Below are 57,415 nucleotides of genomic sequence, written 5' to 3'. Positions count from 1 at the left end.
GGCATAAAAGCCGTCGGCCGCACCGGAGCTGCCACCGCCGCCGCCGATCGACTGGATCTTGATGGCGGCCGCGTTGATGCCCTCGGTCGAGAAGCTGCTGCCGGCAAGGCTCACGTTCACGGTTCCGCCGACACCACCGGCACCGGCCTCGGCCGCAAGCGCCGACAGGCCGGACGTCTTGCCCGCCTTGCCGCCGCCGCCGCCAATCGACTGGGCATGCAACGCGCTCGCATGGTCGCCCGTCGTGGAGACCGTCGACGTCGAGATGTTGGCGGAGACCTTTCCGCCGGCGCCACCGCTGCCACCCTTGCTGCCGTAGGAAAAGACGCCCGATACATCGCCGCCGTCGCCGCCCATGCCGCCGATGCTCTGGAGCAGGATACCGTCCGCGCCCTCATTGTCGGTCTTCACCGTCGATCCGGTGAGCGTCAGCGAGACAGTCCCGGCCTCCCCCGGCTCGCCCGGATTGCCGGAATGGTTCTTGATGCCGCCGTGATCGCCGCCGCTGTCGCCGGCCTGACCGCCGGCGCTCTTGAGATAGATTCCCGGCCCCGACGACCCTCCGGTTGTCGTCACATCGACCTTCAGGTCGGCGGTGACATCGCCGCCGTTGCCGGCATCGCCACCGTCACCGGCGTAGTCGTGGCCGCCCTTGCCGTCGCCGCCATCGCCGCCGCCGCCGCCGATGCTGGTGAGATATATTCCGACGGGACCGGACGTGATGATGGTGCTCAAAGCCGAGGCCGCTGAGACGTTCACCGTGCCGCCGTTGCCGCCCGTGCCGCCGTTGCCGCCATAGGCATCGTCGGCGTCCCAGCCATCGACCTCGCCGTAGCCGGCGCCGCCGCCATCGCCGCCCTGCGACGACACATGGATGCCGATCCCGCCGAGCGCCGTGCCGTCGGCATTGTAGTTCAGGTAGTGACCGTCCTTGAGGCTGAGCGTCGCGGAGCCGCCGTTGCCGCCCGTGCCGCCGATGCCGCCGTCCGCATCCTTCAGCCCGCCCTTGGATTCCGCCCAACCGCCATTGCCGCCGGCCCCGCCGGTGGTCAGGAGTTGAATGCCGCGCACCGCATCCTGAACCGACGCGGAGGTGTTCTGCGTTCCAACGGCCTCGATCGCGCCCGGCGCCTTGCCGCCGGACGCCTTCTGCGCGATGAAGGAGACCGTGCCTCCCGCGCCGCCGTCGCCGCCGCGCCCGCCGGTCGCGTGCTTGTCGGTGTGCTTGGCCTCGTGGCCGTAGCTGCCCTTCCAGCCCGTCGTCTCGATGACGACACCGCTCGTACCGGTGATTTTGAAGCCGTCGTCCAGACTGACAGTCGCACTGATGCCGGCACCGCTTGCGCCGTCGACACCCGACTGGCCGTTCCGGTTCGATCCGGACCAGTCACCGGGGGCGGGCGTCTCCCCGCCAGGATCGCGCAGATAAATCGCCGGACCGTCCTGCTTGGACGCGTCGGAGCTGTCGAAGGCATCGAGATCGTTGTCCATGCCCTTGAGCGACAAAGTGTGAACCGTATTCTCGGTATGAACGATGGCGCCGTACATCTGGCCGCTGCAGGTCTCCGTCGTTCCGCTGAAGGTACAAGCGGCCTGCGCCGGCGTCAGCGCCGTCGCCGAAAGCAGCGCCACCGCGAGCGGCAACGCCAGGGGGCGGAACGACAGGCGATCGCGGGGAAGGCAAACCGACGCAACAGAGGCAAAGCGGGTCATCAATGCAAAACCTGTATTGGCTTACGGACCGAAACGGCCCGCAGAGGCTGGAAAACCCGTCGAGACAAGACGCTCCACGGCCGGCCCCCGTCGCTCGCGAGAACGATGACGACCGGAAAACCCGGGAACGCAGGGAAGGATCAAGTCATGGAACCGTGTGAAGTGCCCGATGCCCCGACGGCCTCGCCCGGTTGCGAGACGATTCGTATGATTTGCCACAAATCTTAAACAACGACTAAATTTCGATTATTTTCAGATACTTATGCACTCACAGAAGCTGACTCTAAGGAAGCCTCCGCAACATCCGCAAGTCGAAATATGTCGAAACTCCGGAACCGGCGGCCGCGCGATCAGCAAAGGCGGTTTCCCGCAAGACCTCCGGAGCCGAACGCCAGCGCTCCTCCTCAAGGTTCAAAGACGACAGGAGACCGCGACTGTCCGTATTCACGAACTGACGCGGTGCGCGGCACCCTGAACGGAAGAAGAATCTTGCCGCAAGCCGAAAAATGCATGAAACACAGGAAAGGTCTGCGCCGGACCGCAGCGCTCGGATCACTCTCCGGGACAAAGCCGGAAAATGGTGGGCGGTGAGAGACTCGAACTCCCGACATCCTCGGTGTAAACGAGGCGCTCTACCAACTGAGCTAACCGCCCGCAGCGGGTGGAGGCAAAGCCCGCCCCGCGCGTATGCCTTTGCACAAGCCCTCCGGGAGGTGCTTGCGACGAGGCTGAGGTTCTCTTAAGCCGGCGCGGCGGCGATTTCAACACGCTCTTGCAGCTTGTCCCGTGCCATCGGGCAAAGAGACCCCGGCAGGTGCCCCCTCAAGCGCCCACAGCGCCTTCCTGCCCTTTGACGGGCCACGATGATACCCGCAAGGCAAACACCGCCCCTGCGCCTCTCAGGGCCGCGCTGACGCGCGTTTGCCGCAAGGACTGCGCCTCCACAGTCTGAAAACGCCAAATGGCCGTGGGACCCGCTTTCGACGGCGGAGAGGTCGGCAGGTTTGAAACCGCGGACGCCAAACGCGAAGCGGCCCCGCGTGCTTTCGCTCGCAGGGCCGTCACGCAAGTTTCGCGTCGCCGCGTCCTCAGACGTTGACGGCGTCCTTGAGGCCCTTGCCGGCCTTGAACTTCGGCGTCTTGGACGCCGGAATCTGGATCGTCTCGCCCGTGCGCGGGTTGCGGCCTTCGGAGGCTGCGCGCTCGGAAACCGAGAAGTTGCCGAAACCGATGATGCGGACTTCGCCGCCGCTCTTCAGCGTGGTGGTGACGGCGTCGAGCGCGGCGTCAACCGCTTCGCCAGCCTGCGCCTTGGTGAGACCGGTCTTTTCGGCAACAGCGGCGATCAGATCGTTTTTGTTCATGGCAGTCCCTTTCCTGGAAACAGCAGCCCGTCGATTCGTCACAGGCTTCGGCAGGGACACTCATGCGATTTCGGGCGCAAGGCAAGCCGAAAAGGGCAGAAATCCGCGATTTTGTCGCCTTTTTATATGACAAAGGGGCCCCGGCGCGAGCCGGGACCCCTTTTTTGTGCATAACCGGTGGAGTTAATGGGCGACCGGTTTGGCCGCTTCCGCCTGCGCGCGCACCGCTTCGCGGGCCGCATCGGCCGCCGCCTCGTCCCATTCGATGGGCTCCGGCGTGCGCTCCAGCGCCGTCTTGAGCACATCCTCCATACGGGACACGGGGATGATCTCCAGGCCGTTCTTGACGTTGTCAGGGATCTCCGCGAGGTCCTTGGCATTGTCTTCCGGGATCAGCACGGTGGTGATCCCGCCGCGCAGCGCCGCAAGCAGCTTTTCCTTCAGTCCGCCGATCGGCAGGATCCGCCCGCGCAGGGTGATCTCGCCGGTCATCGCCACATGGCGGCGCACGGGAATGCCCGTCACCACGGAAATCACCGCGGTGGCCATGGCAATACCCGCCGAGGGACCGTCCTTCGGGGTCGCACCCTCCGGCACGTGGACGTGGATGTCGCGCTTGTCGAACAACGGCGGCTCGATGCCGAAATCGACAGCCCGGGACCGCACATAGGAGGCGGCCGCGGAAATCGATTCCTTCATCACGTCGCGCAGGTTGCCGGTCACGGTCATCTTGCCCTTGCCCGGCATCATGGCGCCCTCGATGGTCAGCAGCTCGCCGCCCACCTCGGTCCACGCCAGCCCGGTGACGACACCGACCTGATCCTCAAGCTCGGCCTCGCCGTAGCGGTAGCGCGGGACGCCCAGGAACTCCTCGACGCACGCCTCGTCGACCGCGATGGTCGACTTCTCGCTCATCAGGATCTCCTTGACCGCCTTGCGCGCCAGGGTCGCCAGCTCCCGCTCGAGATTGCGCACGCCCGCCTCGCGGGTGTAGCGCCGGATCACCAGCCGCAGCGCCGCATCCTCGACCTCGAACTCGCCCTCGCGCAGACCGTGGTCCTTGACCGCCTTCGGCAGCAGGTGACGGCGCGCGATCTCGACCTTCTCATCCTCGGTGTAGCCGGCGATGCGGATGATCTCCATCCGGTCCATCAGCGGCGCGGGGATGTTCAGCGTGTTGGCCGTGGTCACGAACATAACGTCCGAGAGATCGTATTCGACCTCGAGGTAGTGATCCATGAAGGACGCGTTCTGCTCGGGATCCAGCACCTCCAGCAGGGCCGAGGACGGATCGCCGCGGAAATCCATGCCCATCTTGTCGATCTCGTCGAGCAGGAAGAGCGGATTGGATTTCTTCGCCTTCTTCATCGACTGGATGACCTTGCCGGGCATCGAACCGATGTAGGTCCGCCGGTGGCCGCGGATCTCGGCCTCGTCACGCACGCCGCCCAGCGACATGCGCACGAACTCGCGCCCCGTCGACTTGGCGATGGACTTGCCGAGCGAAGTCTTGCCCACGCCGGGAGGACCGACGAGGCACAGGATCGGCCCCTTGAGCTTGTTGGCGCGCTTCTGCACGGCCAGATACTCGACGATCCGCTCCTTGACCTTCTCCAGGCCATAGTGATCGGAATCGAGCACCGACTGGGCGTGCTTCAGGTCATGCTTGACCTTGCCCTTCTTGCCCCAGGGAATGCCCAGCAGCCAGTCGAGATAGTTGCGCACCACCGTCGCCTCGGCGGACATCGGGCTCATCTGCTTGAGCTTGCGCATCTCGGCGGTGGCCTTTTCCCGGGCCTCCTTGGACAGCTTGGTCTTGGCGATGCGCTCTTCCAGCTCGGCCACCTCGTCGCGGCCTTCCTCGCCGTCGCCGAGCTCCTTCTGGATCGCCTTCATCTGCTCGTTCAGATAGTACTCGCGCTGGGTCTTCTCCATCTGGCGCTTGACGCGCGAGCGGATGCGCTTTTCCACCTGAAGAACGGAAATCTCGCTCTCCATCAGGCCGAGCACGCGCTCAAGCCGTTCCGACACCGAGGTGATGCCGAGAATGTCCTGCTTCTCCGGGATCTTCACCGCAAGATGCGAGGCGATGGTGTCGGCAAGCTTGGAGTATTCCTCGATCTGGCCGACGGCGCCAAGCACCTCCGGCGAGACCTTCTTGTTCAGCTTGACGTAATTCTCGAACTCCGAGATCACCGACCGCGACAGGGCCTCGACCTCGACCGTGTCGCCCTCTTCCTCCTCCAGCGCAACCGCATGGGCCTCGAAGAGATCGCTGCGGTCGGTGTAGTCGGAAATACGCGCACGCGTGCCGCCCTCGACAAGCACCTTCACGGTGTTGTCGGGCAACTTGAGGAGCTGGAGCACCGTCGCCAGCGTACCGATCTCGTAGATGTCGGAGGGGGACGGGTCATCGTCGGAGGCATTCACCTGAGTGGCAAGCAGGATCTGCTTGTCGGCGGCCATCACCTCTTCCAGCGCACGGATGGATTTCTCGCGGCCGACGAACAGCGGCACGATCATGTGCGGGAAGACCACGATGTCGCGAAGGGGAAGCACCGGATACAACGTTCCCTCGCCCTCGGGCCGCGCATCGAACTCAGTCATTGGTTTTCCTTTCCTTGCGAACCCGCCGCCCCCAGAAGAGTAGCGGACACGGACGGGCGCATTGCCGGCTGCGTTGTCGTTCCGCCAGGCACAGCCTGTCGGTCCGATCCGGCCATCGACCGCCGCCCCGTCATGGGCACGCCGGGCGATGCCACGCCACCTGTTGTTTCCTTAGGTGGAGTCCTCCTCGCGCAGTGTCAAGGCGCGCAGGCATATGGTCACCGTGTGTCACGGCCGAGTCTAAGCCCAAAGCCGGCTGATTCGCCGAAAAACCGCGCCGAAACCGCAATCCTTCGGTGGAAATCGTCATTCTTGGTAAGTGTGGCGGGATCGAAGCCGGCAAACCGCCTGACGCTGCGTCTTCAAAGGCCGGCCGCATGCCTCCCGAAGGGGCGCCCCCCAAACCAAAAAGCCCCGGCAACGCGCCGGGGCTCCTTGAGACATGCCGGAGCGAACCCCGACCCGTCCAACGCTCAGGCGCTGGAAACGGATTCTTCCTGCCGGTCTTCGTAGATATAGAGCGGCCGCGCCTCGCCGGTGACGACCTCGGCGGAGATGACGACTTCCTTGACGCCCTTCAGGCCCGGAAGCTCGTACATCGTGTCGAGCAGGATCGTTTCGATGATGGACCGCAGGCCCCGCGCGCCGGTCTTGCGCTCGATAGCCTTGCGGGCGATCGCCTTCAGCGCCTCCTCGTGGAAGGTCAGCTCGACGTTTTCCATGTCGAACAGGCGCTGATACTGCTTCACCAGGGCGTTCTTCGGCTCGGTCAGGATCTTGACGAGGGCTTCCTCGTCGAGATCGCCAAGCGTTGCGATCACCGGGAGACGGCCGACGAACTCGGGGATGAGGCCGAACTTCAGCAGATCCTCGGGCTCGAGTTCGCCGAAGAGCTCGCCGGTCTTGCGATCCTCCGGCGCCTCGACATTGGCCTTGAAGCCGATCGAGGTCTTGCGACCGCGTTCCGAGATGATCTTGTCCAGGCCGGCAAAGGCGCCGCCGCAGATGAACAGGATGTTGGTCGTGTCGACCTGCAGGAACTCCTGCTGCGGATGCTTGCGACCGCCCTGCGGCGGAACCGAGGCAACCGTGCCTTCCATGATCTTCAGCAGGGCCTGCTGCACGCCCTCGCCCGACACGTCGCGGGTGATCGAGGGGTTGTCGGCCTTGCGGCTGATCTTGTCGACCTCGTCGATGTATACGATGCCGCGCTGCGCGCGCTCGACATTGTAGTCGGCCGACTGGAGCAGCTTCAGGATGATGTTTTCCACGTCCTCGCCGACATAGCCGGCTTCGGTCAGCGTGGTCGCATCGGCCATCGTGAAGGGCACGTCGAGAATGCGCGCCAGCGTCTGGGCCAGCAGCGTCTTGCCGCAACCGGTCGGGCCGGCGAGCAGGATGTTCGACTTCGCGAGTTCGACATCGTTGCTCTTGGACGCGTGGTTGAGGCGCTTGTAGTGATTGTGCACCGCGACCGACAGGACCTTCTTGGCAGGTCCCTGACCGATCACGTAGTCGTCGAGGACAGACCGGATTTCCTGCGGCGTCGGAATGCCGTCGCGCGACTTCACCAGCGAGGACTTGTTCTCCTCGCGAATGATGTCCATGCACAACTCGACGCATTCGTCGCAGATAAATACGGTCGGGCCGGCGATCAACTTGCGCACTTCGTGCTGGCTCTTGCCGCAGAAGGAGCAGTAAAGCGTGTTCTTCGAATCGCCGCCGCTGGCCTTGGTCATCAGGTAAACCCCGCGTGGTTCGGAAAATCCGGTGATCTTCCGGTCTGTCTTATAAAGGAAAACGCGCCCGCGCGCCTTCCTGTCCGGGCTTCGGGCCGTCGGCGAACCCGAAAACCTTCCCGAATGTCACCATGCTTCCACCTTAAAAATCAACATTCGTTTAAGGCAAACGCACGACCCCGGTTTTGCCCGGCATCCGGGCATCTTGCCCGGATGGTTGCTTTCCAACGCTTACTTGGACGCCTCGCCGCCCGCGCCAAGGCTGGCCCGGTCGGTGATCACCTCATCGACGATGCCGAACGACTTCGCCGTATCGGCCGTCATGAAGTTGTCGCGCTCAAGCGCGGCCTCGACCGCATCGAGCGACTGGCCAGTGTGCGTCACGTAGATTTCGTTCAGCCGCTGCTTCAGCTTCAGGATTTCCTGGGCATGCAGCATGATGTCGGCCGCCTGGCCACGGAAACCGCCGGAGGGCTGATGCACCATCACCCGGGCGTTGGGCAGCGAGAACCGCATCCCCTTGGCGCCGGCCGCAAGCAGCAGCGACCCCATGGAGGCCGCCTGGCCGATGCACAGCGTCGACACATCGGGGCGGATAAACTGCATCGTGTCGTAAATCGCCAGGCCCGATGTCACGAGCCCGCCGGGCGAATTGATGTAAAGCGAAATCTCCTTGGACGGGTTTTCCGCCTCCAGGTAGAGGAGCTGGGCGCAAATCAGCGTTGCCAGATGATCCTCGACCGGACCGGTCAGGAAAATGATCCGCTCCTTCAATAGCCGCGAGTAGATATCGAACGCGCGCTCGCCCCGGTTCGTCTGCTCGACGACCATCGGGACAAGAGAGTTCACGGCGAAATCGATAGGATCCTTCATGCCTCGTCCATGCTTTGGCGGAGCGCCCCTGCCCGTCGGTGCCGGCACATCGTGCCTTTCGCGATCGGACCCCGCGGCCGGTGTGCGACGGGTGGTGCGCTCTCGGTCTCGGTCTGAGTCGAAAAAAGCGACACCCATTCATAGGGGATGTCGCCTCGATCCGAAAGATAGGTGCTGATGAGACACCGACAAGGGTTAAGAACGCCTCTGCCCCTGCGCGACCGGTCCGCCCCGCTCCGCCCGAGCGGGCGAAGCGGAGCGACCGTGTCCTGACGTCCGCGAAACTTATGCCGCGGTGTCGTCCTCGTCCTCGGCCATCAGCTCTTCCTTGGTCACCGTCTTGTCGGTGACGTTGGCGAGCTCGAGGATATAGTCGACGACCTTCTCTTCGTAGATCGGCGCCTGGATGCTGGCGAGGGCCTGCGGGTTGCTCCGGTAATATTCGAAGACTTCCTTTTCCTGCCCCGGGAACTGGCGAACGCGCTCGTAGAGGGCCTTCTGGACCTCCTCGTCGCTCACCTTCACCTCGTTGCGGTCGCCAACCTCGGACAGCACCAGACCGAGACGCACGCGGCGCTCCGCGATCTTGCGGTATTCGGCGCGGCTCTCTTCTTCGGAAGCGCCCTCGTCCTCGAAGGTCTTGCCTTCGCGCTGCATGTCCGCCTCGACCTGGCGCCACACGCCGTCGAACTCGGACAGCACCAGCCGCTCGGGCAGGTCGAAGGTGTAGATCTCGTCGAGCTTGTCGAGAAGCTGACGCTTGACCTTTTGACGGGTCATCGCGCCGTACTGGCTCTCGATCTGGCCGCGGATGATCTCCTTGAGCTTGTCCAGCCCCTCAAGACCCAGACCCTTGGCGAACTCGTCGTCGATCTTCATCTCGCCCGGAGCCTGGACTTCCTTGACGACGATGTCGAAGGTCACCGGCTTGCCAGCGAGATGCTTGGCCGGATAGTCCTCCGGGAAGCTGACCTCGATGGTCTTCTCGTCGCCTGCCTTCAGGCCGACGAGCTGCTCCTCGAAGCCCGGAATGAACTGCTTGGAGCCGATCACCAGCTGGCCGTTCTCGTCGGCGCCGCCCTCGAAGGGCTCGCCGTCGAGCTTGCCGACATAGCTCATCTGCACGCGGTCGCCGTCAGCCGCCGCACCGTCCTTGGTCTCGAACGGCTTGTTGTTCTCGGCGATCTGCTTGATCTGCTCGTCGACTTCCGACTCGTCGATCTCGACGACCGGGCGCTCGATCTCGAGCGTCTTGAAGTCGATGATCTCGAATTCCGGCAGGATGTCGTAGCTCATCGTGTAGGCGATGTCCGACGATCCCGAGAGGATCGCTTCCGCGTCCTCTTCCGGCAAATCGATTTCGGGCTGCAGAGCCGGCTTCTCATTGCGTTCCTCGACCGCCTTGCGGGTGGTCTCGGTGATCATTTCATTGATGATCTCGGCGGTGGCCTGACGGCCGTACATCCGCTTCATGTGGCCCATCGGCACCTTGCCCGGCCGGAAGCCGTTGATGCGGACCTTGCCCTTGAGATCTTCGAGATATGTATCGAGGCGGCTTGCAAGCTCAGACGCCGGAATGACGACTTTCAGTTCGCGTTTCAGCCCCTCGGCCAGCGTTTCGGTTACCTGCATGGTCGTGTGCTTCGTCCTTGCTCGAGAACGTCTTTCCGACAGCTCGTTTGAAAATGGCGCCCAGTTATCGGGCTTGCTTCGGGTTCAGGCTCGACGTGGTGCGGGCGGAGGGACTTGAACCCCCACGGCTTGCGCCACCAGAACCTAAATCTGGCGTGTCTACCAGTTCCACCACGCCCGCGACGTGCAAAAGGCGCCCAAAACCGAGGCGCGGCCTCTATAGCACCCCGTTTGAGCGGGTCAAAGGAAAATCCGGGAGACAACGGCGCCATGTCGCCGGAGCAGTTCACATCGGCTGCGGCACCGGAAAACCGCCCTCATCGCGCGGCAAATCGGCGATCACCCCGCGAAGCGCCGGCTCAAGATCTTCCGCCGTCATGGCCACGCCGCAGGCCGTCCCCGCGGCCCCGTGCAGCCACACCGCCATCGCCGCCGCCTCGAAGGCCGGCATGCCCTGCGCCAGCAATCCCGTCACGATGCCGGCCAGAACATCGCCGGATCCCGCCGTCGCAAGCCAGGGCGGGGCATTGTCGTTGATCGCGGCCCGCCCGTCCGGCGCGGCAATCACCGTGTCGGCGCCCTTCAGGATGACCACGGCCCCGCTGCGCTGCGCGGCCCTGCGCGCCCGCTCCAGCTTTGACGGAACCTGTGCCGCAACGAGGTCGGGGAAAAGCCGGGCGAATTCGCCGTCATGCGGCGTCAGCACAACGCCGCTCGAACCGTCCCCGCCATCAGTCGCTCCCGCATGTGCGGCCAAAACGGCAAACAGCGCCGCCGGATCGTCGGCAAACACCGTCAGCGCATCGGCATCGAGCACCACGGACCGCTGCGCGGCGCCGGGGGTCGACAGGCAGGCCTCCACCAGCGCGCGGGTCTTCTCCCCCACCCCGGCGCCCGGCCCGATGGCCACCGCATTGAGCCGCGGATCGCGGAGAAGCTCGACGAGCCCCTCCGCCCCCTTGAAGGACCGGATCATCACGGCCGTCAGATGCATGGCATTGACCAGCGCCGCAGACGGCGGTGTCGCTACCGTCACCAGCCCCGCGCCCGCACGTAAGGCGGCACCGGCGGCAAGCCGCGCCGCGCCTGTGGACAACGCCGGCCCGGACACGACCACCGCATGGCCGCGGCCGTATTTGTGGCCCTCCGGCTGCGGCGGACGATGGGCCTGCGCCCAAAGCCCCGGACCATTGCGAAAGGTCTGTGCGCTGATCGTGGCCAGCACGTCCTCCGGGATGCCGATGTCGACGCATTCGACCGGCCCGCACAACAGCCGCCCCGGCAACAGCAGATGACCCGGCTTCAGCCGGAAGAAGGTGATGGTGCGCGTCGCCTTCAGCGCGCATCCCATGACCTGGCCGCTCGCTCCGTTGACCCCCGACGGCAGGTCGACCGCCAGCACCGGCACGCCGCTGTCGCCGAGCCGCCGAACCACGGTTTCGGCGAGGCCTGAAAGCGGACGGTCGAGCCCGGCCCCGAACAGCGCGTCGACCACCAGGCCCGCGCCGGAAAGTGCCGCCGCCAGCGCCTGTTCGTCGAGCGATTCGGCGCGCACGCCACCGGCCTCCATGCGCTCCAGCGCAAAGGCCGCGTCACCGGACACCCGCTCCCGCTCGCCGAGGAGCAAAACCGCGACCCGATAGCCGCGCTGGCGCAGGAAGCGCGCCGCGACAAAGCCGTCGCCGCCATTGTTGCCCGGCCCGGCGAGCACCAGAACGGTCGCCTCGTGGCGTACCATCCGGCAGGCGGTGTCGGCCACCGCCCGTCCGGCGCTGGTCATGAGGTCGATCCCGGCGATCCCGCCGTCGATCGTCAGCCGGTCGGCCTGGCCCATCTCGGCCGGGGTGAGAAGAACGCTCACGCAGCCTCCCCCGATCCGCCGGCCAGAACCACTTCCTGCGGCTCAGACAGTTCGATCAGGTTGCCGTCGGGATCGCGGATATAGACGGAGCGAAGCGGCGACCACGCCCCGGTGCGCGACACCGGCCCCTCCTCGATCGCCACCCCGGCCATTTCGAGCCGGGCAATCACCGCATCGAGCGCCTCCACGAGAAAACACAGGTCGCCCGAGCCGGGCGTCGGGCGGTGGGCGGCGGGCGAAAATTCCGCCCCCGCAACATGCAGGTTGATCTTCTGGGCACCGAAGCGCAGCGCCCGGCGTCCGCCGCCGAAGATCACCTCTTCCATGCCGAGCACGCCGCAATAAAAAGCGACCGTCGCGTCGAGATCCGACACGGTCAAAACGATATGGTCGAGGGACGAAATGCGCATGTCTTCCTCCTGCCGTCCTGCCCCCGCACGCCCGCCGCCCCGGGCGGAATGGCGGCCGCACGGCGAACCGCGGGCGCAAGCTTTCGGGTCTTGGCCGAAGTGTCGCCCCAAGCACCGGCTGAACGCAATACGCGGCCAGGAGATGCAACCGGCCGGCTGGCCTGATGGACAGCGGGTATGTCCAATTTTTATGCAGACTGCCTCTTTATGCGGCACAATTGACAGGCCACCTGTCGCAAGTCTCTGGAATCCGCGCGTCAATTGCCCGAAATGCGGGCTGTTTTTTCCGCAGGCGAGGTTGGCACGCCGCGTGCTAATCAGATGGCACCCGAACCGGTAAGGGTCGGCATTTCTTAAACGAGCGACGCGAAATGGCGGAGGCGATGAAGAAAATCGAGGCAATTATCAAGCCGTTCAAGCTTGATGAGGTCAAGGAGGCCCTCCAGGAGGTTGGCCTCCAGGGCATCACCGTGACCGAGGCCAAGGGCTTCGGTCGCCAGAAAGGCCACACCGAACTCTATCGCGGCGCCGAATACGTGGTGGACTTCCTTCCCAAGGTCAAAGTCGAGATCGTCCTGACCGACGATCTGGTCGACAAGGCCGTGGAAGCCATCCGCAACGCGGCACAGACGGGCCGCATCGGCGACGGAAAGATTTTCGTCTCCACGGTCGAGGAAGCCGTGCGCATTCGCACCGGCGAAACCGGCACCGACGCCATCTAGGACGGGTTCCGTCCGCCCTCCCTGCTGCCGGACTATGCGTCTCGGCGGCCACTTCACCCAACTGGTTACTCAAGAACGACAGGGAAGCACTACATGACGAGCGCCACTGACATTCTCAAGGAAATCAAGGAAAAGGACATCAAGTTCGTTGACCTTCGCTTTTCCGATCCGCGCGGCAAGATGCAGCATGTGACCATGGACGCAGGCCTTGTCGACGAAGACATGTTCGCCGAGGGCGTGGCGTTCGACGGCTCCTCCATCGCCGGCTGGAAGGCGATCAACGAGTCCGACATGATGCTGGTGCTCGATCCGGACTCGGCCCATGTCGACCCGTTCTTCGCGCAGTCCACGATGGCGATCATCTGCGACGTCGTCGATCCGATCTCGGGCGAGGCCTACAACCGCGACCCGCGCACGACCGCCAAGAAGGCCGAGGCCTACATGAAGTCGCTCGGCATCGGCGACACCGTGTTCGTCGGCCCGGAAGCGGAATTCTTCATCTTCGACGACGTCCGCTTCTCGTCTGATCCCTACAACACCGGCTTCCAGATCGACAGCACCGAACTGCCGTCGAACATGGGCTCGGAGTATGACACGGGCAACCTCGGCCACCGTCCGCGCACCAAGGGCGGCTACTTCCCGGTCCCGCCGATCGACAGCTGCCAGGACATCCGCTCCGAGATGCTGACGGTCCTCACCGAGATGGGCGTCACCGTCGAAAAGCACCACCACGAGGTGGCCGCGGCCCAGCACGAGCTCGGCATCAAGTTCGACACGCTGACCCGCAACGCCGACAAGATGCAGATCTACAAGTACGTCGTGCATCAGGTCGCCCATGCCTACGGCAAGACGGCAACCTTCATGCCCAAGCCCGTCTTTGGCGACAACGGCACCGGCATGCACGTCCACCAGTCGATCTGGAAGGACGGCGCCCCGGTCTTTGCCGGCAACCAGTATGCGGATCTCTCCGAGACCTGCCTCTACTATATCGGCGGCATCCTGAAGCACGCCAAGGCGCTGAACGCCTTCACCAACCCGTCGACCAACTCCTACAAGCGTCTGGTCCCGGGCTATGAGGCACCGGTTCTGCTGGCCTATTCGTCGCGCAACCGCTCGGCGTCCTGCCGCATTCCGTTCACCTCCTCGCCGAAGGCAAAGCGCGTCGAGGTCCGCTTCCCGGATCCGTCCGCGAACCCGTACCTGTGCTTCGCGGCACTTCTGATGGCCGGCCTCGACGGCATCAAGAACAAGATCCATCCGGGCGACGCGATGGACAAGAACCTCTACGACCTGCCGGCCGAAGAGCTGAAGGACATCCCGACCGTCTCCGCCTCGCTGCGCGAAGCACTGGAGTCGCTCGATGCCGACCGCGACTTCCTGAAGGCCGGCGGCGTCATGGACGACGACCAGATCGATGCCTACATCGAGCTGAAGATGGAAGAGAACATGCGGTACGAAATGACCCCGCATCCGGTCGAATACGACCTGTACTACTCCGTCTAAGACTTCTCCCCGCCCCTTGCGGGCGGGACCGGAAACACGAAACCCCCGGCGGGAAACCGCCGGGGGTTTTGTTTTGGGTGCGGCACCCAAGAAACGCGTGCATCAGCCGGATGATCGATCGCCCAGCCGCGCCGTCGCCTCACCTCAGGACGCGCCTTGATCCCTCGTCGAGGAGGCACGCACACCGCGCTCTCCCACGGGTTCGACCGTCTGCGGATCGATCTCGTTCAGTGCCAGTCGAGCGTTGATGCGCCGGGCGGGCGGGCCGGCTCGCAACCAGTTTGCGGCGCGCTCGACGTTGAGCCGCGGTCTGCGGCGCCCCTCGACCGGCTGCATCGCCTCTGCCAGAACCTGGGCAATCTCATCAATCCTGTACAAGCCGCCCTGCGTCGGCGGGGGCATCCTTCTCTGCTGGAGCGACTGACGCGTCACGCTCAGACGCTCGGCGACATCCGCCAGGCTGACAAGATCCGGACGGACCTCCCTCAATCGCGTGCCCCTCGGCAAGGTCGCAAGAAGGCGACGCGCAGCATCCAGGATCGCATGCTCCCCGTCGCCGCCGTCCACCTCGAGTTCCACCGCAAGAAGTCCCGGAATGCCGGTCCCGACGAGCGCATCCTCAAAGCCTGCCGCGAACACCGCATCCGACAGCAAATAGGGATCGAACGCGTCTTCAGGGATCCCGAACACGAGCTCGAACTCGAGCGCCTCAGTCATCGCCATTTCTTTCGCTATCAAGCCTGGTGCAGGCCATCGCCTTTTGTCTCAACTGCCTCGCGTGCCGCCCGGGGTTTCTTGGCGTCGACCAGACCGACATCTGGCAGTAGGCGCCACACCGACAGTCGGAACTGTTTGCAGGACATCTCAGAAGGCCCCAGGCATGACCTTTGCCCTTCACAAGCTCCCAGCCCAAATCTTCAAGCTCACGCAAAACGAGCTCGACTTCCTTGGACGGATGCCTTCCACGCATAGGATGCGCCCCTTAAATAAACTTGTCAAAAGACAATTTAAAACACGATCAATTCGCTTGCCTTGGCGCAGCAACGACCCACGCAATCAAATGAGGCCGACGGACACGAAATGCGTCCGCCGGCGAAAATCCGTCCCCCTCAAACCAGCGCGATCACCCGGCTGGGGCCGCCGGTGGCGCCCTTGATCTTCGGCGCGCCGACGACCAGCGTCGCGCCGGTGGCGGGCACCTCGTCGAGGCCGGCGAGGCACTCGATGCCCCAACGCTCCGTCGGCAGCCAGGCGTAATGGGTGTCGAAGGTCTTGGAGGCGCCGAAGTCGAGCGACAGCGTGTCGACGGCCATGCCGACCACGCCCTTTTCCATCATGTACATCGCCGCTTCCTTGGAAAAGCCGGGGAAATGCATGACGCCGTCGGCGTCGGCATTGCGGAACTTGTCGCTCGCCACATGCGCGGCCCAGCCCGAATTCATCGCGACGCAACCGCCCTCGGGCAGCGGGCCATGGACCTCTTCATGGGCTTTCAGGTCCTCCACGCTCACCTGATAGTCCGGGTCGGCCGCCGCCTTTTCCCGCACATCGACCACGGCAAGCGGCACGACGAGCTGGTCGAGCGCAATCTCGTCCGACGCCTTGCCGTCGGCGGAAAAATGGATCGGCGCATCGAGATGCGTGCCGGTGTGTTCCACCAGATGCCACTTGTACATGTTGTAGCCGTCGGTCGCGAAGGACGACATGCGCTCCATTTCCAGCCCCGGCTTGCCGAAATAGGTCGGAAACTCCTCCATCAGATCATGGGTGAGGTCGACGGCCTTTGAAAAGCTCATCGCCTGCGCCTGGGCGGCACGCGGCGGCGGAAAGGCGGTGAACGCCGCCGCGCCGGCCGCAACTCCGGCAACCCCTTTCAGCAGACCGCGCCGGCTCAGGCGTTGCGCGACGGTTTCCTGACATCCTGGAACACACATGCTGCTCACTCCTCTGGTTTTCGTTCCCCATCATCCTAGGCTGCAAAGGAGCGCAGGCACAATCGCCGGCGCCACCTGGAGACAGCCGGAGACGTCATCCCCCCTTGCACCCCGGCGCATTTGACGCCATTGATCCGCCCATGTTGCAGATCACCGACCTCACCTATCGCATCGCCGGGCGCACGCTCCTCGAAAACGCCAGCGTCACGCTTCCCGCAGGCTCGAAAGCCGGCTTCGTCGGCCGCAATGGCGCGGGCAAGTCGACGCTGTTTCGCCTGATCACGGGAGAGGCAGCACCCGAAAGCGGCGAGATCCAGATGCCCCGCGGCATCCGCATCGGCCAGGTTGCCCAGGAGGCGCCGGGAACCGAGCAATCGCTGATGGAGGTGGTGCTGGCCGCCGACACGGAGCGCGCCCAACTGCTCGCCGAGGCCGAAACCGCGACCGATCCGCATCGCATCGCCGAGGTGCACACGCGGCTTGCCGACATCGATGCCCATACGGCCGAGGCGCGCGCGGCGCGCATCCTGTCGGGTCTCGGCTTCGATACGGAAGCGCAGATGCGCCCCTGCTCCGCCTTTTCCGGTGGCTGGCGCATGCGCGTCGCGCTCGCCGCGGTGCTGTTTTCAGAGCCCGACCTGCTGCTCCTCGACGAGCCGACCAACTATCTCGACCTGGAAGGCACCCTGTGGCTGGAGAACTATGTCTCCCGCTATCCGCATCAGGTGCTTTTGATCAGCCACGACCGCGACCTTCTCAACAAGGCGGTCGATTCCATCGTGCATCTCGACCAGCTCAAGCTGACGTTCTACCGCGGCGGCTTCGACAGCTTCGACCGCCAGCGCCGCGAAGCCTTGATGCTGCAGGAAAAGAGCCGCGAGAAGCAGGAAGCCCAGCGTAAGCACATGCAGGCCTTCGTCGACCGCTTCCGCGCCAAGGCCAGCAAGGCCCGCCAGGCGCAGTCGCGGCTGAAGATGCTGGAGAAGATGGAGCCGATCGCCGGCATTCGCGGCGCCGAGGCGCTGCCGATCTCCTTCCCCGCCCCCGTCGGTACCCTCGCCCCGCCGATCATCCGCCTCGACAACGTCTCGGCCGGCTATGGCGACACCACGGTGCTGTCGAACCTGGCGCTCAACATCGACAACGACGACCGCATCGCGCTTCTCGGCGCCAACGGCAACGGCAAGTCGACCTTCGCCAAGCTGATCGCCGGCCGGCTCAAGGAGCAGTCGGGCACGATCACCCGCGCCAAGAAGATGAATGTCGCCTTCTTCGCCCAGCACCAGCTCGACGATCTCGTTCCCGCCGACAGCCCCGTCGCCCATGTGCGCAAGCTGATGCCGGACGCGGCCGAATCCAAGGTCCGCTCGCGCGTCAACCGCTTCGGCCTGCCGACCAGCCGCATGGACACGCCCGCCCAGGATCTCTCCGGCGGCGAGAAGGCACGGCTTCTGCTCGGCCTTGCGACCTTCGAGGGGCCGCATCTGCTGATCCTCGACGAACCGACCAACCACCTCGACATCGAAAGCCGCGAGGCGCTGATCCAGGCGGTCAACGAATATGAAGGCGCGGTGATCCTGATCTCGCACGACCGGCATCTGGTGGAGGCCTGCGCCGACCGGCTCTGGCTCGTCGCCAATGGCGGCGTGTCGAGCTTCGAGGGCGACATGGAGGACTACCGCCGGCTGATCCTGCAAAAGGACCGGCCGAACAAGACCGGCAAGGCGAAACAGGCCGCCGCCGACGCTGCCGCAGCCGAGGAAGCGGCGAAACCGGAGGAGCCGGAAAACCCGCGCAGCGCCCAGGAGCGGCGCAAGGACGCCGCCGAACGCCGCTCGCGGCTTGCGCCCTTGCGCAAGGAGATCAAGGCAGCGGAAGCGGAAATCGCGCGAATCCAGTCGAAAATGGAGAAGCTCGACGCAGCACTCGCCGATCCGGACTTTTTCCTGAAGGACGCCGAGCGTGCCTCGAAGTTCGTCAAGGAACGCGCCTTCCTGGAAAAGAAACTCGCCAAGACGGAGCAAGGCTGGCTGGAGCTGTCCGCCGAATACGAAGGGGCGACAGCGGAAGGATAGCGGGACGCCTGCCTGACCGTGCGCCTTTGTTCTGGACGCAATCTACAGCTGCGCCTACTCTTGACCGCAACGGATTGGAGCGGTTTTCAGGGATGTCGGATCCGCAGCGCCAAATAGCCGATGTGCTTCTGGACAGCGCTATCGTGATAGCGCCTCTGGCCCTGGGTTATTTCGCCGGCATCGCTTATCTCGACGCTTTTCTGTCGGCTTTTTCGATTTCAATCCACGAAATCGAGGCGCCACTTGCAACGATCGTGGCGCATTCATACAACGTCTTCACGCACAGCGCTTTTCTCGCGAAACTCATTTTGATCGGTGCCGGCGTCGTTGCGATCTGTATCGCTTTCCTGACCCTGCGCAGAAATGAGACGATACCGAAAACGACCCGCCTCCGGACCATACTGGCGATCGCCCTGCCAACCGCCGCGTTTCTGACCTTTCTCGGCATCAAGTCCAGCGCCGAGGAGACCGCGCGAAACAACTCCCACCGCATATGGCACGAGCAAGGATCGATCTCGATTCCAAGATCCTCGTTGAGGGCCGTCGACAACAGATTGGGTGTGAGACAAGGCTTGCGCCTGGAGAGCTGTCTTTCGACGACAATCGTCAAGCATGTGATTGCGACCCCCCGCCGATCCTATTCGATCTGCGTGATCGGGAATGAGGGATTTCTCCTGACCCACGATACAAACAACGACCGTTATCTGCCTATTCGTTTCATATCACCGTGCTCCGAAACGACATGGCGCAGGAGCGAATTTTGTATATCCGCGCAGTAGTTGAAGAAAGGCAGCACAATGCTACGGGCAACATTGATCCTTTCGGTCGCTCTTTGGAGCGTCCCGGTAGCGGCGGAAATCGCCCTCACCTCACGAGACGCAATTGACCGCCTCAACGATGAAGTGGCGAATATTCTCAAGCAACTGGCAGACCCCACGGCCGGCAACTCATTCGCTACAGCTCCACGGATCGGCAATGGTGTTCGAACGGACGGAAACAATCCGCTCGGCCGGTATTTTCCGGTCGCCGGAACCGACAAGGTTAGCTTTTCCGAATGCGGTTCGGATGAGAGCGTGATCATTGATGCTTCCCTCGTTTTGCCGACTAGCGAAACCTGCAAATCTCTCCCGGGGACTGGCGCGCCCAGTTTCCCGAACTCGGCATCGGTACGCTGGGTCTATGATGCCGACAAGAACGGATTCTTCGTAACCGCAGAAGCAGACACGGACAACACCATGGCTGCTGGAGCACAATTCGTGGATTGTTCGACAGTACCCTCGTCGCTCTTACTTGCGGCAAGAAAGGCTAGGGAAGGTGTGGAAGGCGTTGTCGGTCCCAGCGATGCCCTCTCCGCCCTGAATGTAGCAAGCGACAAGAAAACCGAGGCATCGCCGACCGAAAGGGCAACAGTTCAACAATGCAAGACTGTCGACGAGTTCTGGACGCTGCAATCGGCACAGACGCTCGAACGCGCTGAAGATCGTTTGATCGGGGTCACGCGCGAGGCACCGCGGTCTATGTAGAGGGAGGGGGGCGCAGCCCTCTCACCCCGGCTTCACATAGACCGCGCGGATGTGCGGGATGATGCGGTCGCCCTTTTGCACGTCATAGGCAGTCGAGTCGATGAGGCGAAGACCGGCCCGCTCGAACCCCGCCAGTTCCGACGGCGACAAAGGCCACGGCGGTCCGGAGGTCTCCGCGCCGTCCGCGCCCGAGCGCGTAATGACGAGAAGCCGGCCGCCGGGTTTCACAAGATCGGCGAGCGCCTGATAGGAGGCTTCGCGCAAGTCGCCATGAAGCGCCTGCACCGTGTAGCACTCGTGAACGAGATCGAAGCCGCCCGGCCAACCGCGCGGCGGGGAGAAGAGATCGGCGGCGGTATAGCGCACCGGCGATCCGGGAAACCGCTGGCGTGCCCACTCCACGGCCTTTTCGGACAGGTCGAAGGCGGTTGTGTCATAGCCCGCCTCGGCCAGCGCCTCGGCGTTGTCGCCAAGCCCGCATCCGACGTCGAGCGCCCGCGCTCCCTCGCCCGGATTGGCGGAAAGCCAGTCGACAAGCGCGGGTTTGGGCGCCAGATCCGCCCAGGGAACGGCGGCCGCGTCATCTCCGGCCGTCTCGTAGACCGCCTCGAACCAGGACGCACGCTCGTCCCGGTCGCCGCCCTTGGCGCCGAAGAGCGCGTCGAGCCGGTCCCGCGCCGCGTCCCGCCGGCGGGCGAACTCCGCATCGGTGCCGGTCGCGGTCGGCCGGTCGCTCATGCCTTTTTCTGCCATCGTCCATCGTCCGTCTGCTGCCAGTAGGTCAACGCGTGACCGGCTGCCTTCAAGGCCTTCCACTGCTGCCGCGCGTCGGAGACCGCCGCCTCATCGTTGCCATCGAACAGGAAGACGCCGCGCGTATAGGGCGACAGGTCGGGCGCCGTCGCACGATCGACCAGAAAGCGGACGCTCGCGCCGTTCGGATTGTCCGGCCCGTCGGTGAGGAAAACCGGCTGGCGGTCGGCCTCGCCGTCATTCGCCGTGCCATGCGGTAGGAAGGAGTCGTCGCGGTAGCTCCACAGCAGCGAATCGAGCGCCGTCACCCGCTCCGCCGAGCCCGCCTGCACGACGACACGCCAGTCGCGTTGCAGACATGTCTCCAGCAGGCCGGGAAGGACATCTTCCAGCGGCTTGAGCGTCAGATGGTAAAAAAGCACTTCCGTCATAAGCACCTGGCCGTTGAGACACGACGCGGAGGCGGCCGCCGCGCGGCTGCGACTGTGCGCCAGGTGCGGCCAATGCGCAACAGGTGCCGAACCATGTGACGCGCGCCCGGACTACGGCTTTGCTTTCCGCTCAATTCCTCATTAACCGTTTCCCAACTTCGGGCCGGCACTCTGGCGGCCGGGACGAGATCGACGCGAAAGCGGCACGCCTGTGGCACGGATCACAGCCGGTGCACGGCGCGCGAGGCACGATAGACGAACGTTCGGGCACAAGCGTGCCGGACATGCGGGAGACGAGATTTATGGCCGTGCGGATTGCCCTGTTTTTCGGACTTGTTCTTGGCCTTGCCGGCGTGACGACGGCCATGGGCACGGTCGTGAGCGAACCCACCGGCAGCTGCGTCGCCTACAAGACCTGCTGAGACGCGCAACCCCGAAACAGGCCCGATACGGGCCGTTTCCCGAAGCAGATACCGAAAACCCGCCGAAACGGCGGGTTTTTTTGTGCATGCCGGAACAGGGAAACGCCCTGTATGGCGAAAGAGCGGGCGGCGGCACGCCATGCCGCCGCCGCCGCGGTCCCGGTTATTTTTCGTAGTGCTCGCGGACAAGACGGTCGAGCAGCCGCACGCCGAAGCCCGACGCCCAGCCCTTGCTGATCTCCGTCTTCGGGCTGCCCATTGCGGTGCCGGCGACATCGATATGCACCCACGGCACGTCGTTGACGAATCGCTGCAGGAATTGCGCCGCCGTGATCGACCCGGCGGTGCGCCCGCCGGTGTTCTTCATGTCGGCATTGGGCGTGTCGATGAGCTTGTCGTACTCCTTCGACAGCGGCAGACGCCAGACCTTCTCGTCGGTTGCCTCCCCCGCCTCGGCCAGACGGCCGACCAGTTCGTCGTTGTTGGAGAAGACGCCGGCATGCTGGTTGCCGAGCGCCACGATGATCGCGCCGGTCAGCGTTGCCAGGTTGATCATGAAGGCCGGCTTGAAGCGGTCCTGCGTATACCAGAGCGCATCGGCCAGCACGAGACGGCCTTCCGCGTCGGTGTTGATGATCTCGATGGTGGCGCCGGACATGGCGGTGACGATGTCGCCGGGCCGCTGGGCGCGCCCGTCCGGCATGTTTTCCACCAGGCCGATCACGCCGATGACATTGGCCTTGGCCTTGCGGGCGGCAAGCGCATGCATCAGGCCGGTCACGGCGGCAGCGCCGCCCATGTCGCCTTTCATGTCCTCCATGCCGCCGGCCGGCTTGATCGAGATGCCGCCGGTGTCGAAGACGACGCCCTTGCCGACGAAGGCGACCGGCTGGTCGTCCTTCTTGCCGCCGTTCCAGCGCATGATGACCAGACGCGGCGGATGTTCCGAGCCCTGGGCGACGCCGAGAAGCGCGTTCATCTTCAGCTTCTTCATCGCCTTTTCGTCGAGGATCTCGACCTCGACGCCGAGCTTGGACAGCTCTTCGGCACGGCTGGCGAACTCCAGCGTCGTCAGCACGTTGGCCGGCTCGTTGACGAGATCGCGGGCAAGCAGCGTGCCGTCGCTGACCGCGTCCGCCGTCTCCCAGGCCTTCTTCGCGGCCTTGGGATCGGCAATACCGATTGCAAGCTTCTTCGTCTTCGCCGGCGTGTCGTCGCTCGGCTTGGTCTTGTAGCGGTCGAAGCTGTAGGCGCGCAGCTTGGCGCCCATCGCGAAGGCGGCCGCCAGGTCGGCCTCGACATCGCCGCTGGGAAGCTCGAAGAGAACCTCCGCCGCCTCCGCGCTGCCGAGCGCGCCCATCACCACGCCGCCGAGCACGGACCAGTCGGTTTCGCCAAGATCGGCGACCGCGGAGGCCTTGCCGAGGCCGACAACGACCAGACGGTCGAGCTCGAGCCCGGCCGGGGCGATCAGGTCGAGCACCGTGTTGACCTTGCCGGTGAAGCCGCCGGTGGCCGCGGCGCGCGTCAGCAGGCCGTCGGCACCCGACAGCACGGCCGACGCCGTCGGTCCGACATTCAACGCATCATCGGCAAAAACGACGAGGGTTCCCTTGGATGGTGCGGAGAGCTTGGAAAAGGAAATTTTCGGAAGCAAGACGAAACCTCTTGGTTACACGATGCGTGAAGGCGCTCGGCAACCGGGCATCGCGTCCGCGACAGGCCCGAGCGCACTGGAATCCGCCGGTTCGTCCGGTCGCGCGGCGCGCCCGGTGATCCGAGGGTTGACGATACAATGGTGCCAGTTTCGGCCCACGGCAAGCGCGCGGGCACGGTAAGGAGCTGTTAACCCTTTTTCTTCTCGTAGTATTTACCTAAACTGCCGCTTAATCGAGAAGCTGCCCCCCCGGCGGTGCGCAAGGGTATGCACCGTCCCGGCTACGAAACCGAACGGCATCCGCAACCTGCCGACCACGTTCAACACGGACCTGATGACAACCTTCGAGCGCTATGTCCTGCGACGCCTCACGGCGGCTTTCGCGCTGACCCTCGCCGCCTTGGCAGGCGTGGTCTGGGCAACGCAGGCCTTGCGCCAGCTCGATCTCGTCACCTCCAAGGGCCAGACCATTATCCAGTTCGTCGGCATGACCTTGCTGGCCATGCCGTTCCTGCTGCTGGCGATCGCCCCCTTCGCGCTGCTGATCGCGCTGATCGTCGTGCTCAACACCCTGTCGAACGACAGCGAGCTGATCGTGATCAACGCCTCGGGCGCGTCCCGCACCGTGTTGATGCGCCCGGTCGTGGTCTTTGCCATTTTCGTCAGCCTGTTCTGCGCCACGCTGTCCCTGTCGCTCGCCCCGCTCGGGCTGAGTGCGCTGCGCGACGAGATCACGCGGGTCAGGGTCGACCTCGTCGCCAACATCGTGCGCCCGGGACGGTTCATCGGCATCGAGGACGGCCTGACCTTCCACATCCGCAACCGCAGCGGCGACGGCCAGCTCGACGGACTGCTGATGCATGACGACCGCGCCGAGGACACCGTCTTCACCTATGAGGCGGCCCGCGGCCGAATCGTCGAGGCGGCAGGACGCACCCTGCTGGTGATGCAGGACGGCACGATCCAGCGCCGCACCCGCGCCACCGGCGCGATCTCCATCGTGCGCTTCCAGTCCTATGCCTTCGACCTGTCGAACATGGTCCCCTCGGGTCGCGCCGCCGTCTACAAGGCGAGCGAGCGCTCGCTGGCGGATCTGGTCGCGCCCGCCGCCGACGATGCCTATGCGCGCGACAACCGCGCCCGGCTCGTGGCCGAACTGCACGACCGGCTGAGCCAGCCGCTCTATCCGCTTGCCTTCGCGCTGATCGTCTTCGTCTTCGCCGGCCAGCCCAAGACCACGCGCCAGAATCGCACGCTGGCAACGCTTGCCGCGCTTGTCCTGGCAATCCTGCTCAGAAGCGCCGGCTTCGGGGTTCTGACGCTGGTGCCGACCATGCCGTCGGCGCGCTTCGCGCTCTATGCCCTGCCGCTCGCCGCCATGGCCCTGTGCGCCTGGGCCATCGCCGCCGAACGCAAGCCGGCCTGGGTCCGCAAGCTGTCGGAGGCGCTCGAGCTTGCCGTCGAACGCGCCGAAATCCGCCTGCGAAAGCTGCGCGGCCACCATCCGAACGAGGCGGCCTGACATGGAACGGGGTCTCGTCGGACATACGCTCGCCGTCTATCTCTCGCGCAAGTTCCTGGGTGCGATCCTCGGACTGTTCGCGCTCGCGGCCATCCTGATCTTCCTGTTCGACGTGCTGGAGCTGCTGCGGCGCAGTTCGGGGCAGGACGGCGCGACGCTGGCGCGGATCGGCCTGATCTCGATCCTGCGCGTGCCGCAGCTGATGGAACAGGTGCTGCCCTTCGCCGTCCTGTTCGGCGCGATCGCCGCCTTCCTCGCCCTCAGCCGCAAGCTGGAGCTTGTCGTCGCACGCGCCGCCGGCGTGTCCGTCTGGCAGTTCACCGCGCCGGCGATTCTGGTGGGCCTTGGCCTCGGCATTGCGGCGGTGACGATCTACAATCCGCTCGCGGTGATCCTGCGCGAACAGTCCGACGAGATCGCCTCGGGGCTGTTCAGCAGCGAACAGAACTTCCTGCTGCAGACGACCGGGGAAATCTGGCTGCGGCAGGACGGCACGGACGGCGAATCGGTGCTCCACGCCAAACAGACGATGGACGGCGGCACCCGGCTTCTCGGCATCACCCTGTTCACCTTCGACCGCTCCGCCCGTTTTTCTGAGCGCGTCGAGGCGCGCGAGGCCCTGCTTGAGGACAAGCGCTGGCGTTTGAGCGACGCGACGGTCTATTCGACCACCGGCGATCCGAGCACCTACGCCACCTATTACGTCTCCACTTATCTCACCCCGACGGAGGTGCGCGAGAGCATTGCCGCGCCCGAATCCATCGGCTTCTGGGACCTGCCGCGTGTGATCGAATTGTCACAGCGCGCAGGTCTTCCGGCCTACCGGTATTCCTTGCAGTATCAGACACTTCTCGCGCGACCCGCACTTCTGGCCGCAATGATCCTGATTGCGGCCTGCGTTTCGCTTCGGGTTTCGCGGATGGGGGGCGTCGGCAGACTGATTCTGGGTGGAATCCTCGCCGGGTTCGTGCTTTACGTTCTGTCGGAACTGGGAAAGGATCTGGGCGGCGCGGGAATCGTGCCCCCGGTCGTTGCCGCTTGGGCGCCAGGAGTGTTTGGAGTTCTGATGGGGTTTACGATCCTCTTGCATCTGGAGGACGGCTGATGGCCGTGGCCAGTCCTTCGCAGACGGCTCGTAGCACCCGTGCAACCGCTGCCGGGCGCAGCGGACTGGCCGCGCGCATGCTGCGCGGCACGGCGCTCGCCGGTCTTAGCGCCCTCGCGCTCGCGATGTCCGCCGACCTGATCGCCGCGCCGGCCCGGGCGCAGGACAGCGTCCTCGATGCCCTCGGCACCCAGGTCGATCCGGCCGAGCCGCTGCTGCTGGAAGCGACGGAACTGCGCTACGACTTCGACCGGGACCGGATTTCCGCCATCGGCAACGTGCAGATCTACTATGGCGGCAATACCGTGGAAGCCGAGCGTGTCGTGTTCGACCGGCGCCGGAACCGCCTACGCGCGGAAGGCAATGTGCGCCTGACCGAGCCGAACGGCAACGTCCTGCGGGCGGAGACGATGGAGCTCTCGGAAGACCTGCGCGACGGTTTCGCCACCGCCCTGCAACTGGACACGCCGCAGCGCACCCGCTTCATCGCCGATGGCGCGCGCCGCGAAGACGGCAACCGGACGACCTTCGACAACGGCATCTACACGGTCTACACCAAGCCGACCAACCCGCCCGGCAAGCCGCCGCTGTGGCGCGTGCGCGCGGCGACGATCGTGCACAACGAGACCGAGCGCACCATCGAGTTCCAGAACGCCTCGCTGGAGTTCTTTGGACGCTCGCTGGTCTATCTGCCGTATTTTTCGATGGCGGATCCGACCGTCAAGCGCAAGACCGGCCTGCTGACACCGAGCGCCGTCGTCGGCGACCGCGTCGGCGTGGGCGTCACCGTACCCTATTACTTCGCGCTCGACCCGACCTACGACCTGCTCCTGTCCGCAACGCCCCTGTCGAAACAGGGCCTGCTCACCCAGGCGGAATGGCGCCAGAAGCTTATCGACGGCAGCTATTCGATCAACGTCGGCGGCCTGATCCAGGCGCGGCCCGGCGAATACGCGACGTCGAGCGGCAACCGCCGCTTCCGCGGCGTGGTCGCCACCGAAGGCGAGTTCAACATCAACCAGCGCTGGAAATGGGGCTGGGACGTCTCCTACCGCAGCGACCGCGCCTTCCTGAACGACTACAAGTTTGCCGATTTCGGCAACGCGAGCGACATTTCGCAGATCTATCTGACGGGGCAGAGCGAGCGCAACCGCTTCGACCTCAGGAGCTACGCCTTCCGCATCTCGCAGGAAGACTACACCGCAGCGAACAACGCGCCCGGCTACGCCCCGGTCGGCAGCCAGCTCCAGGACAAGCAGCCCTTCGTCCATCCGGTGCTGGATTACAACTACATCTTCGAGGACCCGATCGCGGGCGGCGAGCTCTCGCTGACCGGCAACCTGACGAGCCTGACGCGCGACCGGACCGACGCGATCCAGATCGGCGGCACGACGCGCTTCCGCGGCGTCGAGGGCACCTTCACACGCACCAGCCTGCAGGCCGACTGGCGCACGACCGTGATCGATCCCTTGGGTCAGGTGTTCACCCCCTTCGCCTATGTGAAGGGCGATCTGTTCTTCCTCGCCTCGCAGGACAAGACCGTCGGCGCGCTGACGGACGAATCCGTCGTTGGCCGGATCATGCCCGCCGTAGGCATCGACTACCGCTTTCCGATCCTTGCCACCTTCGACGGCGGCAACCAGGTGTTCGAACCGGTGGCGCAGCTGATCGTGCGCCCGAACGAGGGCCGCATCGGCGAGCTTCCCAACGAGGACGCGCAGAGCATCGTCTTCGATTCCACGACGCTGTTCGAATACGACAAGTTCTCCGGCTTCGACCGCAGCGAGGGCGGCACCCGCGCCAACATCGGCCTGAAGTACAGCCTGCAGTTCGACAATCATTTCAGCGTGAGCGCCCTCTTCGGCCGTTCCTTCCAGCTGGCGGGCACCAATTCGTTCCGGACGGCGGACATTCTGGACGCGACCCGCTCGTCCGGTCTTGCCACCGACCAGAGCGACTACGTCAGCAGCCTGTATTTCGACAGCCGCCAGGGTTTCCGCATCGGCGCACAGGCCCGCTTCGACAACGACAATTTCGCGGTTCGCCGCGGACAGATCGAGGCCTCCGGCATCTATGGCCCGGTGACCGGCAATCTCGCCTATGCCTATCTCTCGGCGCAGCCGAACATCGGCATTCCGACAGACCGCGAGGAAGTGATCGGCTCCGCAAGCCTGCGGTTGCAGGAGAACTGGCGCGTCTTCGGCTCCGTGCGTTACGACCTGCAAAGCAACAACATGGTTCGCGACAGCGTCGGCTTCGGCTACGACGACGAAGGATTTTCCGTATCCTTCGCCTATTCGGAAGACCGCAGCCGCAACAACGGCCAGACCACGGACCGGTTGTTCTTCCTGCGGTTCGGCCTGCGCACGCTTGGCGACACGCAATTCTCCACCAACGGCAACAATTGATGACCGGAACGGCGCACGGCCGTCCGCATCCGGAATTTGGCCTTTTTCCGGTGCAACGACACTGCGCATCGTAGGATACGGCCTACCGAAAACAGACCCGGACGGTGACAGTTGACACGACCGGGATCGCTGCCGGACCATCGCCGTCGACACAGGGGCGAGCCGGCAAGGCGAAAAGGGGAATGGAATGACTGTGAGGCGCTGGTTTTTCGCAGCCGTCGGTCTGTTGCTTATGGCGGGTCTGGCGATTGACCCGGTTGCGGCGCAGACCTCCATCAAGGTGGTGGTCAACAGCAAGCCGATCACCTCCTACGACATCAAACAGCGCGCCGGACTGCTGCGGTTGACGACGGGGCGCGGTGGCGCGGCCGCGCAGCGCGCGGCAATGGAAGAGCTGATCGACGAGCAACTGAAGATGCAGGAAGCCAGCCGCGCCGGCATCCGTGTGTCCAAGGCCGAAGTCGACGAGGCCTATGCCTCGCTCGCACGGCGCGTGAAACTGTCACCGAAACAGCTTGGCCAGGCGCTGCGCCAGGCCGGCGTTCGCCCGGAAACGCTCCGCGACCGGCTGGAGGCGGAAATCGGCTGGGGCCAGATCCTGCGCGCCCGCTTCCGCCAGGAGGTGCGCATTGCCGAATCCGATGTGCTCGCCGCCCTGCGCAAGAAGGATGACGAAGACACCAGCAAGAGCATGGAATATCGGCTGCAATCGGTGATTTTCGTCATTCCGGCAAAGGCTTCCTCCTCGCTCAAGAGCCAGCGCCGCCGGGATGCGGAAAAGTTCCGCGCAGCCTTCAATTCCTGCGACCAGGCGGAAGCGCTGGCGCAGCAATACCGCGAAGTGGTGGTGCGTCCCGCTCAGTTGCGGCTTGAGACGGAACTGCCTGACGACCTGCGCCAGCTTGTGGAAAAGACCGCCGCCGGCAAGACCACCGCGCCGCAAACCACGCCGAACGGTCTCGAGATCTTCGCGGTGTGTGAAAAGCGCGAGATCGACAGCAATGCCGCCGCCCGCATGGAAGTCGAGGAAGACCTGCGCCAGAAGGAAGGCCAGCAGCTAAGCCGCCGGTACCTGCGCGAGCTGCGCAGCCGCGCGATCATCGATTACCGCTGATGAACGCCATGCGCAGCAGCATCCTGCCCCTCGCCGTGACCATGGGCGACCCGGGCGGGATCGGGCCGGACGTGACCCTTAAAGCCTATAGCGAGCGGGTCGAGCGCGACCTGCCGCCATTCTATGTCCTTGCCGACCCGGCGCTGCTTTCGGCCCGCGCCGAGCGCATGGGCCTGAAGGTCAAACTGCGTGAGGCCACGCCCGAAACGGCCCTGGAAGTCTTTCCCAATGCCTTGCCGGTGGTTCCCCTTCCCGCATCGGTGGAGGACCGCCCCGGTGTCGCCGACAGTGCCAATGCCGAAGCGGTTCTCGCCTCGATCCGCATGGCCGTTGCCGACGCGCTCGCGGGCCGCGCCGGAGCGGTGGTGACAAATCCGATCAACAAGAAGGCGCTCTACGACGCGGGCTTCGCCCATCCCGGACATACGGAGTACCTCGGCGTGCTGGCCCGCGAGGCCGGCCACGACAGCGTGCGTCCCGTGATGCTCCTGGCCGGGCCGGACCTTCTGGCGGTGCCCGTGACCATCCATATCCCGCTAAGCGCTGTCCCCGGCGCGCTGACGCGCGAGCTGATCGTCGAGACCGCCCGTGTTGTCCACACCGATCTGGTGTCGCGCTTTTGCATCGAGACGCCACGGCTGGCCCTTGCCGGGCTCAATCCGCATGCGGGCGAGAACGGCTCCATCGGTCGGGAAGATGCCGACGTCATTGCGCCCGCCGTCGCGCAGTTGCAGGCCGAGGGAATCGATGCGCGCGGACCGCTTCCCGCCGACACGATGTTTCACGAAGAGGCACGGGCGACTTACGACTGCGCCCTTGCCATGTATCACGACCAGGCACTGATCCCGGCGAAGACGCTCGCCTTCCACGACGCGGTGAACGCGACCCTTGGCCTGCCCTTCGTGCGCACCTCGCCCGATCACGGCACGGCGCTGGAGATTGCCGGCTCCGGAACGGCGCGCGCCGACAGTTTCGCCGCCGCCGTGCGGCTGGCCGCCGTCATGGCCGACCCCGGCCTGGTGGAATGAGCCAGATCGACACGCTGCCGCCGCTGCGCGACGTCATCCGCACGCATGACCTGCAGGCGCGCAAGTCGCTCGGCCAAAACTTCCTGCTCGACCTCAACCTGACCCTGCGCATCGCGCGCACCGCGGGCGACCTGACGCAGGCGACCGTGCTGGAAGTGGGACCAGGTCCCGGCGGCCTGACGCGCGCCCTGCTCGTCGCCGGCGCCAGGCGCGTGGTCGCGGTGGAAAAGGACACCCGCTGCCTGCCGGCGCTGGAGGAGATCGCGGCGCATTACCCGGGCCGGCTCGAGATCCGCAATGCCGACGCGCTGACGCTGCGGCTCTCGGAGATCGCCGACGGCGGGCCGCTGAAGATCGTCTCCAACCTGCCCTACAATGTCGGAACCCAATTGCTGCTGGACTGGGTGGCGCAAGAGAGCTGGCCGCCGGCCTGGCAATCGCTGACGCTGATGTTCCAGAAGGAAGTGGCCGAGCGGATCGTCGCCACGCCGGGATCCAAGGCCTATGGCCGGCTCGGCGTTCTCGCCGGCTGGCGCTGCCATGCGACCATCGCCTTCGATGTCGGGCCCAAGGCCTTCACACCGCCGCCGAAGGTGACCTCCGCCGTCGTCCACCTGACCCCGCGCGCCACGCCCCTGCCCTGCGATCTGAAGGCGCTGGAGCGGGTTACCGCAGCCGCCTTCGGGCAGCGGCGCAAGATGCTGCGGGCGAGCCTGAAGACCCTTGCCAGCGACGCGCAAGACCGCCTCGAGGCCGCCGGGATCGAGCCGACCCGCCGGGCGGAGGAACTGGATATCGCGGAATTCGTGAAACTGGCGCAGGCTTTCGCATAAGCCGCAGGGCCGCTGTCTCGTACCGCCAGAGGCCCGTCAGGCCCCGTCGGTTTCGCGGCGCAGATCCTCGACCATGCCCTCGATGAACGTGCCGATGGCCGGGCAGCGCTCGCGCCGCAGCCGCTCGGCGCGCAGGATCGACCGCGCCCCGTCATAGGCCCGCTGCAGGTCCTCGTTGACGATGACATAGTCGTATTTCGACCAGTGCTTCATCTCGCCGACGGCGGTCTTGAGGCGGCGCTGGATCACGTCCGGCGTGTCTTCCGCCCGCCGGTGCAGCCGCGACTTCATCTCCGCGATCGACGGCGGAAGGATGAAGACCGATACGACGTCCGGCCGCACCGCCTCATAGAGCTGGAACGTGCCCTGGATGTCGATGTCGAACAGCACGTCCTGCCCCTGGGACAGCGCTTCCTCGACCGGATCGCTCGGCGTGCCGTAGTAGTTGCCGTGGACCTCGGCCCACTCCAGCAGCTCGTTGCGGTCGCGCATCTGCTCGAAGCGCTCGCGCGTGATGAAATGGTAGTGAACGCCGTCGATCTCGCTCGATCGGCGCGGGCGGGTCGTGACGGAGATGGAGAGCTTGAGATTGCTCTCCTGCTCCAGGAGCTGGCGCGCGATGGTGGATTTTCCGGCGCCCGAGGGCGACGACAGCACGAGCATCAACCCGCGCCGCTGCGCCTCGGCCTCGTCGGCTGTGACCACCGTTCCGGTTTGCGCTTCGCTCATTCGCCCCTACTCCAGGTTCTGTATCTGCTCGCGCATCTGGTCGATCACCGTCTTGAGCTCAAGACCGATGGCGGTCAATTCGGTTCCGTTCGACTTGGAACACAGCGTGTTGGCCTCGCGGTTGAACTCCTGCGCCAGAAAATCCAGCCGCCGCCCGACCGCGCCGCCGCCGTCGAGGAGCGACAGCGCCGCCTCGACATGGGCCTGCAGCCGGTCCAGTTCCTCGCGAATATCGGCCTTGGTCGCAAGCAGCACCGCTTCCTGGTGCAACCGCTCCGCGTCGAGCGGCGCGCCGGTGCCGAGCAAGGCCTCGACCTGGGCGGCAAGCCGGGCGCGAATGGCCTGCGGGCTGCGCGACGGCGCGGCTTCCGCGGCCTGCGTCAGCCGCGCAATTTCGGCAAGCTGCCCGCGCAGGACCGTTTCGATCGCCGCACCTTCGCTGCGGCGCATGTCGACGAGCGCCTGCAGCGCCTCCGCCAGACTGGCCTTGAGCGCGGAGAGCAGGCGCTCGCGCTCGGCCGGATCCTCTTCGGGTTCTTTCCACTCGATGATGCCGCGATGGGCGAGAATGCCTTCAAGCGCCACCGGGGCTGCATCCGGCACCCGGCGGTGAACCGTCTCGAGCGCGGCGAGAAAGGCGTTCAGCGCCGCTTCGTTGATCTGGGGAACGGCCTCGCCCTGGGCCCGCTGGAAGCTCAGCCCGACGGTGACATTGCCGCGCGAAAGCAGGCCCGCGACCGTGTCTCGGCAATGGCTTTCCAGCACCTCAAGACCGGTCGGCAGGCGCAGGCGCACATCGAGCCCCTTGCCGTTGACGGAGCGCAACTCCCAGGTCCAGCGCGCGCCGCCCTCGCCCGCATCGACGCGGCCGAAGCCGGTCATGCTGGACAGCACGGCCGCGCCGCCGGACCGGCCCGCTCCGGACCCCTGTGATGACGTATCGCCCATCGGCTTGCCCCGTTTGCACCCGCCTGGAGGAACCGGCACCCGCGTGCCGTCCGCCGGCCGCCTAGCCGTCGTTGCCGCTGCCGCCGGACGTTTCGCCGGAGGAGTTCTCGCGCTCCTGCTGGCGTCGTGCCCGTTCGATCTCGCGCCACTTGATCACGTTGCGCTGATGCTGCTCGTAGGTCTCGGCGAAGACGTGACCGCCCGTGCCGTCAGCGACGAAGAACAGGTCCTTGGTGCGCGACGGATTGGCAACGGCTTCCATAGCCGCACGGCCCGGATTGCCGATCGGCCCCGGCGGCAGTCCGTCGATCTGATAGGTGTTGTAGGGATTGCGTGCGTCGAGTTGCGAACGGGTGATCCCCGAGCGATCCTGGTTCCACGCATCGCCGCCATAAAGCCCGTAGAGAATGGTCGGATCGGACTGCAGCCGCATACCGCGGCGCAGCCGGTTGACGAAGACGCCGGCGACGCGGGGCCGTTCGTCGGCGCGCGCGGTTTCCTTTTCGACCACTGACGCCAGGATCACCAGATCCTCGGGCGTCTCGATCGGCAGACCCTCGACCCGCCGGTCCCAGATCTCGGCGAGCGCCTTCTTCTGGGCCGCCTGCATCTGGTTGATGATCTGCGCCCGCGTGGCGCCGCGCGTGAAGGTATAGGTTTCCGGCAGCAGCGCCCCTTCCGGCGGGATCTCGTCGAGCTGTCCGGTCAGAACCGGATGCTCGCGCACCCGCTCGACGATCTGCTGGCTCGTCCAGCCCTCCGGCACGGTGACCGTGTGATAGACGGCCTTGCCGCTCACCAGGTCTTCCATCACCTCGCGCATCGAGCTTCCCGGCGCGAAGGCATATTCGCCAGCCTTCAGCTTGCCGGCATTCTTGTAGGCGCGCACGCCCGCCCAGAACAGATAGGCATTGTCGATGACGCCCTGGTTCTCCAGCGTGTCGGCGATCTGCTGCAGGCTCGATCCCGAGGAGATGATCACCGTCTTTTCGGAAACGGAGGGCCCCGGCGCCTCGAACTCGGCCTTGCCCCAATAGAGCAGGCCGCCGGCGGCGATGACGCCAAGTACGGCCAGCGACAGCAGGAAGTTGATGACGATGACGACCGGATTGCGCACATGGCGCGAGCGCGCGGGCGGCTGTGGCGCCGGCTCGGGCTGGATCGCCTCGCGCGGGCTCTTCGGGTTCGGCCGATACAGCGGCGTTTCGCCATCGGTACCGCTGTCGGGATCTTCGGTCGGCTTGTCGCTCATAACCCCATCCGGTCAGTTTGATCGAAGGATTGGGTTCGCCACATGCCGTGAAATTATGGCCAAACCGCGAAGCCCGTTCGTGCTGTCAGTCAGCCGGCGCGCAAGGCGCCGGCGTCAGGCCGCAACCTTGCGGAAGACGAGGGACGCATTGGTCCCGCCAAACCCGAAGGAATTGGACAGGGCCGTGTCCACCGTCATGCGCTTGGCGGTGTTCGGAACCAGGTCGATCTCGGTCTCCACGGACGGGTTTTCGAGATTGATCGTCGGCGGCACGATGTTGTCGCGCATCGCCAGCAGCGAGAAGATCGCCTCGATCGCACCGGCAGCACCCAGAAGATGCCCGGTCGAGGATTTCGTCGAGGACATGGTGAGACGCGACGCGGCATCGCCGGCGAGCCGCTGGACCGCACCGAGCTCGATCTCGTCGCCGAGCGGCGTCGAGGTGCCATGGGCGTTGACGTAATCCACCTCGCCGAGCGTCATGCCGGCGCGCTTGAGCGCGGCCTGCATGCAGCGATAGGCGCCATCGCCGTCCGACGACGGTGCGGTGATGTGATAGGCGTCGCCCGACAGGCCGTAGCCGACCACTTCGCCATAGATCTTGGCGCCGCGGGCCTTGGCACGCTCGTATTCCTCGAGCACGACCACCCCGGCGCCCTCGCCCATGACGAAACCGTCGCGGTCCTTGTCGTAGGGACGCGACGCGCCCTTGGGATTTTCGTTGAAACCGGTGGAGAGCGCCCGCGCGGCGGCAAAGCCGGCAAGCGAGATCCGGCAGACGGGAGATTCCGTGCCGCCGGCCACCATCATGTCGGCATCGTCCAGCGCGATCAGACGGGCGGCATCGCCAATGGCGTGCGAGCCGGTCGAGCAGGCGGTGACGACCGCATGATTCGGCCCCTTGAGACCGTGGCGAATGGAAACATAGCCGCCGGCGAGATTGATCAGCCGGCCGGGAATGAAGAAGGGCGACACACGTCGCGGGCCCTTGTCACGCAGGACATGCGAGGTTGTCTCTATTCCCTGAAGTCCGCCGATACCCGAACCGATCAGAACGCCGGAGCGGATCTGTTCCTCGTAGGTCTTCGGCGCCCAGCCGCAATCGCGGATCGCCTGTTCGGCGGCCGCCATCGCGAAGACGATGAAATCGTCGACCTTGCGCTGCTCCTTGGGGTCCATCCAGTCGTCGGGATTGAACGTCCCGTTGGACCCGTCGCCGCGCGGAATCTGACAGGCGATCTTGCAGGCGAGATCCTCGACTTCGAAATGCTCGACGCGGGACGCCCCGCTTTCGCCATTCAGAATTCGAGTCCAGCTTTCCTCGACACCGCACGCCATCGGCGAGACCATGCCAAGGCCAGTAACGACAACTCGCCTCATTTCATACCCGTATGTAGGCGCGCCGGATGGAGGTTCCCCATCCGGCGCGGCATTCAAAACCGATTAGCTGGCGGCCTTTTCCAGGAACTTGACCGCGTCCCCGACCGTGAGGATCGTCTCGGCCGCATCGTCCGGGATTTCAACACCGAACTCTTCCTCGAAAGCCATGACCAGCTCAACGGTGTCCAGGCTGTCGGCGCCCAGATCGTCGATGAAGCTCGCCTCCAGGGTCACCTTGTCGGCATCGACGCCGAGATGTTCGATGACGATCTTCTTTACCCGATCCGCGATGTCGCTCATTTCTGAATTCCTCGATTGCTTCCAACAGTAGTTCGCTTGATTCAGCGCTCAGCGCCGTACCTCGTACCCGATCTTCGGAACGCGGTGAAAGGGGTACCAGCCCGCACCAGGCCCGTGTCGGTTGTTTCCCCGCCGGACCGGCCACGCCCGAGCGCCGAACCTTCGTGAACGGGTCTGCTGGCCGGCGGGTTCGTAACACACTTTCCAGGGCTTGACCAGTCGCCGGCCATCCCCTGAAAGCATGCGTGGAAAGGCCACCAAAACGGCGGCATTTCCCTTTTTAGATCATGGCCATGCCGCCATTCACATGCAGCGTCTCGCCGGTCACATAGGCCGCTTCGTCGCTTGCCAGATACAGGGCCGCGGCAGCGATTTCGTCCGCCCGTCCCAACCGCCCGGCCGGAACCGATCCGAGGATCGAATCCTTCTGCTTGTCATTCAGCGCGTCGGTCATCGGCGTTTCGATGAAGCCGGGCGCGATGGTGTTGACGGTCACATTGCGGGCCGCGACCTCGCGCGCCAGCGATTTCGCCATGCCGATCATGCCGGCCTTCGCCGCAGCATAATTGGCCTGGCCGGCGTTTCCGGTCACGCCCACGACGGAGGCAATGCCGACGATGCGGCCGGAGCGGCGCTTCATCATGCCCTTGACGGCGGCGCGGCAGAGGCGAAATCCGGCCGTCAGATTGACCTCCAGAACGTCGTCCCACTCTTCATCCTTCATGCGCATGAAGATGTTGTCGCGGGTGATACCGGCATTGTTGATCAGGATGTCGACCTGGCCCATGGCGCTTTCTGCGGCCGGCACCAGGGCGTCGACCTCGTCCCGCTTCGACAGGTTTGCCGGCAGCACGTGCACGCGCTCGCCCAGTTCGCCGGCAAGCGCCTGAAGCTTCTCCGCCCGGGTGCCCGACAGCGCAACGGTCGCGCCCCTGGCATGAAGGGCACGGGCAATGGCGGCGCCAATGCCGCCGGTGGCTCCGGTCACGAGTGCGGTTTTCGAAGTCAGATCGAACATGCGCGCGAAATCCTCAAAGCTGGTTGTCTAGAACACACTGTGTCAGTTGGACTGCAAACGGTCCATCAGCGCGTCGATATCGGCGGCCGTATTCACCGGCGATCCGGTCATGTCCTTGGTGATGCGCTTGACCATGCCGCTCAGCACCTTGCCTGTGCCGATCTCGAAGGCCGTATCGACGCCCGCTTCCGCCATCCAGGAAACGGATTCGCGCCAGCGCACGGTTCCGGTCACCTGCTCGACGAGCCGCTGGCGGATGTCGGCCGGATCGCTGATCGGCGACGCCAGCACATTGGCGACGAGCGGCACCGCCGGCATCTTCATCTCCACGCCCGCCAGGGCCTCCGCCATCACGTCGGCGGCCGGCGCCATCAGCGCGCAATGGAACGGCGCGCTGACAGGCAAAAGCACGGCACGGCGCGCGCCATGGGCCTTGGCGATCTCGATCGCCCGCTCTACGGCCGACTTGTGGCCGGACACCACGACCTGCCCCGGGGCGTTGTCGTTGGCCGCCTGGCAGACCTCGCCGCCGGCCGCCTCGCGGGCAACCTCGACGGCGGCGTCGAAATCGAGGCCGAGCAGCGCCGCCATGGCGCCCTCGCCCACCGGAACCGCCTTTTGCATTGCGTCGCCGCGAATGCGCAGGAGGCGGGCAGCATCGGCAACGCTCAGCGCGCCGGCGGCGGCAAGCGCGGAATATTCTCCGAGCGAATGGCCGGCGACAAAGGCAACGGACGCCTTGAGGTCGAGACCGCGCGACTCGATCACGCGCATGGTCGCAAGGCTCACCGCCATCAGCGCCGGCTGCGCGTTGGCCGTCAGCGTGAGATCGCTTTCCGGGCCGTTCCACATCGTGTCGCTGAGCTTTTCTCCGAGCGCGTCGTCGACTTCCTGAAAGACCGCCCGTGCCTCGGCGAACTGCTCGGCCAGGTCGCGGCCCATGCCGACCGCCTGGCTTCCTTGCCCGGGGAACGTGAAAGCGATGCTCATGCCGCTGTCTCCACCTTGACTGCGCGGAGGCGGAGATGCTTCGTCTCCGGCTCCACCTTATGGGTTGGCCGCAAAGAGACGGTCACCCGCCTTTCTGTCAAGGTCGGGGGCGAAAAAAACCACACGCTTTTGCCCGCCCGGCTTGCACATGGACCGAACTGGTGTATAAGCGCCACTTCGTTCGGAACTCTGGCCGGGGGCTGAACGGAAGACCGATCGTCTAGCGGATTTCCGCCAGACTGTCGGCAGGACGGCGAAAGCGTCCGCCTTCCCGTGTCTCCGCCTTCGAAGTTGCTTCGATTTGCCTTTCTTGAAGGCTCGAAGAGGCTTAGCGCCGTGTTCCGGGGTTTATGAACCTGAAGAAAGGCACAATCCATGCCGCTTTACGAGCATGTGTTCCTGGCTCGCCAGGACGTCTCGGCCCAGCAGGTCGAGCAGATGGTCGAGCAGTACAAGGCTTTGATCGCAGAATATGAAGGCACCGTGGGCAAGGTCGAGGCCTGGGGCCTGCGCACCCTGACCTACCGCGTCAAGAAGAACCGCAAGGCGCATTACACGCTGATGAACCTCGACGCATCGCCGGCGGCGGTCGCGGAAATGGAACGTCAGATGCGCCTCAATGAGGACGTCCTGCGCTTCATGACCATCAAGGTCGACGAGCACGAGGAAGAGCCCTCCGCAATGATGCAGAAGCGCGACCGCGACGACCGCCGTGGCGGACGCGGCGGACGCGGTGAGCGTGGCGACCGCGGAGATCGCGGCGACCGCGGTGACCGTGGCGATCGCGGCCCCCGCCGCAACGACGACTAAGGAGAGAACGCAATGGTTGATATCGCTCAGCTCCCGACGCGGCGTCCCTTCTTCCGCCGTCGCAAGACCTGCCCGTTCTCCGGCGCCAATGCGCCGAAGATCGACTACAAGGACATCCGCCTGCTTCAGCGCTACATCTCGGAGCGCGGCAAGATCGTTCCGAGCCGCATCACCGCGGTGTCGGCGAAGAAGCAGCGTGAACTCGCCCGCGCCATCAAGCGCGCGCGCTTCCTCGGGCTCCTGCCCTTCGTGATCAAGTAAGATCGCGAACACCTGCAATCGGCTGGGGCCCGCCCGTTTCTAACGGGGGCCCCTAACCGCGCCGCCAGACGGTGCGGGACAGACGACAAGGACATTCGACATGCAAGTCATTCTTCTGGAGCGCGTCGCCAAGCTTGGCCAGATGGGCGAAGTGGTGAAGGTCAAGGACGGGTTCGCCCGCAACTACCTTCTGCCGCAGGGCAAGGCCCTTCGTGCCAACAAGGCCAACATGCAGCGCTTCGAAAACGAGCGCGCGCAGCTCGAGGCCCGCAACCTGGAGCGCAAGGCGGAAGCCGAAAGCGTCGCCAAGTCGCTCGACGGCACGACCTTCATCGCGATCCGCCAGGCCGGCGAAACCGGTCAGCTCTACGGTTCGGTCACCACCCGCGACATCGCCGACGCGATGACCGAGGGCGGCTTCTCCGCGTCGCGCGCCCAGGTGCGCCTCGACAAGCCGATCAAGACCATCGGCGTGCACAACGTCGTGATCGTCCTCCACCCGGAAGTGGAAGTCGAGATCAGCCTCAACATCGCCCGTTCGAACGACGAAGCCGAGCGCCAGGCGCGCGGTGAGGATCTGACGGAGCGCGACTTCGACACCTTCGAGTTCGAAGAAGAGGAAGACGAAGACGCCGAGGGCGAAGACGAGGGTGATGCCGAAGCCTCCGAGGAGCGCCCGGCCGAAGAGGAAACCCTCTGAGCCACGCCTCGCGCAACGCGCAGCGACATCAGGAAAGGCCCCGCCCGCGCGGGGCCTTTTTCGTTCAATCGCGCCTCGGGGCCTCGCCCGTCACGCCGGCGTCATCCGCCCTTGCTAGATCTCGCGGGTCGACGACGCGTCTTGCGTCCGACCACGACCCGCAAAACTCGAGCGGCCGGTTCTTCCGGCCGTTTTTTTTGCCCTGACGCCAGCGCCTGCCAGCCTGTCCCCCGGAACGAGCAATTCCCCCGTGATCTCGCCGACAACATCGGTTATGAGGAGCAGGCCTTCGCGGACCCTTGAGCGGATCCTGCAAGGCGTGGCGCCTGTGCGCGTCGCGACACGGGCGGCCACACCCAACCCCACAACGGACGAACAGACAAATGACCGTTTTCAAATCGGAGTTCTTGAAGACCCTCAGCGATCGGGGCTTCATCCATCAGATCTCGAACCCCCAGGGGCTCGACGATCTGTATCGGTCCGAGACGGTCACGGCCTATATCGGCTTCGACTGCACGGCCAAGAGCCTGCATGTCGGCTCCCTCGTCCAGATCATGATGCTACACTGGATGCAGCAGACCGGGCACCGCCCGATCGCGCTGATGGGCAGCGGCACCACGCGGATCGGCGACCCGTCGTTTCGCGACGACGCCCGCCCGCTGCTGGACGATGCCCAGATCGAGGAAAACAAGAACGGCATCCGCAAGGTGTTCGACCGCTTCCTGACCTTCGGCGACGGCCCGAAGGATGCCTTGATGCTGGACAATGCCGACTGGCTGATGGGCCTGCACTATGTCGACTTCCTGCGCGAGGTCGGGCGTCATTTCTCGGTCAACCAGATGATCCAGCGCGACGCCGTGCGGATGCGTCTGGAGCGCGAGCAGCACCTGTCGTTCCTGGAATTCAACTACATGCTGCTCCAGGGCTACGACTTCGTCGAGCTGTTCCGCCGCACCGGCTGTCGCGTCCAGATGGGCGGGTCCGACCAGTGGGGCAACATCCTGTCCGGCGTCGATCTCGGCCGGCGGATGGAGGAGGTCGAGCTCTTCGCCCTGACGACGCCGCTGCTGACCACCGCCTCGGGCGCGAAGATGGGCAAGACCGCGTCGGGCGCTGTCTGGCTCAACCCGGACATGCTGTCGGCCTATGACTACTGGCAGTTCTGGCGCAACACCGAGGACGGCGACGTGGAGCGATTCCTCAAGCTGTTCACGACGCTTCCGCTCGACGAAATCGCGCGGCTCGCAGCACTTGGCGGAGCCGAGATCAACGAGGCCAAGAAGGTCCTCGCCACCGAGGCAACCGCCATGGCGCATGGCCGCGAGGCAGCGGAAGCCGCCGGCGAAACCGCGCGCCGGGCGTTCGAGGAAGGCGCGCTGGCCGGCGGCCTGCCGACCGTCGAGATCCCGCGCGCCGATCTCGCTGAGGGCATCGGCCTGCTCGCCGCCTTCGTGACGGCCGGGCTATGCGCCTCCAACGGCGAGGTCCGCCGTCAGGTCAAGGGCGGCGGCACGCGGGTCAACGACCAGCCCGAGGGCGACGAGAAGCGCGTGCTCGGCGAAGGCGACCTGCTGGAGGACGGCGTGATCAAGCTGTCGCTCGGCAAGAAGCGGCACGTTCTGTTGAAGGCCGTCTGAGCTGCACCAGGGACCTGAAGCTGAAACGCAAACGGGCGCGAGGAACCTCCTCGCGCCCGTTCTCTTTCATGCATTGGCCCGGGAAGACCCCGGCGCCACCGACGCGCTGTCAGCCCCGCCTCTCCCGGCGATAGATCGTGTCGGTGGTGAAGATCGCCAGCGAGATCCAGATCAGCCCGAAGGTCGCGAGAAGCAGCGGCTGGATTTCCTCGCCATAGACAAAGATCGCCAGGATCAACTGCAGGCTCGGCGCCACATATTGCATCAGGCCGATCATCGACAGCGGCAACCGGCGGGCACCGGCGGCAAACAGCGCCAGCGGAAAGGCCGTGACGATGCCGGTTCCCATCAAGAGCAAAAGCAGGCCTGGATTGTCGAGCGGGAGCACATAGTTGCCTTCCCAGCCGCCGGAATAAAACAGATAGGCGAGCGCAAGCGGAGCCAGGAGCACCGATTCCACCATCAACCCCGGTGAGGCGCCGACCACCACCATCTTGCGCAGGAAGCCATAGCTCGCGAAGGTGAAGGCGAGCCCCACCGACACCCAGGGAAAGGCGTCGAGGGCCAGCGCCTGGATCGCGACCGCGAGCGCTGCAATCGCGATGGCCACCGCCTGCCAGCGGCTGATCTTCTCCTTCAGCACAATCAGCCCGAGGGCGACCGAGACGAGAGGATTGGCGAAATAGCCGAAGCTCACCTCGAGGATGCGATTGTCCGCCACCGCCCAGATGAAGATCAGCCAGTTCATGGAAATGATCGCAGCCGAAAGCGCGAGCATCGGCAGACGCTTGCGATCGCAAAGCGCGTCGCGCACCTCCCCCATCCGCCCGCGCAGGGTGAGGAAAAGCCCGAGAAACACCACCGACCAGACGATGCGATGCGCGACGACCACATCGGCTCCGACCCCGGATGTCCATTTGTAGTAGGCGGGCAGAATCCCCCAGAGACCGAAAGCCGTCAGCGCGAAAACGAGGCCGAGGCGGCGTTCGGCATCGTCCGCCTCGGTCGTGTGAGGAAGGCTCATTGCGGGTGACCTGTGCCGGCGCCGGCGGTCAACCCGCCGACTTGAGGAGCGTATAGGTGTGGGAATCGAGCAGCGCCTGGAACGACGCGTCGACGATGTTGCTTGAAACCCCGATCGTGAACCAGCGCTTATGCGTGCGCCGGTTCTGGCTCTCGATCAGGACGCGCGTGACCGCGCCGGTACCACCATTGAGGATACGCACCTTGAAATCAATCAATTCCATCTCGTCGATGCGATCCTGGAACCGTCCGAGGTCCTTGCGCAGCGCATTGTCGAGCGCGTTGACCGGGCCGTTTCCTTCCGCCACCGACATGCGGGAATCGCCATCGACATCGACTTTCACGACCGCTTCCGACACGGTGACGAGTTCGCCGAGCGCATTGTGGCGGCGCTCGACCATCACGCGGAAGGACTTTACGTCGAAATACTTCGGCACCTCGCCGAGCCGGCGGCGGGCGAGCAGTTCGAAGGAGGCATCCGCCGCTTCATAAGCGTAGCCCTGGGCCTCGCGCTCCTTGACGTCACTGAGCAGCACGTCGAGGCGCGGATCCGCCTTGTCGACGGTAATGCCGAGCCGCTTCAACTCGCCGAGCAGATTGGATTTTCCCGCCTGGTCGGACACAAGCACCCGGCGCCGGTTGCCGACGCTTTCCGGCGGCACATGCTCGTAGGTCTCCGGCTCCTTGAGGATCGCGGAGGCATGGATGCCCGCCTTGGTGGCGAAGGCATTGGCGCCGACATAGGGCGCATGGCGGTCGGGCGAGCGGTTGATGATCTCGTCAAAAGCGCGCGAGATAGCCGTTATTTCGGCCAGCGCATCGGGGGTAACGCCCAGCTCGAAGGCCTCCGAATAGGGCTTCTTCAGCATCAGCGTCGGCACGAGGGTGATGAGATTGGCGTTGCCGCAGCGTTCGCCGATGCCGTTCAGCGTGCCCTGGATCTGCCGAACGCCGGCATCGACGGCGGCCAGCGTGTTGGCAACCGCATGGCCGGTGTCGTCATGAGCGTGGATGCCGAGGTTTTCGCCCGGCACGACCTCGCGCACACTGGCGACGATCTCGCGGATTTCCGACGGCAAGGTGCCGCCGTTGGTGTCGCAAAGAACCACCCAGCGCGCCCCGGCCTCGTAGGCTGTGCGCGCACAGGCGAGCGCATAGTCGGGATTGGCCTTGTAGCCGTCGAAGAAGTGCTCGCAATCGATCAATGATTCGCGCCCCGAGGCCCGCACCGCCTCCACGCTTTCGCGGATCGACACGAGGTTGTCCTCGTTGGAACAGCCGAGCGCGACCTTGACGTGATAGTCCCAGGCCTTGGCAACGAGACAGACCGCATCCGCCTTGGAGCCGAGCACAAGCTGAAGCCCCGGATCGTTCGCCGCCGAGCGTCCGGCGCGCTTGGTCATGCCGAAGGCGGTGAAGGTTGCCGCCTGCGTGCGCTTTTCCGCGAAAAACGCCGTGTCGGTCGGGTTCGCGCCGGGGTAGCCGCCTTCCACATAATCGACCCCGAGCCGCTCCAGCAGCTCGGAAATCACGATCTTTTCCTCCACCGAGAAATCGATGCCCGCCGTCTGCGCGCCGTCGCGCAGGGTGGTGTCGAAGAGGGTGAGGCGCTCGCGTGTCATGTCTTCTTGTCCTTGGGGCCGCCGGTGTTTCATCAAAACCGGTCTTTCGGGATTTCAATCGTTGGAGGACGGGCCGGCCTTCGACCAGGCATCGCCCGCCCACTCCTTGGGCGGCCAGCTGTCGGTGTCGCGGTCGGGGTGCTGGTGGCTGACGATGCTGTCGAGAAAGGCGGCGGCCTCGAGATCGTCCAGCGTGCGTCGTGCCGGCAGGTCCGCCAGCGCGTCGACATAGCCAAGCTTGGCTTCGACGCCGTATTGGATCGTCGGCGAAATGGTTTCGGGATGGTCGAAGGCGCCGATCGCCAGAGCGACCGAGCCGTCCGGCTCCTCATAGGTCAGCGGGGTGCCGCAGGCGGGGCAAAACCCGCGCGACACATGGTTGGAGGAGCGGAATCTTGCCGGCGCGCCGCCGCGCGTCCACTCGAGCGTCCCCTTCGGAACACCGACGAGCGCGCCGAAGAACCCGCCGAACGCCTTTTGGCACATGCGGCAGTGGCAGATCGAGGCCGTGCCCAGCGGTCCCGTCACCCGGAACCGCAGCGCCCCGCACTGGCAGCCGCCGGTGTGGATCTGCGAAGTGCTCATGCCGTGTCTCCTGTTCCGCAGGCGTCCAGGATCTTTCGGCAGACGCCATCAAGCTCGTCGAGCACGTCCGCGTTCCAGAAGCGCAGCACGGTCCAGCCAAGCGCTGACAGCCGCGCGTCCCGCAGGCGGTCGGCATCGACGCCATCCGCCGCTCCATGCTGCGATCCGTCGAGCTCGACGATGAGTTTGTGTGACGGGGCGGCGAAATCGACGATGTAGCCGGCAATCGGCATCTGCCGGCGAAACGCGATGCCGTCGAGCCTGTGGCCCCGAAGGGCGTTCCACAGCTTCTTCTCGGCCGGGGTCATCGTCTTTCGAAGAGATCTCGCGTTCGCGCGCAGGGACCTGGACACGTCACGATGAGGCATGCCCGCACCTCCCGGCATTGAAGCGTTTTCCGAAACCCATTCCCGACCGCGGTTCGACACACCGCCAAGCCCCGCGCACCCCTCTTCCCCCTTGAGGGGAAGATGTCTTCGAAGGAGACAGAGGGGGGGCACGGAAGTCGCCTTCAAGCTCGGTCCCTGCGGAGAGGCTGCATACCCCCCTCTGTCGGCAAATGCCGACATCTCCCCCTCAGGGGGGGAGATTGGAGAGCGGGGCTTTCGCTCGGGCGAAGGAACCGAGGTCTTTGAACGGGGCTGATTGTGGAGCGGCGCAGACACGGCACCCCGCCACACGGAGACCGCCCGACCCGTCGCACGACGCTGCCCCAAGCACCCCTCTCCCCCCTTGAGGGGGAGATGTCTCCGAAGGAGACAGAGGGGGGTAACGGAGGTCCCCTGCAAGCTCAGTCCGCGCGGAGAGGCTGCATCCCCCCCTCTGTCGGCGAATGCCGACATCTCCCCCTCACGGGGGGAGATTGGAGAGCGGGGCTTTCGCTCGGGCAAAGGAACCCAAGTCTTTGAACGGGACTGATCCTGCACCTGCGCAGACCCGCCACCCCGCCGCCACGCAGACAACGCCCGACCCGACACACCGCCCATCCCCACGCGCCCCTCTCCCCCCTTGAGGGGGAGATGTCTCCGAAGGAGACAGAGGGGGGCAACGGAGGTCGCCTCCAAGCTCGGTCCGCGCGGAGAAGCTCCATCCCCCCCTCTGTCGGCAAAAGCCGACATCTCCCCCTCAGGGGGGGAGATTGGAGAGCGGGGCATGGTCACCGCTTCACCTCCCAGGTGGTGGTGCGCTTGCCGGTGTCCGGGTCCTTGCCGTCCTTGAGCAGAATGCCCTCGGCTGCCAGTTCGTCGCGAATGCGGTCGGCCTCGGCCCAGTTCTTTGCCTCGATCACGGCGAGACGGTCGGCCACGCGCTTGTCGATGGCGGAAGCATCGACACCATTGCTGACGCGGTCGGCGGTTGCCGCCTCATGGGCCTGCATTGCATCAAAGGAAACCACTCCCAGGAACGACAGTGCCGCGAACAGACGATGGGCAGCGCCAATGTCTCCGGCTGCCGCCTTCGAAAGTCCGTGCAGGACAGGGAGAACACCGGCGAAGGACAGGTCGTTGCACAGCCCCTCGACGACCTCGTCCGGGACCACAATCCCCTCGTAGTCGGCCCGGTTTGCATCCGAGAACACCATACCGCCGTCGAGCAGGCTGTCCTTCCATCCCGACAGGATGCCATGCGCCTCCTCCAGCCGCTTGACCGAGAAGTCGATCGGCTCGCGGTAGTGGGTCATCAGCATGGCGAGGCGCAGCACCTCGCCGGGCCATTTGCGCCCGCCGAAGGTCTCGGTCGCCAGCAGGTCGTGGATGGTGACGAAGTTGCCCTCGGACTTGGACATCTTCTTCCCCTCCACCTGGACGAAGCCGTTGTGGAGCCAGACGCTCGCCATCTTGTCCGTGCCATGGGCGCAGCAGGACTGGGCGATCTCGTTCTCGTGGTGCGGGAAGATCAGGTCGAGACCGCCCCCGTGAATGTCGAACGTCTCACCCAGATGCGCCTCGCTCATCACCGAGCACTCGATGTGCCAGCCGGGACGGCCACGCCCCCAGGGGCTCTCCCAGCCGGGCTCCGCGTCGGAGGAGAGCTTCCACAGCACAAAATCGCCCGGATTTTTCTTGTGTTCGTCGACAGCAATGCGCGCACCGGCGCGCTGGTCTTCGAGATTGCGCTTGGAGAGCCCGCCGTAGGTCGGCATGGAGGCGACGTCGAACAGCACCTCGCCTTGCGCCACATAGGCATGGCCCTTGGCGATCAGCGTCTCGATCATCGCGATCATGCCCGGAATATGCTGGGTCGCGCGCGGCTCCACGCTGGGCTCGAGGCAGCCGAGCGCCTTCACATCGGCGTGGAACTGGTCGGCGGTCTTTTTCGTGACGCGCGCAATCGCCTCGTTCAGCGGAAGATCGGGATAGTCGCGCAGCGCCCGCGCGTTGATCTTGTCGTCGACGTCGGTGATGTTGCGCACATAGGTGACATGCTCCGCGCCGTAAAGATGGCGCAGCAGCCGGAACAGCACGTCGAAGACGATCACCGGCCGGGCATTGCCGATATGGGCGAAGTCATAGACCGTCGGCCCGCAGACATATATGCGCACGTTCGACGGGTCCTCCGGCACGAAGAGGTCCTTCGAACGGGTCAAGGTGTTGGTGAGCTTCAAAGGATGCTTGGAATGCATGATCGGTCGTCTCCTGGCCGTCTGGCCGGGGCGTCCGTCTCATCTCCGGTGGGGAGGAGCATCGAGCATGAGGGGAACGGCCACAGCCAGCTTTGTCGCTAGCTGCAAATAATGAGGATCGAAATGAGGGTCCGCTTGGCCGTTGTCATGAAACGTGTTCTGACCCGTTTGCCCCGCGTGGTCAAGTCCGCAGTCCGTGCAAGCCTCGCGGAAGCAGGATGCGCGGGCGACTGCCGCCGGTGGAACGACCGCGGGTCAGGTCTCGTTCCCTCCCCAAAGCTCATGTAGAGTGACAATGCGTCCGGCTTGGGACAGGAGGAAACACATGCGCATGGCACCCACCACTGACCCCGGGCAACCGTCGTTGCCGCCCGTCGCCAATGCCGTCCCACGGCGCCGGTTTTCGCGTGCCCCGACGCATCAACTTGCGCTCGCGATCGCCGTTTTCACAGCCTTGGTCGCGGCCTCGCCCTTCACAGGCGCCAGCCTCGCGCAGGAAACCGGCGGTCAGGCGGAACCGGCCGCCGCCACCGGAACCCCGCCGGCAGCCGGCGCGCTGCCGGCCGCACAGGCCCCAGCCGCGGTCCTGCCGACCGATCCGCTGGCAATGGCGATCGCGCGCGAATTGTCCACCGCCGACACGCTGATGCTGGACGCCGCCTTCAACGCCGGCAGCGAGGAGGAACTGCAGCTCGGCGTTCAGGAGTTCTACGAAGGTCGCGTGTTCCAGCCGCTGTGGGTCTCGCAAGAAGGGCTCACGCCCCATGGCGAACTGCTGATCAAGGCCTTCGAGGACGCCCGCGCCCATGCGCTCGACCCCGCCGCCTATGATCCGGACCGGCTGTTCCAGATCGCCTTCAATGCAAGCGGCATCGACGAGATCGCCGCCGTCGAGGTGGCGCTGTCCAACAGCTACATCACCTATGCCAATGACATGGTCGCCGGCCGCGTCAAGCCGAACGAGGTGAATCCGTCGCTCAACCTTTTCCCGCAAGCTCCCGATCCGGCGTCGCTTCTGGAGATGGTGGAATCGAGCGAGGACTTCGCCCTCACCCTGGACGCCCTGTCGCCGAACACGCCCAACTACGCAAGGCTGAAAGAGCGGCTCGCCGACTACCGGGCCAAGGCCGCCGCCGGCGGCTTTACACTGATCCCTGCAGGCGAGACCCTGAAGCCCGGCATGAGCGACCCGCGCCTCGACGCCTTGCGCGAACGCCTTGCCCAGCAGGATCTCTTCACCGCCGGCAGCCACCAGGGCGATGTCTACGACGGCGCGCTGGTTGCGGCGGTGGAGCTGTTTCAGGAGCGTCACGGCCTCGACGTCGACGGCATCATCGGCAAGAACACGCTCGCGGAAATCAACGTGCCCATCGAGACGCGCATCGAGCAGATGGAGCTCAACATGGAGCGCCGCCGCTGGATGCCGGACGATCTCGGCGACCGCTATGTCTTCGTCAACCTCGCCGACCAGAATCTCAAGGTCGTGAAGAACGACAAGACCGTTCACACCGCCCGCGTCATCGTCGGCAAGCCGTATCACGCAACCCCGGTGTTTTCCGACCAGATCACCTATGCCGAGGTCAATCCGTTCTGGACGGTGCCCTACTCCATCGCCACCAAGGAATATCTGCCGCAGTTGCAACGCAATCCGGGCGCGCTTCTGTCGAAGGACATCCGCGTCTTCTCGGGCAACCGCGAGGTCGACCCCTATGCCGTGAACTGGCAGGCCTACGGGCGCGGCAACTTCCCCTTCACGCTGCGCCAGGATCCCGGCGACGGCAATGCGCTCGGCCGCATCAAGTTCATGTTTCCGAACAAGTTCAACATCTACATTCACGACACGCCGTCGAAATCGCTGTTTGCCCGGTCGCAGCGCTCCTTCAGCCATGGCTGCATCCGCACGGAAAATCCCTTCGATCTCGGCGAGGTGCTGCTGGGCGAGGACGGCTGGACGAAGGACAAGCTGCTGTCGGTCCGCTCGACCGGGAAACGCCGCGTGATCAAGCTGACCGAGCCGATCCCGGTGCATCTGACCTATCTGACAGCCTGGGTGAACAAGGACGGTTCGACCCATTTCCGCCGCGACATCTACGACCGCGACAAGGTCCTGAAAAAGGCGATTGCCGCGCTGGCGCCGGTGAAGCTCTGACCGGCGTTCGAGCGGGAAAAACAGCAGACAAAATAAAGGGTTGATCCGGTTTTCCGACTCAACCTTTCAAGGCAGTACCTTGCATGGCGCGTCGTCACGGCGCGCGCGTTAAGGATGCTGAACCGCAGATAAACGCCGCCCTCAGGACGGGTTCACGGCGCAACTGGCAGGATCTCACCACGATCAAGTCTCGCGTATCGGAGCCTGTCATGTTCCCTGTTCTTCGCCCCCTGCTTTGCCAGACCCTCACCGCCACCCTTCTCGGCGCACTTCTGCTTGTCCCCGTCGCGGCCTTCGTCCTCTCCGGGGACCGCGCCGACACGGCCCGCAGCCGGCTTGCGGCGGTCGAGTCGTGCGACTTCGCCTCCAACGGTTGCGCAGCCGCATCACACTGGCGTGAAACCCGTTTTCCTCGCAGGTGAACGCTTGCACCGGACCCCGGGTTGGATTCTAATGCGGCAGCGATTTGCGTGCCCGCGAGAAAGCCACATTCCCGCGCAAGGCTTCACAAAAGCCGCATCCGGACAAAAACCGCATCCGGGCCACGAGAGAACCACAGGGCCGCGCAAGCCGCAGCGGAAGGACAATGATGATCAACGCGCTTCAGGAAAAAGCCGAAGACGCAGCGGGCTTTCTCAAGATGCTCGCCTCCGGCCCCCGTCTCATGCTGCTGTGCCATATGGCGAACGGCGAAACCAACGTCGGCCAGCTTGCCGAGATGACCGGAATGCGCATGCCGACGGTCTCCCAGCAACTCGCGCTGTTGCGCGCGCAGGGACTTGTGCGCACCCGCCGTGACGGGACGACGATCTACTACAGCTTGGACAGCGAGATCGCGCAGGACGTTCTGGCGCTCTTGCAGAAGCACTTCTGCCCGCCGGAAACGGACGCAACGACCGCCACCGCGCGCGAGACCGAACACGCCGGGTGACCGGCCCCTCCAACTGACCGGCCCCGCCTCAGGCGCCGGTCAAGATCCTGTCCAGCGCCTCCAACCGGTGAGCATCAGTTCTCCATCCAGTCGGAACAGCGCGGCGCCTCGGCTTCGCCCCACGGCATGATCGGCACGGTGGACGTGGAGTTCTTCGGGCTGCCCTCGATGATCTTGTCGGAGTAGACCAGATAGACCAGCACGTTGCGCTTGGCATCGCAGCCGCGCACGATGCGCATCTTCTTGAACAGGAACGAGCGGCGCTGGCGGAACACCTCGTCGCCCTGTTCGAATTTCTCCGAAAAGCTCACCGGTCCGACCTGCCGGCAGGCGAGCGAGATGTCGGAGACCTCCTCGGCCACGCCGAGCCATCCCGAGACCCCGCCCTTTTCCGGCACCGTGAAATGACAGGCCACGCCCTTCACCAGCGGATCGTCGACCGCATAGGTGGCGAGCTTGTGGTCCGGCGTCAGCAGTTTCCAGACGGTCGATTTCTTGAAGATGAGATCCGGCTCTTCCTGCGCGAATGCGACAGACGACACGACGAGTGACGCCGAAATAACGAGGGGCGTGACCAGGGCACGGGCAAGGGATCGCATTCGCAGTCTCCAGATCTGTTTCAAACGCGGTTCGGCGTCCCCTCGATATGGGGGGCAAGACATCACAGCACCACCCCGACGAGGCGCGCCAGAACCAGAAGCGGCGCCGGTGTTCCAAGAAGGACAAGCGTCGCGAGGCTGACGAAGCCAAGGCCGGCAACGACCTGCGCCAGCCGCCTGCGCCCCTCGCCGCGCGCCATGCGCCAGATCACGCCATGAAGCACGACGATCAGGGCGGCGAAGAGGCCGGAGAGAAGAAACGGCGCGACGGCGGATGCCTCCGGCGCCCCCGTCAGTGCCGCCTGGGGCAGCAGCGCCGGCAGATACGATGCCGCGACCGGCAGAACGAGCACATGCGTGAGCACCGTCCAGACAAGGGCAACGCTTTGGGGCGGGGCGGCGGGTTTTGGCGTCGACATGGCGGGCGGGCGGTTCCTTGGGGTGACTGTCAGGGGTCGTGGTGCCATGCGCCGTGGCGATAGGCAAGCGCCCGTCTTGGCCGGCAAAGCCCCTTTCCCCGCGCGACGCGAAGCGGTTACACTTGCCACGATACACACGAACGATTGCGACTGCCCGACGGGCTGTTTTCCCGCCCGCTCCATTGGACCGCCTCATGACGCCTCCTTCTCCGCCGCTCGAGCTTGAGACCTTCCTGCCCTACCGGCTGAATATCCTGGCGGAAACGGTGAGCCAGTCGCTCGCCGGCGTCTATCGCCGCCGCTACGGCATCACGGTTCCCGAATGGCGCTTGCTCGCCACGCTCGGACAGTTCGGCACGGTTACGGCCAAGGGGGTCGGACAGCACAGCCGGATGCACAAGACCAAAGTCTCGCGCGCGGCCGCAGCGCTGGAGGCACGCGCGCTGATCCGGCGCGAGCCGAACAGCCAGGACATGCGCGAGAGCTTTCTCGCGCTGACGGACGAAGGGCGCCGGATCTACGAGACCCTCGCCCCGCAGGCGTGCGCATTTGCAAAGGCCCTCGTTGCCGATTTTTCGGCTTCCGACTGCGCGCTACTCGACGAGTTGCTGGACCGGCTGATGCTGCGCGCCCAGGCGCTGACGCGCGAAATGGCGGACTGACCGGGCCGTCCGGCTCCGGCCGTCTCCCGCGGTTTCCCCCGCCCCTCGCCGGCGAGCCATTAGGCCGCAGTTTACTAAAATCCGAGGCTTTTGTTGTGCCGCGCCCGGTGTTGTGGCGATAGTTAGGCGTGGAAGATCCCCAAAACGGGACACACGGCGCGGCAAACGCGCGGGCGACGGGATGGCAGGCGGGCGCGACGGGCGCCGCCGCAGCAAACGGATCAGGCATGACGGGACCGTATGCATTTGCACGCAACGCGAGCCTTGCCGTCCTGGCGGGCGTTGCGGTGCTTGTCGCTTCGTCACCGGCGCAGGCGGCGAGCTGCAGCGCGCTTCGCGCCGAAATCTCCCGCATATCCGCCGACAGCGCGCAATCGCCCGAGTACCGGAAATGGTCGAAGGCCGCCAAGCAGCAAAAAGCCGCCCTCGGCCTTGCCGAACGCGATGCCCGCCATCTGGGATGCAATGGCGCCGCGGCGGCGGGCTCCTGCAAGGCGCTGACCGGCAAGATCAAGCGCATGCGCGCCAATCTCGCCAAGATCGAGCGCCAGCGCGATCGTCGGGCACGTCCCGACCAGACGCGGCGCAAGCGACAGCTTGAGCGCACGCTCGCCAGCCAGGGATGCGACCGGCCGCGCGAAGCCAACAGCGGCGGCGGCCTGCTCGCCCTCTTCGGCATCGGTCGCCGGGACGATCCGGGCAACAGCGTGACAAGCGCATCTTCGACGCCGGCCGCAACGCGTTCCACGGTGACGATCACCAGCGCGCAGCCGGATTTCACCACGAGCCGTCCCTCGGGCCCGACCTATCGCACCATGTGCGTGCGCACCTGCGACGGCTTCTATTTTCCTGTGAGTTTTTCAACCGGCAGCGAGGGATTCGGCCGCGACACAGCGATCTGCCGGTCGATGTGCCCGGGTGCCGAGGCGCAGCTCTTCGTGCATCGCAATCCGGGCGAGACCGTCGACAATCTGGTCAGCGTCGACGGCCAGCCTTACACAGACCTGCCAAACGCCTACCGCTTTCGCGAAACCTATGTGTCGGGCTGCGGCTGCCAGCCGAAACCGGGCGGGCGACAGAGCATGGCGAGCCTGATCCGCAGCGGTGATGCGGTCGCCGCGCAAAGCACGGGCGGTCTCGGCATCGATGCGCTGCGCGACACGCTGGCGACCCTGACGCCGAGCGCGTCCGTTCCAGACGGCGCCGATCCGGACACGCGGATGAATGTCGAGCTTGGCTTCGCCCCCCAGCCGGCGACCATGCGCCTGCCGGTCCTGGGCGGAACGCCCGCGCCGTCGGAGAGCCCGGTCGCGACGGAAAACGAGCAGGAGGTGCAAACCGCACCCGCCGCCGTTCAGCCCAGGGAAAACGTCAGGATAGTCGGGCCGCGCTATTTCGTCGCCCAATAAGCGGCAGCAACGCCTTCATGTCCGGACCATGCGCCTCGCCGGTCAGCGCCTTGCGCAGCGGCAGGAACAGCGCCTTGCCCTTGCGCCCGGTCTCCGCCTTGAGCGCCCCGGTCCACGTCCCCCAGGTGGTATCGTCCCACGGGTCCGGCGGAAGCAGTTCGGCGGCGCGCGCGAGATAGTCGGCATCTTCCGGCTCGACCGCCATCGGCTGGGGATCGCTGACGGCGCGCCACCAGCGCGCGGCATCGCCGACGGTTTCGCAGTTCTCCCGCACCGCCTCCCAGAACGCTGCCCCTCCGGCAACACCCAGCGCCTGAAGGCGATCCGCCACGGCGTCGAAGGGCAACCGGTGCACCAGCCGCGCGTTGAGCGGGCGCAGGTCGTCCGGATTGAACTTGGCGGCCGAACGCGAGACATCGGCGAGCGACACCATGTCGGCCAACGCGGCCATCGTCTCCGCCGGCTCGATTACGTGGCTGGTGCCGCTGAGCACCGCAAGCGAGGCGACCGCCATCGGCTCGAAGCCCGCCTCGCGCAGGGAGCGCAGCGACAGCGCGCCCTTGCGCTTCGATAGCCCCTCGCCCGAGACGGTGGTCAGCAGGTTGTGATGCGCAAAGACCGGCGGCGTCGCCTCCAGCGCCGTGAAGATTGCAAGCTGCACGGCCGTGTTGGCGACATGGTCCTCGCCCCGGATCACATGGGTGATGCCGGAGGCGATGTCGTCGACGATCGAGGGCAGCATGTAGAGATAGGTGCCATCGGCGCGGATCAGCACCGGATCGGAGAGCGAGGCAAGATCGATGGTCTGCTCGCCCCGGCACAGGTCCGACCAGCTACACTCGGTGCGGCGCGTGACGAAGGGATCGCCGTCGTGGTTGGGCAGCAGGAAGCGCCAATGCGGCTTGCGCCCCTCGGCTTCAAGGGCGGCGCGGTCCTCGTCGGAAAGTTTCAGAGCTGCGCGATCATAGACCGGAGGACGACCGAGCGCGCGTGCGCGCCCGCGCCGGCGCTCCAGTTCGTCGGCCGTCTCGTAGCAGGGGTAAAGGAGCCCTGCGGCGCGCAGCCGCTCCGCCGCCGCATCATACTGCGCGATCCGCTCAGACTGGCGGAAGCTCTCATGCGGGTGGATGCCGAGCCAGGCGAGATCCTCGCCGATCGCCTGCGCGAATTCGGCGGTCGAGCGTTCGCGGTCGGTGTCGTCGTAGCGCAGCACGAAGCGGCCGCCCTCGCGCAACGCGAAGAGCCAGTTCATCAGCGCCGGACGAGCGTTGCCAATATGGAGAAAGCCGGTGGGAGAGGGAGCAAATCGAACGGTTACGGTCATGCGCCTGTCTTAGCGGGAGGACGAACGCCCGGCAATGCCGGGGATCGCGGTGGACACAAAACGCCGGCGAACGCGACTGGAGACGATGGCCATCGCAATCGCCGTGACGAAGCAGTATCCGGCCATGGCCAGGATCTGCGTTTCATAGGCAACGCCGAGATCGATCAGACTGCCGGTAAGCCCGGGACCGATGGCGGAGGCCAGCACCATCATCGCCACCGTGACGGAGCGAACCGCCCCCAGATGGCGCGTGCCGTAGATTTCCGGCCAGAGCGACCCGAACAAAGTGGAACTGAAGCCGTAGCTGACCCCGAGAAGCGCCATAAAGCCGAAGGCGGCCCAGGGCGCCGTCACCGTGGCGAGCAGCACGCAGGCCGCGCCGAGCGGCAGCAGGAAGACGGGCAGAACGCGCACCGCCGTAAACCTGTCGATCAGCCAGCCGGCCAGCAGCGCACAGGTGATCGTCATGGACGACATGGCAACGAAGGCGGAGGCGAACAGTTCCATCGTCCAGCCACGCAGCTCGACCAGATAGACCTGGTTGAAGAAAATCGTGGTGCCGATGAAGGGCGGTGCAAGTGTGCCGGCAGAGATGATCCAGAACGCGGGATCGCGCAGAACCTCGCGGCGGGTCCAGTGCCGCAGGATCTCCGGCCCATCGTCAGGGGTGCTCTGTCCGCGCGGAATGCGCTCGACCCGCAAGAGCAACAAGAGCGCCGGCAGGGCAACAACGACAAGGGCGGCCGCGCCGAGCCACCAGGCCCCGCGCCAGCCGACAACCGCCGACACGGCGACGAAAGCGAGCGGAAGAGACGCCTCTCCGCACTGGATGCCAAGAGCAGCAATGGAGACCGCCCGCCCCCGCTGCGCCGCATACCAGCGCCCCATTGCGGTCATCGCCACATGGGTCATCATGCCCTGCCCGAAAAGCCGCAGGCCGTAGAGCACAACGAAAAGCATCGCGACCGAGGAAACGCTGGCCATGCCGACGGAAAACAGCGCGAGCCCGATGACGATCGCCGCCGAGACCAGCGCCAGCGGCTGCGTGTCGACGACCTTGCCGATGACCGTCAGGGAAGCGGCCGACAGCAGCGTCGCCGCCATATAGAGCCCGCCGAACGCCCCGTGCGACAAGCCGAACGCGCTGCGCAGGTCGCCGGCGACGAGCGAGATGAAGAACGTCTGGCCGAAGCTGGAGAAAAACGTCAGCAGCAGCCCGGCAAGGAGCCAGCGCAGGTTCTCCCGAACGAAGGCGAAATAGGACATTGCACCGTCTTTCCGCACGAAAATGCGCCGGGGCACCGCAGGACTTGCAGGACCTTCGGGTCCGCCTAACTGCGATCGCGGAACCGGTTGGTAATCGGATAGCGTCGGTCGCGGCCGAAATTCTTGCGGGTGATCTTCACGCCGGGCGCCGACTGACGCCGCTTGTATTCCGCAACATAAAGCAGGTGCTCGATCCGGTGGATGAGCGCGCGGTCGTGGCCGCGCGCCTCGATGTCGCCGACCGACATCTCTTTTTCCACCAGACATTCGAGAATGTCGTCGAGAATCTCATAGTCGGGAAGCGAATCCTGGTCGGTCTGGTTTTCCCGCAACTCGGCCGAGGGCACCTTGGTGAGAATGTTGGTCGGGATGACCTCGCCGTCCGGTCCGAGCAAGCCGTCAGGGCGGTTGGCATTGCGCCAGGCGGCAAGCTTGTAGACCCGCGTCTTGTAGAGATCCTTGATCGGATTGAAGCCGCCGTTCATGTCGCCATACAGCGTGGCATAACCGACCGACATCTCCGACTTGTTGCCGGTGGTGGCGACCATGTGGCCGAACTTGTTGGAAATCGCCATCAGGACGACGCCGCGGGCACGCGACTGGATGTTTTCCTCCGTCACCCCGCTTTCGGTGCCGGCAAAGAGGTCCGACAGGGCCGCCTGGAAGCCCTCGACGGCCGGGGCGATGCCCACCGTGTCGTAGCGCAGTTTCAGCGCATCGGCGCAGGCCTTGGCATCGACGAGGCTTTCCTGCGATGTGTAGCGATAAGGCAGCATCACGCAATGCACCCGCTCGGGTCCCAGCGCATCCACCGCCATGGCGGCAACGACCGCGCTGTCGATCCCGCCGGACAGCCCGAGAACGACACCGGGAAAGCCGTTTTTCTCGACGTAGTCGCGAAACCCCAGCACGCAGGCGTGCCAGAGCGCTGCATCCGCGTCAGGCAGCGCGTGAGCCGGCCCTCGAACACAGGCCCAGACCCCGTCGCCGTCCCGCTGCCAGTCGGTGACCTCCAGCGCCTCGGCGAACTCAGGCATCTGGAACGCCAGGCTGCGGTCGGCCTGCAGCGCGAAGGATGCGCCGTCGAACACCAGTTCGTCCTGACCGCCGACCTGGTTGCAATAGACCAGCGGCAGGCCGGTCTCGACAACGCGCGACACCATCACCTGCAGCCGCACCTCCGGCTTGCCGGCATGGAACGGCGACCCGTTGGGCACCAGCAGAAGCTCCGCGCCGGTCTCCGCAAGACACTCGCAGACCTCGTCCGACCAGGCGTCTTCGCACACGGGAAGACCGAGACGGATGCCGCGAAATCCGACCGGCCCGGGAAGCGGCCCGGACTGGAAGACGCGCTTTTCATCGAATTCGCCGTAATTGGGCAGATCGACCTTGAAGCGCACGCCCTCGATCCGCCCGCCGTCGACAAGGGCCACCGCATTGTGCAGCTTGTCGCCCTCGCGCCAGGGCAGACCGACGATCACCCCCGGCCCGCCGTCGGCGGTGTCGGCAACCAGCGCATCGAGCGCGGCGCGGCAGGCGGCAACGAAGG

The 57,415-nt window shown here is 65.2% G+C and carries 49 protein-coding genes and 2 tRNA genes (2 of these 51 only partly in view); 19 read left to right on the top strand and 32 right to left on the bottom strand.

Translation table 11 applies throughout. The annotated features are described in order from the left end of the window. The 10 genes from LC092_RS04285 to LC092_RS04240 all read right to left on the bottom strand — a co-directional run. Positions 1 to 1,713, bottom strand: partial view of an autotransporter outer membrane beta-barrel domain-containing protein gene (locus LC092_RS04285; RefSeq protein WP_224805197.1) — the start only. It extends 5,364 nt beyond the left edge of the window; only the first 1,713 of its 7,077 coding nucleotides appear in the window; the start codon lies at positions 1,711 to 1,713; the stop codon falls past the left edge of the window. Positions 1,714 to 2,291: 578 nt separating this feature from the next. Continuing rightward, positions 2,292 to 2,367: transfer RNA gene (locus LC092_RS04280), tRNA-Val, on the bottom strand. Positions 2,368 to 2,801: 434 nt separating this feature from the next. Then, the gene (locus tag LC092_RS04275; protein ID WP_029057356.1) at positions 2,802 to 3,077 is read right to left on the bottom strand and encodes an HU family DNA-binding protein; all 276 of its coding nucleotides are present in this window, start codon (positions 3,075 to 3,077) and stop codon (positions 2,802 to 2,804) included. A gap of 183 nt (positions 3,078 to 3,260) precedes the next feature. Beyond that, positions 3,261 to 5,684 carry an endopeptidase La gene (gene lon, locus LC092_RS04270; protein ID WP_224805196.1) on the bottom strand — a complete coding sequence of 808 codons (2,424 nt, stop codon included), beginning with the start codon at positions 5,682 to 5,684 and terminating at the stop codon, positions 3,261 to 3,263. A 473-nt stretch (positions 5,685 to 6,157) separates the two neighbouring features. Then, entirely contained in the window at positions 6,158 to 7,423 is a 1,266-nt protein-coding gene (gene clpX / locus LC092_RS04265) for an ATP-dependent Clp protease ATP-binding subunit ClpX (RefSeq protein WP_224805195.1), read from the bottom strand. 231 nt (positions 7,424 to 7,654) lie between these two features. Then, a complete protein-coding gene (clpP, locus tag LC092_RS04260) occupies positions 7,655 to 8,296 on the bottom strand; it encodes an ATP-dependent Clp endopeptidase proteolytic subunit ClpP (protein WP_224805194.1) in 642 nt (213 codons plus the stop codon). Positions 8,297 to 8,581: 285 nt separating this feature from the next. Further along, complete coding sequence (gene tig, locus LC092_RS04255; protein ID WP_224805193.1) at positions 8,582 to 9,928, bottom strand: trigger factor; 1,347 nt, start codon at positions 9,926 to 9,928, stop codon at positions 8,582 to 8,584. Positions 9,929 to 10,024: 96 nt separating this feature from the next. Beyond that, positions 10,025 to 10,109: transfer RNA gene (locus LC092_RS04250), tRNA-Leu, on the bottom strand. A gap of 105 nt (positions 10,110 to 10,214) precedes the next feature. Further along, positions 10,215 to 11,789 carry an NAD(P)H-hydrate dehydratase gene (locus LC092_RS04245; RefSeq protein WP_224805192.1) on the bottom strand — a complete coding sequence of 525 codons (1,575 nt, stop codon included), beginning with the start codon at positions 11,787 to 11,789 and terminating at the stop codon, positions 10,215 to 10,217. Further along, a complete protein-coding gene (locus LC092_RS04240) occupies positions 11,786 to 12,199 on the bottom strand; it encodes a VOC family protein (RefSeq protein ID WP_224805191.1) in 414 nt (137 codons plus the stop codon). Before LC092_RS04240 ends, LC092_RS04245 begins: the two co-directional genes overlap by 4 nt. Positions 12,200 to 12,582: 383 nt before the next feature. Between LC092_RS04240 and LC092_RS04235 the strand changes: the two genes are divergently transcribed. Both LC092_RS04235 and glnA read left to right on the top strand, forming a co-directional pair. Then, entirely contained in the window at positions 12,583 to 12,921 is a 339-nt protein-coding gene (locus LC092_RS04235) for a P-II family nitrogen regulator (protein ID WP_186389296.1), read from the top strand. 93 nt (positions 12,922 to 13,014) lie between these two features. Then, on the top strand, positions 13,015 to 14,424 hold the full coding sequence (gene glnA, locus LC092_RS04230) for a type I glutamate--ammonia ligase (protein ID WP_224805190.1): 1,410 nt from the start codon (positions 13,015 to 13,017) through the stop codon (positions 14,422 to 14,424). 144 nt (positions 14,425 to 14,568) lie between these two features. Here glnA and LC092_RS04225 read toward each other — a convergent pair whose 3' ends face one another. Next, the gene (locus LC092_RS04225) at positions 14,569 to 15,141 is read right to left on the bottom strand and encodes a hypothetical protein (RefSeq protein WP_224805189.1); all 573 of its coding nucleotides are present in this window, start codon (positions 15,139 to 15,141) and stop codon (positions 14,569 to 14,571) included. 392 nt (positions 15,142 to 15,533) lie between these two features. Next, entirely contained in the window at positions 15,534 to 16,358 is an 825-nt protein-coding gene (locus LC092_RS04220) for a cyclase family protein (RefSeq protein WP_224805188.1), read from the bottom strand. A gap of 140 nt (positions 16,359 to 16,498) precedes the next feature. Here LC092_RS04220 and LC092_RS04215 point away from each other — a divergent pair, with 140 nt between their 5' ends. From LC092_RS04215 to LC092_RS04205, 3 genes are all read left to right on the top strand, one after another. Continuing rightward, positions 16,499 to 18,433, top strand: coding sequence for an ABC-F family ATP-binding cassette domain-containing protein (locus tag LC092_RS04215; RefSeq protein WP_224805187.1), 1,935 nt, complete (start codon positions 16,499 to 16,501; stop codon positions 18,431 to 18,433). Positions 18,434 to 18,525: 92 nt separating this feature from the next. Next, entirely contained in the window at positions 18,526 to 19,212 is a 687-nt protein-coding gene (locus tag LC092_RS04210; protein WP_224805186.1) for a hypothetical protein, read from the top strand. An 18-nt stretch (positions 19,213 to 19,230) separates the two neighbouring features. Continuing rightward, positions 19,231 to 19,956: a hypothetical protein gene (locus LC092_RS04205; protein WP_224805185.1), complete on the top strand. Its 726-nt coding sequence runs from the start codon at positions 19,231 to 19,233 to the stop codon at positions 19,954 to 19,956. Between the two features lie 21 nt (positions 19,957 to 19,977). Here LC092_RS04205 and LC092_RS04200 read toward each other — a convergent pair whose 3' ends face one another. From LC092_RS04200 to LC092_RS04190, 3 genes are all read right to left on the bottom strand, one after another. Continuing rightward, the gene (locus tag LC092_RS04200; protein ID WP_224805184.1) at positions 19,978 to 20,694 is read right to left on the bottom strand and encodes a class I SAM-dependent methyltransferase; all 717 of its coding nucleotides are present in this window, start codon (positions 20,692 to 20,694) and stop codon (positions 19,978 to 19,980) included. Next, on the bottom strand, positions 20,691 to 21,140 hold the full coding sequence (locus LC092_RS04195) for a DNA polymerase III subunit chi (protein ID WP_224805183.1): 450 nt from the start codon (positions 21,138 to 21,140) through the stop codon (positions 20,691 to 20,693). Before LC092_RS04195 ends, LC092_RS04200 begins: the two co-directional genes overlap by 4 nt. 585 nt (positions 21,141 to 21,725) lie before the next feature. Beyond that, entirely contained in the window at positions 21,726 to 23,219 is a 1,494-nt protein-coding gene (locus tag LC092_RS04190) for a leucyl aminopeptidase (RefSeq protein ID WP_224805182.1), read from the bottom strand. Positions 23,220 to 23,553: 334 nt separating this feature from the next. On the opposite strand from LC092_RS04190, the gene lptF reads away from it, so the two are divergent. From lptF to rsmA, 6 genes are all read left to right on the top strand, one after another. Then, positions 23,554 to 24,741 carry an LPS export ABC transporter permease LptF gene (gene lptF / locus LC092_RS04185; protein WP_224805181.1) on the top strand — a complete coding sequence of 396 codons (1,188 nt, stop codon included), beginning with the start codon at positions 23,554 to 23,556 and terminating at the stop codon, positions 24,739 to 24,741. 1 nt (position 24,742) lies between these two features. Beyond that, positions 24,743 to 25,846: an LPS export ABC transporter permease LptG gene (gene lptG / locus LC092_RS04180; protein WP_224805180.1), complete on the top strand. Its 1,104-nt coding sequence runs from the start codon at positions 24,743 to 24,745 to the stop codon at positions 25,844 to 25,846. Next, positions 25,846 to 28,254, top strand: a complete 2,409-nt coding sequence (locus LC092_RS04175) for an LPS-assembly protein LptD (protein ID WP_224805179.1) — start codon at positions 25,846 to 25,848, stop codon at positions 28,252 to 28,254. Before lptG ends, LC092_RS04175 begins: the two co-directional genes overlap by 1 nt. 187 nt (positions 28,255 to 28,441) lie before the next feature. Further along, the gene (locus LC092_RS04170; RefSeq protein WP_224805178.1) at positions 28,442 to 29,368 is read left to right on the top strand and encodes a peptidylprolyl isomerase; all 927 of its coding nucleotides are present in this window, start codon (positions 28,442 to 28,444) and stop codon (positions 29,366 to 29,368) included. A gap of 8 nt (positions 29,369 to 29,376) precedes the next feature. Continuing rightward, positions 29,377 to 30,396 (top strand): 4-hydroxythreonine-4-phosphate dehydrogenase PdxA, encoded by a 1,020-nt coding sequence (gene pdxA, locus LC092_RS04165; RefSeq protein WP_224805177.1) that lies wholly within the window; start codon positions 29,377 to 29,379, stop codon positions 30,394 to 30,396. Then, positions 30,393 to 31,229: a 16S rRNA (adenine(1518)-N(6)/adenine(1519)-N(6))-dimethyltransferase RsmA gene (rsmA, locus tag LC092_RS04160; protein ID WP_224805176.1), complete on the top strand. Its 837-nt coding sequence runs from the start codon at positions 30,393 to 30,395 to the stop codon at positions 31,227 to 31,229. The genes pdxA and rsmA overlap by 4 nt, the downstream gene beginning before the upstream one ends. Positions 31,230 to 31,265: 36 nt before the next feature. Here rsmA and gmk read toward each other — a convergent pair whose 3' ends face one another. From gmk to fabD, 7 genes are all read right to left on the bottom strand, one after another. Then, positions 31,266 to 31,958, bottom strand: coding sequence for a guanylate kinase (gene gmk, locus LC092_RS04155; RefSeq protein ID WP_224805175.1), 693 nt, complete (start codon positions 31,956 to 31,958; stop codon positions 31,266 to 31,268). Between the two features lie 6 nt (positions 31,959 to 31,964). Then, on the bottom strand, positions 31,965 to 32,906 hold the full coding sequence (locus LC092_RS04150; protein ID WP_224805174.1) for a YicC/YloC family endoribonuclease: 942 nt from the start codon (positions 32,904 to 32,906) through the stop codon (positions 31,965 to 31,967). A gap of 61 nt (positions 32,907 to 32,967) precedes the next feature. After that, a complete protein-coding gene (gene mltG / locus LC092_RS04145; protein ID WP_224805173.1) occupies positions 32,968 to 34,158 on the bottom strand; it encodes an endolytic transglycosylase MltG in 1,191 nt (396 codons plus the stop codon). Positions 34,159 to 34,272: 114 nt separating this feature from the next. Next, a complete protein-coding gene (gene fabF / locus LC092_RS04140; protein ID WP_224805172.1) occupies positions 34,273 to 35,538 on the bottom strand; it encodes a beta-ketoacyl-ACP synthase II in 1,266 nt (421 codons plus the stop codon). 63 nt (positions 35,539 to 35,601) lie between these two features. Next, positions 35,602 to 35,838 (bottom strand): acyl carrier protein, encoded by a 237-nt coding sequence (locus LC092_RS04135; RefSeq protein ID WP_029057379.1) that lies wholly within the window; start codon positions 35,836 to 35,838, stop codon positions 35,602 to 35,604. Between the two features lie 280 nt (positions 35,839 to 36,118). Then, complete coding sequence (gene fabG, locus LC092_RS04130) at positions 36,119 to 36,856, bottom strand: 3-oxoacyl-[acyl-carrier-protein] reductase (RefSeq protein WP_224805171.1); 738 nt, start codon at positions 36,854 to 36,856, stop codon at positions 36,119 to 36,121. Positions 36,857 to 36,898: 42 nt separating this feature from the next. Beyond that, the gene (gene fabD, locus LC092_RS04125) at positions 36,899 to 37,846 is read right to left on the bottom strand and encodes an ACP S-malonyltransferase (protein WP_224805170.1); all 948 of its coding nucleotides are present in this window, start codon (positions 37,844 to 37,846) and stop codon (positions 36,899 to 36,901) included. A gap of 375 nt (positions 37,847 to 38,221) precedes the next feature. On the opposite strand from fabD, the gene rpsF reads away from it, so the two are divergent. The 4 genes from rpsF to tyrS all read left to right on the top strand — a co-directional run bounded on the left by rpsF (position 38,222) and on the right by tyrS (position 41,254). Next, the gene (gene rpsF, locus LC092_RS04120; RefSeq protein WP_224805169.1) at positions 38,222 to 38,656 is read left to right on the top strand and encodes a 30S ribosomal protein S6; all 435 of its coding nucleotides are present in this window, start codon (positions 38,222 to 38,224) and stop codon (positions 38,654 to 38,656) included. A 12-nt stretch (positions 38,657 to 38,668) separates the two neighbouring features. After that, entirely contained in the window at positions 38,669 to 38,917 is a 249-nt protein-coding gene (gene rpsR / locus LC092_RS04115; RefSeq protein WP_029057383.1) for a 30S ribosomal protein S18, read from the top strand. Between the two features lie 100 nt (positions 38,918 to 39,017). Next, positions 39,018 to 39,617: a 50S ribosomal protein L9 gene (gene rplI, locus LC092_RS04110; protein ID WP_224805168.1), complete on the top strand. Its 600-nt coding sequence runs from the start codon at positions 39,018 to 39,020 to the stop codon at positions 39,615 to 39,617. Positions 39,618 to 40,000: 383 nt separating this feature from the next. Then, positions 40,001 to 41,254, top strand: coding sequence for a tyrosine--tRNA ligase (tyrS, locus tag LC092_RS04105; protein ID WP_224805167.1), 1,254 nt, complete (start codon positions 40,001 to 40,003; stop codon positions 41,252 to 41,254). A gap of 109 nt (positions 41,255 to 41,363) precedes the next feature. Here the strand turns inward: tyrS and rarD are convergent, their stop codons facing one another. The 5 genes from rarD to cysS form a co-directional block, all read right to left on the bottom strand. Continuing rightward, the gene (gene rarD, locus LC092_RS04100; protein ID WP_224805166.1) at positions 41,364 to 42,278 is read right to left on the bottom strand and encodes an EamA family transporter RarD; all 915 of its coding nucleotides are present in this window, start codon (positions 42,276 to 42,278) and stop codon (positions 41,364 to 41,366) included. 28 nt (positions 42,279 to 42,306) lie between these two features. Continuing rightward, positions 42,307 to 43,899, bottom strand: a complete 1,593-nt coding sequence (cimA, locus tag LC092_RS04095; protein WP_224805165.1) for a citramalate synthase — start codon at positions 43,897 to 43,899, stop codon at positions 42,307 to 42,309. Positions 43,900 to 43,953: 54 nt separating this feature from the next. Continuing rightward, positions 43,954 to 44,484, bottom strand: coding sequence for a GFA family protein (locus LC092_RS04090; RefSeq protein WP_224805164.1), 531 nt, complete (start codon positions 44,482 to 44,484; stop codon positions 43,954 to 43,956). Next, the gene (locus tag LC092_RS04085; protein ID WP_224805163.1) at positions 44,481 to 44,852 is read right to left on the bottom strand and encodes an endonuclease domain-containing protein; all 372 of its coding nucleotides are present in this window, start codon (positions 44,850 to 44,852) and stop codon (positions 44,481 to 44,483) included. Before LC092_RS04085 ends, LC092_RS04090 begins: the two co-directional genes overlap by 4 nt. Positions 44,853 to 45,640: 788 nt before the next feature. Next, positions 45,641 to 47,107 (bottom strand): cysteine--tRNA ligase, encoded by a 1,467-nt coding sequence (cysS, locus tag LC092_RS04080; RefSeq protein ID WP_224805162.1) that lies wholly within the window; start codon positions 47,105 to 47,107, stop codon positions 45,641 to 45,643. Between the two features lie 331 nt (positions 47,108 to 47,438). Between cysS and LC092_RS04075 the strand changes: the two genes are divergently transcribed. After that, positions 47,439 to 49,256: a L,D-transpeptidase family protein gene (locus LC092_RS04075; protein ID WP_224805161.1), complete on the top strand. Its 1,818-nt coding sequence runs from the start codon at positions 47,439 to 47,441 to the stop codon at positions 49,254 to 49,256. A gap of 586 nt (positions 49,257 to 49,842) precedes the next feature. Further along, on the top strand, positions 49,843 to 50,187 hold the full coding sequence (locus LC092_RS04070; RefSeq protein WP_224805160.1) for an ArsR/SmtB family transcription factor: 345 nt from the start codon (positions 49,843 to 49,845) through the stop codon (positions 50,185 to 50,187). 74 nt (positions 50,188 to 50,261) lie between these two features. Here the strand turns inward: LC092_RS04070 and LC092_RS04065 are convergent, their stop codons facing one another. Both LC092_RS04065 and LC092_RS04060 read right to left on the bottom strand, forming a co-directional pair. Then, a complete protein-coding gene (locus tag LC092_RS04065; protein ID WP_224805159.1) occupies positions 50,262 to 50,786 on the bottom strand; it encodes a CreA family protein in 525 nt (174 codons plus the stop codon). A gap of 62 nt (positions 50,787 to 50,848) precedes the next feature. Then, on the bottom strand, positions 50,849 to 51,205 hold the full coding sequence (locus LC092_RS04060) for a hypothetical protein (RefSeq protein WP_224805158.1): 357 nt from the start codon (positions 51,203 to 51,205) through the stop codon (positions 50,849 to 50,851). Positions 51,206 to 51,399: 194 nt separating this feature from the next. Here LC092_RS04060 and LC092_RS04055 point away from each other — a divergent pair, with 194 nt between their 5' ends. Continuing rightward, positions 51,400 to 51,867 carry a MarR family winged helix-turn-helix transcriptional regulator gene (locus tag LC092_RS04055; protein ID WP_224805157.1) on the top strand — a complete coding sequence of 156 codons (468 nt, stop codon included), beginning with the start codon at positions 51,400 to 51,402 and terminating at the stop codon, positions 51,865 to 51,867. Between the two features lie 227 nt (positions 51,868 to 52,094). Next, entirely contained in the window at positions 52,095 to 53,276 is a 1,182-nt protein-coding gene (locus tag LC092_RS04050) for a DUF2865 domain-containing protein (protein ID WP_224805156.1), read from the top strand. On the opposite strand, the gene LC092_RS04045 is transcribed toward LC092_RS04050, so the two are convergent. The 3 genes from LC092_RS04045 to LC092_RS04035 form a co-directional block, all read right to left on the bottom strand. Beyond that, the gene (locus LC092_RS04045; RefSeq protein ID WP_224805155.1) at positions 53,239 to 54,600 is read right to left on the bottom strand and encodes a glutamate--tRNA ligase; all 1,362 of its coding nucleotides are present in this window, start codon (positions 54,598 to 54,600) and stop codon (positions 53,239 to 53,241) included. The two genes, LC092_RS04050 and LC092_RS04045, sit on opposite strands and share 38 nt — an antisense overlap. A 9-nt stretch (positions 54,601 to 54,609) precedes the next feature. Further along, entirely contained in the window at positions 54,610 to 55,866 is a 1,257-nt protein-coding gene (locus tag LC092_RS04040) for an MFS transporter (RefSeq protein ID WP_224805154.1), read from the bottom strand. Between the two features lie 65 nt (positions 55,867 to 55,931). Further along, a protein-coding gene (locus LC092_RS04035; protein ID WP_224805153.1) for an NAD+ synthase crosses the window boundary here: on the bottom strand, positions 55,932 to 57,415 show its 3' portion. Its footprint extends 205 nt past the window's final position; the window shows 1,484 of its 1,689 coding nt (coding positions 206-1,689); the start codon falls outside the window, past its right edge; its stop codon occupies positions 55,932 to 55,934.

It is taken from the genome of Stappia stellulata (assembly GCF_020176715.1).
Taxonomy (GTDB): domain Bacteria; phylum Pseudomonadota; class Alphaproteobacteria; order Rhizobiales; family Stappiaceae; genus Stappia.
This window is presented reverse-complemented; position numbering and strand designations above follow the sequence as displayed.

Excerpts from the sequence above, each read along its gene's own strand:
- lptG (WP_224805180.1), top strand. The coding sequence starts at position 24,743 with ATGGAACGGGGTCTCGTCGGACATACGCTCGCCGTCTATCTCTCGCGC.
- LC092_RS04075 (WP_224805161.1), top strand. The coding sequence starts at position 47,439 with ATGGCACCCACCACTGACCCCGGGCAACCGTCGTTGCCGCCCGTCGCC.
- LC092_RS04045 (WP_224805155.1), bottom strand. The coding sequence starts at position 54,600 with ATGACCGTAACCGTTCGATTTGCTCCCTCTCCCACCGGCTTTCTCCAT.
- fabG (WP_224805171.1), bottom strand. The coding sequence starts at position 36,856 with ATGTTCGATCTGACTTCGAAAACCGCACTCGTGACCGGAGCCACCGGC.
- LC092_RS04200 (WP_224805184.1), bottom strand. The coding sequence starts at position 20,694 with ATGAGCGACCGGCCGACCGCGACCGGCACCGATGCGGAGTTCGCCCGC.
- LC092_RS04210 (WP_224805186.1), top strand. The coding sequence starts at position 18,526 with ATGTCGGATCCGCAGCGCCAAATAGCCGATGTGCTTCTGGACAGCGCT.
- LC092_RS04275 (WP_029057356.1), bottom strand. The coding sequence starts at position 3,077 with ATGAACAAAAACGATCTGATCGCCGCTGTTGCCGAAAAGACCGGTCTC.
- tig (WP_224805193.1), bottom strand. The coding sequence starts at position 9,928 with ATGCAGGTAACCGAAACGCTGGCCGAGGGGCTGAAACGCGAACTGAAA.
- tyrS (WP_224805167.1), top strand. The coding sequence starts at position 40,001 with ATGACCGTTTTCAAATCGGAGTTCTTGAAGACCCTCAGCGATCGGGGC.
- rsmA (WP_224805176.1), top strand. The coding sequence starts at position 30,393 with ATGAGCCAGATCGACACGCTGCCGCCGCTGCGCGACGTCATCCGCACG.
- LC092_RS04220 (WP_224805188.1), bottom strand. The coding sequence starts at position 16,358 with ATGTGTGTTCCAGGATGTCAGGAAACCGTCGCGCAACGCCTGAGCCGG.
- rpsR (WP_029057383.1), top strand. The coding sequence starts at position 38,669 with ATGGTTGATATCGCTCAGCTCCCGACGCGGCGTCCCTTCTTCCGCCGT.
- rpsF (WP_224805169.1), top strand. The coding sequence starts at position 38,222 with ATGCCGCTTTACGAGCATGTGTTCCTGGCTCGCCAGGACGTCTCGGCC.
- LC092_RS04225 (WP_224805189.1), bottom strand. The coding sequence starts at position 15,141 with ATGACTGAGGCGCTCGAGTTCGAGCTCGTGTTCGGGATCCCTGAAGAC.
- glnA (WP_224805190.1), top strand. The coding sequence starts at position 13,015 with ATGACGAGCGCCACTGACATTCTCAAGGAAATCAAGGAAAAGGACATC.
- mltG (WP_224805173.1), bottom strand. The coding sequence starts at position 34,158 with ATGAGCGACAAGCCGACCGAAGATCCCGACAGCGGTACCGATGGCGAA.
- rplI (WP_224805168.1), top strand. The coding sequence starts at position 39,018 with ATGCAAGTCATTCTTCTGGAGCGCGTCGCCAAGCTTGGCCAGATGGGC.
- LC092_RS04040 (WP_224805154.1), bottom strand. The coding sequence starts at position 55,866 with ATGTCCTATTTCGCCTTCGTTCGGGAGAACCTGCGCTGGCTCCTTGCC.
- LC092_RS04215 (WP_224805187.1), top strand. The coding sequence starts at position 16,499 with ATGTTGCAGATCACCGACCTCACCTATCGCATCGCCGGGCGCACGCTC.
- LC092_RS04205 (WP_224805185.1), top strand. The coding sequence starts at position 19,231 with ATGCTACGGGCAACATTGATCCTTTCGGTCGCTCTTTGGAGCGTCCCG.
- LC092_RS04135 (WP_029057379.1), bottom strand. The coding sequence starts at position 35,838 with ATGAGCGACATCGCGGATCGGGTAAAGAAGATCGTCATCGAACATCTC.
- LC092_RS04070 (WP_224805160.1), top strand. The coding sequence starts at position 49,843 with ATGATGATCAACGCGCTTCAGGAAAAAGCCGAAGACGCAGCGGGCTTT.
- clpX (WP_224805195.1), bottom strand. The coding sequence starts at position 7,423 with ATGACCAAGGCCAGCGGCGGCGATTCGAAGAACACGCTTTACTGCTCC.
- LC092_RS04050 (WP_224805156.1), top strand. The coding sequence starts at position 52,095 with ATGACGGGACCGTATGCATTTGCACGCAACGCGAGCCTTGCCGTCCTG.
- fabF (WP_224805172.1), bottom strand. The coding sequence starts at position 35,538 with ATGAGGCGAGTTGTCGTTACTGGCCTTGGCATGGTCTCGCCGATGGCG.
- LC092_RS04090 (WP_224805164.1), bottom strand. The coding sequence starts at position 44,484 with ATGAGCACTTCGCAGATCCACACCGGCGGCTGCCAGTGCGGGGCGCTG.
- LC092_RS04240 (WP_224805191.1), bottom strand. The coding sequence starts at position 12,199 with ATGCGCATTTCGTCCCTCGACCATATCGTTTTGACCGTGTCGGATCTC.
- cysS (WP_224805162.1), bottom strand. The coding sequence starts at position 47,107 with ATGCATTCCAAGCATCCTTTGAAGCTCACCAACACCTTGACCCGTTCG.
- lptF (WP_224805181.1), top strand. The coding sequence starts at position 23,554 with ATGACAACCTTCGAGCGCTATGTCCTGCGACGCCTCACGGCGGCTTTC.
- LC092_RS04065 (WP_224805159.1), bottom strand. The coding sequence starts at position 50,786 with ATGCGATCCCTTGCCCGTGCCCTGGTCACGCCCCTCGTTATTTCGGCG.
- LC092_RS04055 (WP_224805157.1), top strand. The coding sequence starts at position 51,400 with ATGACGCCTCCTTCTCCGCCGCTCGAGCTTGAGACCTTCCTGCCCTAC.
- cimA (WP_224805165.1), bottom strand. The coding sequence starts at position 43,899 with ATGACACGCGAGCGCCTCACCCTCTTCGACACCACCCTGCGCGACGGC.
- fabD (WP_224805170.1), bottom strand. The coding sequence starts at position 37,846 with ATGAGCATCGCTTTCACGTTCCCCGGGCAAGGAAGCCAGGCGGTCGGC.
- lon (WP_224805196.1), bottom strand. The coding sequence starts at position 5,684 with ATGACTGAGTTCGATGCGCGGCCCGAGGGCGAGGGAACGTTGTATCCG.
- LC092_RS04150 (WP_224805174.1), bottom strand. The coding sequence starts at position 32,906 with ATGGGCGATACGTCATCACAGGGGTCCGGAGCGGGCCGGTCCGGCGGC.
- LC092_RS04195 (WP_224805183.1), bottom strand. The coding sequence starts at position 21,140 with ATGACGGAAGTGCTTTTTTACCATCTGACGCTCAAGCCGCTGGAAGAT.
- LC092_RS04235 (WP_186389296.1), top strand. The coding sequence starts at position 12,583 with ATGAAGAAAATCGAGGCAATTATCAAGCCGTTCAAGCTTGATGAGGTC.
- LC092_RS04170 (WP_224805178.1), top strand. The coding sequence starts at position 28,442 with ATGACTGTGAGGCGCTGGTTTTTCGCAGCCGTCGGTCTGTTGCTTATG.
- rarD (WP_224805166.1), bottom strand. The coding sequence starts at position 42,278 with ATGAGCCTTCCTCACACGACCGAGGCGGACGATGCCGAACGCCGCCTC.
- pdxA (WP_224805177.1), top strand. The coding sequence starts at position 29,377 with ATGCGCAGCAGCATCCTGCCCCTCGCCGTGACCATGGGCGACCCGGGC.
- LC092_RS04060 (WP_224805158.1), bottom strand. The coding sequence starts at position 51,205 with ATGTCGACGCCAAAACCCGCCGCCCCGCCCCAAAGCGTTGCCCTTGTC.
- LC092_RS04085 (WP_224805163.1), bottom strand. The coding sequence starts at position 44,852 with ATGCCTCATCGTGACGTGTCCAGGTCCCTGCGCGCGAACGCGAGATCT.
- clpP (WP_224805194.1), bottom strand. The coding sequence starts at position 8,296 with ATGAAGGATCCTATCGATTTCGCCGTGAACTCTCTTGTCCCGATGGTC.
- gmk (WP_224805175.1), bottom strand. The coding sequence starts at position 31,958 with ATGAGCGAAGCGCAAACCGGAACGGTGGTCACAGCCGACGAGGCCGAG.
- LC092_RS04175 (WP_224805179.1), top strand. The coding sequence starts at position 25,846 with ATGGCCGTGGCCAGTCCTTCGCAGACGGCTCGTAGCACCCGTGCAACC.